This is a genomic window from Alteribacillus sp. YIM 98480 (genome assembly GCF_009765375.1).
In the GTDB taxonomy this organism is placed as follows: domain Bacteria; phylum Bacillota; class Bacilli; order Bacillales; family Marinococcaceae; genus Alteribacillus.
Genome location: NZ_VTOK01000024.1, coordinates 1 through 43705, shown reverse-complemented (window position 1 = coordinate 43705; position 43705 = coordinate 1). Strand labels below are relative to the sequence as shown.

Here is a 43705-nt window from a genome sequence, read left to right as displayed (position 1 = left end):
AAGGTATCCTTTTTGCGTACTTTATTTTAGCATTTTATTAAAAAGAGTGGTCCTCACCAACGTATTGGTGAGGACCACTCTTTTTAATTACTGGGTTTTGTCCCAGCCTCTTTTTAATTATATTTTCGACAATAGCTCCTTCTGTACGTTGACGTGGGTGTCATTGAAGAAGTCTTTACCTTAGCAGAAACTATCTCCTTTCAAGACCATACAGAAGTTTTCTTTTCTCAGGGGAAAAGAACTAGTATAATAAGGCAGACTAAGAAAAGAGCAAGTACTTTGATTGCTTGCTTAATGGAACTTTCTTTTCGACTCACGTAAAAAAAACGGCTTTTATTTCGTAATACTCCTGCTGGGAGGCAGTATCTAAAATGAAAATACAAGAATGTATTGTAGTAGAGGGAAAAGATGACACGGCTGCGGTGAAACGCGCATTAGAAGCGGATACAATAGAGACGAACGGATCGGCCATTGGAGAATCTGTCCTAAAACGTATTGCGCTTGCACAAGAACGGCGGGGAGTAATTATTTTTACAGATCCGGATGTACCTGGAGAGAGAATAAGAAGAATTGTAAGCAGAGAAGTACCGGGTTGTAAACATGCTTTTCTTACAAAAGAGAATGCACTTTCTGCCAAAAAGGACAATTTAGGCATTGAAAATGCTTCCGTTGAAGCGATAAGAAACGCCATTCTAAAGGTTAGAAAAGAGACGGTTTCAACAATAAAAAACAAAAACCCTGTTACACGGCAAGATTTGATAGATGCTGGAATGATGGGCGGACAGGGTTCACAACATAGAAGAGAGCGAGCTGGAGAAATTTTAAACATTGGATATGCCAATGCTAAACAATTTTTAAAACGTTTAGTAATGTTTAATGTGGGACGTGATGAATTTGCTAAAGCCGTAAAAGAGGTTTTGGAGGAGGAAAACACCCGTGATTAAAGATATCGCTACTCCGGGCAGAACAAAGGAAATTCTTGAAAAACACGGGTTTTCCTTTAAAAAGAGCCTGGGTCAAAATTTTTTAATTGATGTAAACATTTTAAATCAAATTGCTGAGGCTGCCGGAATGAGTGAACAAGATGGTGTCATAGAAGTCGGTCCAGGTATAGGAGCCTTGACGGAGCAATTTGCAAAAAGAGTGAAACAAGTAGAAGCATTTGAAATCGATGGCCGATTAATCTCTATTTTAGAAGACACGCTTTCTCCATACTCCAATGTCTCTATTCACCACGAAGATGTCTTGAAGGCAGACGTAAAAAAAGTTCTAAAGGAGAAACTTCAGTCAGTAAAGGAGACAGCGATAGTAGGTAATTTACCTTATTATGTCACTACTCCGATACTAATGAAACTGCTAGAACAACGTTTGCCGGTCACTCGAATCGTCGTTATGATTCAAAAGGAAGTAGCAGATAGAATTGCTGCAAAACCTGGATCTAAAGAGTATGGTTCTTTATCGATAGCGGTTCAATATTATTCAAAAGCGGCTACTGTGATGACTGTACCGAAAACAGTGTTTGTGCCAAGACCAAATGTCGAATCAGCCGTACTGCGCTTAGAAATACGAGATATAGCGCCAGTGGATGTAAAAGACGAACAATTTTTCTTTCAAGTAGTCCGTGCTTCTTTTGCTCAGCGGAGAAAAACGATTTGGAACAATCTGCAGCATAATTTGTTGGGTAAAGAGAGAAAAAACCTTTTAGCTGATGCTTTAGAACAAGCAGATATTGACCCGAAAAGAAGGGGAGAAACCTTGTCCATGGAAGAATTTGCTCTTCTTAGCAATCAGCTTTATGAACGCACAACCGACATTTCTTAGCTCCATATGAAACAGAAAGGCTGTCATCTTTATGGCAGCTTTTTTTGTACTTTAAGAAAGGTTAACATTATTAAAGGGTTAAAGTATAAGAAAAAATAAGGCTTTCGCCATTAAGGAATTGGCGACAAGCCAAGTTTTTCCGCACAGCCCTGACCAGGAAAAATCATCCTTTCTTCAAAAAGACAAGACTGTTACTAACAATATATTTTAGATGGTATTCTCATTAATCCACAAGAAAAAAGCTTAAATGACCATTACTTAGCTGCGAAAAAGCCATCACTATTTCATAATAAGTTTTCATACAAAAATGAGAATCCATTAATCAACATTTCTTTGCACACATTTTTATTATCGGGAATAGGCTGTGACGAGAGAAGGGGGAGAAGCAGGTGGAACTTAAAGTAGGTGACCTCGTCGCACGCTATTCCTATGACTGTGATATAGTTTTTCGAATAACAGCCATTGACCAGAATAAGGCAGAGCTTGCGGGAGAGGAGCTTCGCCTGGCCGCTGATGCACCTCTAGAAGATCTAAAAAAAGTTGATGATGAAGAAAGAAGAACACATGAAAAACATGCTCGAGAAAAAGAAGAATACAGCTATAGACTATTTCGTCAGGAAGCTCGTTTAATGAAAGAAAGAAATGAACATGAAGCGACGGAAGGATATAAAGAAAAAGCTTCGTACTTTGAGATGCGAGGCCGTGTTCTTCACCTTGATGGTGATCCATACTATTTAGCAAAATGCACCGCTTTATATGAACGGCTGGGAATTCCTGTATACGGTGTACACATACCTGAAAAGGAAATGCCCGATCAAATAGCGTCATTACTGCACATGGTACGTCCGGATATTTTGGTTATCACAGGTCATGATGCGTTTATTCCTTCTAGAGGTGCAGAAAACGATTTAAAGGCTTATAGGCATTCGAAGGTTTTTGGACAGACGGTTAGAGAGGCAAGAAAGGTAGTACCCCAGCTTGATCAGCTTATTATATTTGCTGGAGCTTGCCAGTCTTATTTTGAATGGCTGTTAAAAGCCGGTTCAAATTTTGCAAGTTCCCCAGAACGTGTAAATATACATGCTCTCGACCCTGTGTATATTGCGGCCAAAGTCAGCTTAACTCCTTTTATGGATCGCATAGGCGTGCTGCAGTTGATTCGCCATACCCTAACGGGGCAAGAAGGGTTAGGAGGACTCGAAACAAAAGGTGTTTTACGTAAAGGGCTGCCTTGGAAGGAAGACCATTCCTTCTCCAACGAAATCGATGAATAATATCAAAACAAGACCGGGTGCTGCTATACCGGTCTTTTCGTTTACAATGGTTTTCCTAATAAGAAATTATTGTTTAAAGAAGGAATACGAAACCAAATTTAGCGTAAACTAAACATTGTGAGTTAAATAATTTATAAATTCTTCAATAGTTATTGACAATGAAACCAAATGATTGATATAATAAAAAATTTTATTTGACATTGAAGAGTTAGGATGCTACAATAAAATATGAGTGAGGTGGGTCCGAAACCATGGGAAAAACGCTGATAGAAATTAAAGAAGCACTGGATGCTAATGTCGGGAAAAAGGTTACAATCGTTGCTAACGGCGGACGTAAAAAAACAATTGAACGCTCCGGCTTGCTTGAAGAAACTTATCCTTCTGTCTTTATTGTTAAATTAGACAAGGACAAGCATTCTGTCGAACGAATTTCTTACAGTTACACAGATGTACTCACCAAGACAGTACAGCTAACTATGTGTGAGGAAGAACTTCAAGCATAATAATCAATGGAAAATCGTTCATAAAGCAGTATAAATTGGCTTTCTGTTTATTGCGGACAGGAAGCTATATTTATGTCTTTTAGAGAGCAATCTATACATATGCCTGCGATGTTATTACAATTCTTTCTTTTAAGGAGATGGACAATTTGAGCCCAAGACGAGGTATAATGTCTAATGATTTAAAAGTAGAGATTGCAAAAGAGCTTGGCTTTTATGATACAGTGCAAAAGGAAGGCTGGGGAGGCATTAAATCCCGGGATGCGGGTAACATGGTCAAACGAGCCGTTCAAATTGCTGAAGAGAGTCTAGCCCAAAATAAAAAGTAACAACTTTAATCGCAGGTATTCAACACTCCGGGGTTCCTACCCCGGAGTTTGCTTCTTTTATCTAATAGTTAGGAATGATTTAAGACGTTTATCAAAGGGACTTTTCAGCAAGTCAAGTTTTCTAATGTTCGAGCCTGTACATAAGCAGATATTTCGACTAAAATGTACAGAGATATTAACGACTGGAACGGTAAAAGAATGGTCATGTACGGAAGAGAAGGAGAATAAATGGTGAAACGATCAATAAAAGCCCCAGCAAAAATTAATTTATCGCTTGATGTACTGCATAAAAGGGATGACGGCTACCATGAGGTGAAAATGGTTATGAGTCAAGTCGATTTGTCGGACCGTCTTGACTTAGAGATTAGAGAAGATGGAAAAATAACAATAGAGTTATCAGAAGGGTTCTTACCTGTTGATCAACGTAATTTAGCTTATCAGGCAGCTTCTCTTTTGCAGCACCGTTATGATATTAAGCTGGGTGTTTCCATTTACATACATAAACATATTCCGGTGGCAGCTGGTTTGGCTGGTGGGAGCAGCGATGCTGCAGCTGTTTTAAAAGGGCTTAATGAATTATGGGAGATAGGGCTTTCTACAGCAGATGTAGCAGCTCTAGGTTCAGAAATCGGCTCTGATGTTTCTTTTTGTGTTTATGGAGGGACCGCGCTTGCTACAGGCAGAGGAGAAATCATTAAACCACTGCCTTCTCCCCCTCCGTGCTGGGTAATACTAGCTAAACCTCCTATTGGAGTTTCTACAAGAGAAATTTATCAGCGTATGAAGATAGAAAATCCACCAAAAGAAGTAGCTTCTGAAAAAATAATTAAGGCAATAGAAAGCAATGATTACAGGGAAATTTGCAATAATCTTTTCAATTCGTTAGAAAACGTTACTCTTCCTCTTTATCCAGAGGTAAAACGTATTAAGGAAAGAATGCTTGATTCCGGTGTAGATGCTGCTTTAATGAGCGGAAGCGGCCCAACTGTATTCGGATTGGTGAAGAAGGAATCTAGAATACATCGGGTTTACAATGCATTGAGAGGGTTTTGTGATCAAGTATACGCTGTCCGTTTGATAAGTGATAAGGAAGCTTGATAAAATCCGGATAAAAATGATATATTTCAATTACAACATTCGGATTTTATGGAGGTGCTTATGAAAAAATTGAAACGAAGCGGTCGGTTGGTAGATATGACCTATTATTTGTTACAACATCCCCACCAGCTTGTATCACTGAGTTATTTTTCGGAAAGATATCAATCCGCCAAATCTTCTATAAGCGAAGATTTAACGATTGTAAAAGATATATTCGAATCACAGGGGATTGGTTCCCTATTAACAATAGCAGGAGCAAGTGGCGGAGTGAAATACGTTCCTATGGTGGAAGAAGAAGAAGGAAAGCTGCTTGTGGAAAAATTATGTAAAAAATTAGAAGATAAAGAACGGCTGCTGCCAGGTGGATACTTATACATGATGGATATTCTAGGGAACCCTCGTTTGATGAATGAAATTGGCAGATTATTTGCAGCTGTGTTTTCAGATCAAAAGATAGATGCCGTAATGACAGTAGCAATGAAAGGTATACCTTTAGCCTATGCTATTGGCTCTTATCTAGATGTGCCAGTTAGTATTGTGCGCAGGGACCACCGCGTAACAGAGGGCTCTATGGTCAGCATTAATTATGTTTCAGGGTCGGCTAAACGTATTCAAACGATGTCATTAGCTAGAAGAAGCCTAGAAGAAGGTGCTAATGTACTTATTGTGGATGATTTTATGAAAGCCGGCGGTACAGCACGAGGCATGATGGATTTATTAAAAGAGTTCAATGCCAATGTAGTGGGTATCGGTGTGCTAGTGGAAGCTGAAGATGTAGAAGAAAGACTTGTGGATGATTATGTGTCTATTGCGCGTCTTGAAGAAGTGAATGAAAGTCAAAAATTGGTTAATGCAGTTCCGGGCAACTTTTTAAAGAAACTAAAAGAGGTGAATCAAAAATGAAAGAGATCTTTACTACAGAAGCCCCAGAAGCAATTGGACCCTATTCCCAAGGTATCGTTGTAAACAATATATTTTACAGCTCTGGACAGATCCCTTTAACTCCTGAAGGAGAAATTGTTGAAGGCAGTATTGAAGAGCAGACTCACCAGGTATTTAATAACTTAAAAGCAGTCCTTAAAGAAGCTGGTGCCTCTTTAGATACAGTAGTAAAGGCTACTGTTTTTATTAAAGACATGGATACTTTTCCGACTGTCAATGAAATTTACGGTTATTATTTTAATGAACATCAGCCAGCAAGATCTTGTGTTGAAGTTGCCCGTCTCCCCAAAGACGTACTAGTAGAGATCGAAGTTATCGCTCTAGTAAAATAAAAGTTAATAATGTACCTAAAAAACCGCTGTTTGGCGGTTTTTTTTAAAGGTAAGAAATTATAAAAAAACATTTGGTGTTTTACATGTCTAGCGCAAGCGCCTACTCGCTCGAGATTCCTTCGGTTTCTCAATGGAAAGCAAGGATCAGCTTTCCATATGCCGACCCTCCAGGACTTGTCGCTCGTGAGCAATGCGCTTGCGCTTTTCTTATTGCTTAAATTTAGTAAAAACGGATGGCACAAGGATTAGAAAAAGAAAACTTTTATTAAATGAGAAGGTATCATTCATGTTAGGTCCTAGTGTTTAGGGACTGTTTTCCTAATAAATTTAAAAATTTTAATATTTTTTAGTTTATAGAGAAGGAAAAGGGGGCTTGTTTATTGAATTATATGGCAGAAGTATTTTATTTGGAAAAAGGTGGTGAAAGAATGGAAGTGACAGACGTAAGGCTTCGTCGGGTGAACACCGAGGGACGCATGCGAGCCATTGCTTCAATTACGATGGATAGTGAGTTTGTAGTACATGACATTAGAGTGATTGATGGTAATAACGGCTTGTTTGTAGCTATGCCAAGTAAGCGCACGCCTGACGGGGAATTTAGAGACATCGCCCACCCGATTTCATCGCATACTCGCGAAAAAATCCAAACTGCTGTTTTGGGTGAGTACAAACGCCAGGGAGAATTTGAAAATCCTGAATATGAAGAAGCTGGCGCTTCATAGCACTAGGTATAATATTGCAATGATACTTACGCCATCAGGCGGCCTGATCTATTTTGGGCTGCCTGATTTTTTTATACTTTAAGAATGTTTAATTTTGTTAAATGCTCAAAATATAAGTAAAACTATGACTTACTTGGCGGTAAGTCAAGTTTTTCTAATGTCTATATTTTTAATTCTTTGCAGTGACACCTCTGCCATTATCTTTTTCTTATATTAAGATAGCAAGCGTAGTTTTTCTAAAAAATACTATTTGGTCGCAATAATTAGATTAAACGAAGGAAGAAACATTTATAGTTATACCCCGTAGTTACCAAAGCGAAACGGAAAGTTTTGTAAAGTAATGATAATCTTTTGACTTTCCTTGAAATAAAGAGGGTTTTAGGATATATTCGTAAGGGAAAACCGGATACTTGGAGGATGAATAATGAGCAATCGTTACGCGGTTATTTTAGCCGCAGGACAAGGAAAACGAATGAAATCAGATTTGTATAAAGTGCTTCATCCTGTATGCGGAAAGCCTATGGTAGAACATGTGGCAGACCAGGTGAGTCAAGCTGGACTTCAGGAAGTGGTGACGGTAATAGGACACGGTGCCGATGCAGTAAAAGAGCATTTGGGTGATCGTGTTTCTTATGTGTTACAAGAAGAACAGCTGGGAACTGGACATGCTGTTATGCAGGCAGAGGAGTTGCTAGCGGATAAGGATGGGGTAACAGTCGTGCTTTGCGGAGATACACCCATAATCCGTTCTGAAACGATGGAGTCGCTGATGGAACACCATGAGAAAACAGGAGCTAAAGCGAGTGTTCTTACAGCAAAAGCAGAAGATCCAACAGGTTACGGACGTGTCATTCGTGACAAAAGCGGTCAAGTAACCAGAATCGTTGAACATAAGGATGCAAATGAGGAAGAACGCACAGTAAAAGAAATAAATACAGGAACGTACTGCTTTGACAATAAAACCCTCTTTCAAGCTTTAAAACAAGTTGGGAATAATAACGCACAAGGGGAGTACTATCTCCCAGATGTTATAGAAATTCTAAAAAGAAAAGGCGAAACGTTATCTGCGTGGCAAACTTCTGATTTTTCCGAAACGATAGGGGTGAATGATCGAGTTGCTCTTGCTAAAGCTGAAAAAGCCTTAAAACAAAGAATTAATGAATATTGGATGAAGCAAGGTGTAACCATTATAGACCCGGACCACACCTATATTTCTGCTGATTCGATTCTTGATCAGGACACTGTGTTGTACCCGGGTACGATGTTAAATGGGGCAGTGAAGATAGGCAGAAAATGTGTAATTGGTCCACATACAGAAATTACGGAAAGTGTAATCGGATCCGAATGTGAAATAAAACAATCCGTTATTGCACAAAGTGAGATTGGAAACCATGTTAAAATCGGACCGTTTGCTCATATTAGGCCAGAGTCCGTGCTTGATGATGAAGTGAAAATAGGGAACTTCGTGGAAGTTAAAAAGTCCCGCTTTGGAAAAGCAAGCAAAGCTTCTCATCTTAGCTATATCGGGGACGCTGAAGTTGGAAACAGTGTCAATTTAGGCTGTGGTTCAATAACCGTCAACTATGATGGTGAAAATAAATTTCTTACAAAAATTGCAGACGGTGCCTTTGTCGGATGTAATGCCAACTTAATTGCCCCGGTCACAATAGGTGAGGGTGCTTATGTGGCAGCTGGTTCTACTATAACAGATGATGTTCCCGGAAGCGCTCTCTCGATTGCTCGTGCGAGACAAACGAATAAAGAAGGTTATGCAAAAAAGAAGGATTGACCACTTTTTAAACTAATGTAACGGAGGGAATAATTGATGTCCATTTATGACGATCCTTATTTGAAGGTGTTCACCCTAAACTCCAATCCTAACCTGGCCCACGAGGTTACCAAGCAAATCGGAGTAGAGATGGGAAAAAGCTCAGTGAAGCGGTTTAGTGATGGGGAGATTCAAGTAAATATTGAAGAGAGCATCCGCGGTTGTGATGTATTTTTGGTTCAATCTACTTCAGAACCAGCGAATGAACACCTGATGGAACTTCTTATTATGATCGATGCGATGAAAAGAGCCTCTGCAGAAACGATTAATGTGGTCATTCCTTATTATGGATATGCCCGTCAAGATCGAAAAGCAAGATCAAGAGAACCAATTACTTCAAAACTAGTTGCAAACTTACTTGAAACAGCTGGGGCAACTCGCGTATTAACGATTGACCTGCATGCCACGCAAATTCAGGGATTTTTCGACATACCAGTAGATCAGCTCTTAGCAGAGCCAATCTTGTCCAAACATTTTCAAGATAAAGGAGTAGAAGATACTGTTATTGTCTCTCCTGACCATGGCGGGGTTGTTCGAGCAAGAAAGATGGCAGACCGTTTAAAAGCACCCATTGCTATTATTGATAAACGCCGGCCAAAGCCTAATGTATCAGAAGTAATGAACATTGTCGGTAATGTCGAAGGAAAAACGGCGATTATTGTAGACGATATAATTGATACAGCTGGAACGATGACATTAGCTGCAGATGCTCTATTAGAAGCAGGAGCCAAGGATGTATATGCTTGCAGTACACATCCAGTCTTATCTGGTCCTGCTATTGAACGCATTCAAAACTCAAACATTAAAGAGCTGGCAGTAACGAACACCATTGTTCTTCCAGAAGAGAAGGAAATAGATAAAATTACACAGCTTTCTCTAGCACCATTAATTGCAGAAGCAATTATTCGCGTGCATGAACAAACGTCAGTAAGCACGTTGTTTGAATAAAGAGTATGGGTCTGCTTAAGGCCAAATACTTGATTTTTAGGCAATGGAATGGTAAAATCCCGTTTTAAGTGAGTTAAATAGAGAATTCAAGAAGATAAACTAAATGAGGTGAAACACTATGTCTGCAGTATTAGAAGCTAAGACACGTAAAGATCTGAAAAGATCAGAAACAAAACAATTACGCCTTGATGGATATGTACCTGCTGTACTTTATGGAAAAGAAACAGAAAGCACTGCTGTTACTGTACCAAATATCACCTTTATAAAAACCCTTCGCGAAGTTGGCAGAAATGGTATTATTGAATTGGATATTGAGGGAGAAAACAAAAAACATAAAGTTATTGTTCATGATATTCAAGTTGATCCAATAAAAGACTATCTTGTTCACATTGATTTCTTCGAAGTAGACTTGAAAACCGAAATGGAAGCGGAAGTAGCTGTAAATCTTGTAGGCGACGCTCCTGGTGAAAAAGAAGGAGGAGTTTTATCTCCACTTCTCTACAATGTAACTGTACGCGCCCTTCCTACAGACATCCCTGAAGAAATCACTGTTGACATTTCTGAGTTAAATATCGGGGATTCCGTTCAAGTAAGCGATCTAAAATCTGGAAAAGCATTTGAATTTACGAATGAACCAGAAGAAACCGTAGTAACTGTTCTTCCACCTGAACAACAACATGAGCCTGAAGATGAAGCTGAAGGAGAAGAACCTGAATTAGTTGAGACTAGCGAGGACTCAGAAGAAGAGGAAAAATCTGAGTAATATAGAAGAAAGGGTATAGCCGTATTTTATGGTTATGCCTTTTTGACGTAAGCTAGAAAAGCATATGATTTGATGTGCCGCTGCCGCACTTTACCAGTAATTGATTGGCATAACTTTATATATATGTTTCATGTTGTCGCAGACAGAAGAGGTTGTCTAAGTAAAAGCGGGCAATGGCTCTCTTTTTCTTTAAGGACAAGCCCCGGCTGTCTGCGTTCTTTATACTTCTAGGAAATTTTACAATGCTAATAAAGGAATATAGTTTGAAAAGATTAAGGCTTTCAACGTACAGTACCGTGCGTTTTTAGCAGCCGTTCTTTTACCTGTATAGGTCTGTATGCAGAGTTTTTCTAATCAAGATGGAAACGGAAGGGGAGCAAGTAAACGTGAAAGTTATCGCAGGACTTGGGAACCCCGGTCAAAAATATAAAGACACACGTCATAATGTAGGGTTTGCTGTATTAGATAAATTAGTCGATAATTTAGGTTTGTCTTGGAAAGAAGGAAAAAAGAGTCTTATTGCCGAATCAAGAGCAGAAGGAGAAAAAATTTTTCTCATCAAACCAATGACTTACATGAATTTATCGGGTGAAGCACTACGTCCGCTTATGACATTTTATAATGTGGAAGTGGAAAATCTTATGGTCGTTTATGATGACTTGGATTTAGAGCCAGGATCGCTGCGTCTGCGTTTGAAAGGAGGCCATGGCGGGCATAACGGTATAAAATCTATCATCAATCAACTTGGAGCGAAGGAATTTAAACGAGTTCGTATTGGAATTGGACGGCCGGCAGAAGGTGATTCAGTGACATCTCATGTACTTGGAACGTTTGCTCCAGGTGATAAAAAAGCTGTGGAAGAAACCGTTCATTTATCAGCAAAAGCAGCAGAAGCGTGGTTTACTAAACCATTTAATGAAGTGATGAATCAATACAACAGGAAAAATTAACCAAACGGAAGTATAGCTCCTATTTTTGCGGTTCATACTAAGACAACAGTTAAGTCTAAAACCATGTACAATCGCAAAAGGAGCGGTAATATGGCTATTCAGTATTATTGCCGGCATTGCGGCACATCTATTGGGACACTTGAAGACGAAGAGTTATTGGTTTCTCCCCGTCTAGGGTTTGATCAGTTAACAGATGAAGAACAACAGCAAATTATTCACTATGGATCAGATGGGAATGTCCATGTAAGAGTAACTTGTGAAAATTGTGAGGAAGCTCTAGAAAATAATCCTCATTTTCATGAGTTAGATAGGTGGATCCATTAGAAGGTTGACCATATGCATATAGAAAAATTGGGACTGGCACTTCATAAACAACTTCGCGTGAAGGAAGCCGGCCCATTTTTCTGCTTAATAAAAAACGGAAAAAGTACCTTTTATGGAGATATTCAAACGGGTATAATAGCAATTAAATTTTCCGTTCTACTATTTTAGTAAGAGAATCACGTTAAAAATAATTTATATCATGTTGTCATACGAAGGGATTTTAGGGGAAGGAACGAAGGAGGAAAATGAGCCATGAAGGGATTGCAAAAAGCCCTGGCAGAGAATCACCATGTAAATGCAGTGTTAGAAGGTATAGAAAATAATTTAAACGAACAGTTAGTGGCAGGCCTTAGTGGTTCTGCCCGTACCTTTTTTGTGTCTCTAACTAAGTCTGAGGTAGATAGACCGCAGCTTGTGATTACCCATACGTTATATCAGGCTCAAAAGCTTTATGAAGATTTAATAGATTTAGTTGAGAATGATGTCTATTTATACCCAGTAAATGAATTGATATCTTCTGAAATTGCCATTGCTAGTCCTGAAATGAGGTCGCAAAGGATTGAAGTGCTGAATAAGCTTGTTGAAGGGTTCAATGGAATCGTTATCGCACCGGTTGCTGGGGTAAGACGTCTTCTTCCCCCGGTCGAACTGTGGAAAAGTTCCCAAATACATTTACAACAAGGCAGAGATATAGAATTAGATACGTTTTTGTCTGATTTATCGGCATTGGGTTACCAGCGGGCTGATATGGTGTCTGCTCCTGGGGAATTTAGTGTGCGAGGCGGAATTATTGATATTTATACTTTAACAGAAGAAAATCCTGTAAGGATAGAATTATTCGACACAGAAATTGATTCTTTACGATATTTTAGAGTGGATGACCAACGATCTTTAGATTCGCTCTCAGAAGCTGTAATCGGGCCGGCACAGGAAACTATATTGTATGAAGAGCAATATGAAAAAGCCGCCGATCAACTTGACGAATCACTGTCTCAAACGCTTAAAAAAGTAAAGGACAGCAAAGTAAAAGAAAAACTACAGGAAAATTTGACGTATGAAAAAGAACTTTTGACCGAACAAACCCGATTTCAGGGACTATACAAATACATGGAATATTTTTATGAAAAGCCGACAACCCTTTTGTCTTATTTTTCTGAGAACACTGTCATTTTTCTTGATGAAATAAGCCGCGTGCAGGAAATGGCAGAACGATTAGACAAAGAAGAAGCGGAATGGTCTACGACCGTTTTAGAACAAGGGGAAATACCAAATGATATTTCATTGTCGGTAAGGTTTAACGATTTATTTGTAAAGTGTAAAAATCCTCGTATTTATTTCTCGTTATTTTTAAGGAATATACCTTCTATACAGCCTCAAAACGTAGCGAATATTCAATGTAAGGCCATGCAGCAATTTCATGGCCAAATGCCGGTTTTAAAAAGTGAAATGGAACGCTGGCAGAAAAGCGGGTATACTGTCGTATTTGTTGCAGGTGATGATGATAGATCGAAACGTCTTGAAAATATCCTCGACGATTATGATATAGAGGCCGATCGGGTACAACGGAACGGTCCATTTTCCTCGGAACGTGCTTCGATTGTTCGCGGTCAATTAAACAGCGGTTTCGAATTACCAATGGAAAAGATTGCTGTTGTTACTGAACAAGAGACGTTTACGAAAAAATTCAATAGAGTGAAGCGCAGGCAAAAACTTACTAATGCTGAACGAATAAAAAGTTATTCGGAGCTTCAAGTCGGAGATTTGGTTGTTCATATCAACCACGGTATTGGAAAGTATTTAGGGATTGAAACGCTGGAAGTCGGCGGTATCCATAAGGACTTTTTAAATATTTCTTATGCCGGAAACGATAAATTATATGTACCTGTCGAACAAATTGACCAAGTGCAAAAGTATGTTGGTTCGGAAGAAAAAGATCCAAAAATTTATGCTCTTGGCGGCAATGATTGGAAAAAAGTTAAACGAAAAGTTCAATCTTCTGTTCAAGATATCGCAGATGATCTTATTAAAATATATGCTGAACGAGAAGCATCTAAAGGCTATGCTTTTTCTGATAATCAAGAAGAAGAGCAGGAATTTGCCTCTTCTTTTCCATATCAAGAGACCGAAGATCAACTAAAAGCTATACAGGAAATCAAAGAAGATATGGAAAGAGAACGTCCGATGGACCGTCTATTGTGCGGGGATGTTGGTTATGGAAAAACAGAAGTGGCGATCCGTGCTGTTTTTAAAGCTATTCTTGACGGGAAGCAGGTTGCTCTGCTTGTACCAACTACCATATTAGCCCAACAGCATTTTGACACCATTTCTGAACGCTTTTCCGATTATCCTATTAATATAGGATTATTAAGTCGTTTTCGGACTCGAAAACAACAAACGGAGACAATCAACGGGTTAAAAACGGGCGGTGTTGATATTGTTATTGGCACACACCGAATATTATCCAAAGATGTAAAATTTAAAGATTTAGGTCTCTTAATAGTTGATGAAGAGCAGCGATTTGGTGTAACACATAAAGAAAAAATTAAAAAATTAAAAGCGAATATTGATGTCCTAACATTAACTGCAACTCCAATACCAAGAACGCTGCATATGTCGATGCTTGGAGTCCGGGATTTATCAGTTATCGAAACACCTCCAGAAAATCGATTTCCTGTACAAACGTATGTGCTTGATTATAACGCCTCCCTTATTAAAGAGGCAGTGGAAAGGGAACTCAGCAGAGGCGGCCAAGTATACTTTTTGTATAATAGGGTGGATGATATCAGCCGAATGGCAGAACAAATGTCTATGCTCGTTCCAGAAGCAGAAGTAGCATATGCTCACGGCCAAATGAATGAGCAGGAACTTGAATCTGTGATGATTGATTTTCTCGAAGGCAATAAAGATGTTCTTGTTACGACTACCATCATCGAAACAGGCGTTGATATACCAAACGTAAATACATTAATTATTTATAATGCCGATAAAATGGGGCTTTCTCAGCTTTATCAAATTAGAGGAAGAGTTGGGCGCTCTAACCGGGTAGCATATGCCTATTTCACTTATCAGCGTGATAAAGTATTAACCGAAATAGCAGAAAAACGTTTGCAGGCCATTAAAGAATTTACGGAACTTGGCTCTGGTTTTAAAATTGCGATGAGAGACTTATCCATTAGAGGGACAGGGAATCTTTTAGGTGCTGAACAGCATGGCTTTATTGAGTCAGTAGGTTTCGATTTATATTCACAAATGCTTAAAGATGCGATTGAAGAGCGAAAAATTGATAAACCAAAAGTGAAAGTACCGGAAATAGAAATAGATGTGAAGGTTGATGCCTACATTCCTGCAAGTTATATCGATGATTCCAAGCAAAAAATTGAAATGTATAAGCGTTTTAAAGGACTCGAAACACTAGAGGACCTCAGGGATTTGCAAGATGAAATGGTAGATCGGTTTGGTGACTATCCAGAAGAGACCAAGGACCTCTTTACATTGTCCAAAATTAAAATACAAGCAAGAGAAAGTGGTATCGAATCGATTGTTCAAGAAGGTGGTAAAACCATCCTTCTTATTGAAGAGGAGACAAGTAAAAATATTGATGGCTCTAAACTTTTTGAAGCAGTAAATGACTTTGGGAGAGAGGTAGGTTTAGGCACGAGCGGCCAGAAAATAAAACTTGTTCTCCATCAAAACAGAATGTCCGGTAAACGTCTTTTAGAAATCATGGAAGTGTTAGTAAACAAATTACCCGATACAAAAAAAGTAAAAGAAGAGACTGCTTCTTCCTAATAAAAAAGAAAATGGTAACTTTCTTAAAAATAATGAATAGTAATTTACCTGCGGTGGATAATAAAAACAATAAAAAGAAAGAGACGGGGAAACTTCCAACTAAGATAATTTACCTCGAACAAGGAAGCAACAGTATATTGAACTGATCCTTATGTCTCTAGACCATCTTTAGAAAAACATCTTTAGAAAGGGAGGCACACTTCCATGATGAAAGCAACAGGCATTGTCCGCCGCATTGATGATTTAGGAAGAGTTGTAATACCAAAAGAAATCCGACGCACTTTACGTATCAGAGAAGGAGACCCTCTTGAGATATTTGTGGACCGAGACGGAGAGGTTATTTTGAAGAAGTATTCTCCTATCTCTGAGCTTGGAGATTTTGCCAAAGAATATGCAGAGGCCTTATATGATACCCTTCATCACCCTGTATTAGTGGCAGACCGAGATACATTCATTGCTGTTTCTGGTGGTGTAAAGAAAGATTATGCAAATAAAAGTGTCGGGGCTGCAGTAGAAGAAGCAATCAATGAACGTAAAACCAAAGTAACTTCTAATAAAGGAGATTACAACATCGTAAGCGACCATGAAGAAACAATGAGAGGGTATGCGGTGGCCCCTATCATAGCTAACGGTGATCCTATTGGAGCAGTTGTGATGATTGCAAAAGATGACAAGGTAGATGAAGCCATTTCTGGAAAACTGCTTGAAACAGCTGCCGGCTTTTTGGCAAGACAAATGGAGCAATAAACATTTTTGTATTGAAGTCCACATGTATAGAGTAAATGCAGCTGCCTTTTAAACAAATAAAGGCAGCTTTTTCATCATCTGTTTTCTCTCTTTGCTGTGATATACTGGGAAAGCGAAAGGGAGAATTGTGATGCCGCAACCTTACATAAAAAGCAAAAGCTTATGGAAAGGAGCTTTTCTAGTTACTGGTGCAGCATTTCTTGGGAAAGTGCTGAGTGCCTTGTACCGCGTTCCTTATCAAAACATTACTGGAGATGTGGGGTATTATGTATATCAACAAATATACCCTTTTTACGGGGCTGCTATGGTGGTTGCTATGTATGGATTTCCGGTAATCATATCAAAGTTAGTGATGGAAACAAACGAAAAAGAAGGAGCAAAAAAAGCAGAAGAAATGGCTTATGCTTCTTTTCTAATTTTGTTGTTCACGCATATACCAATATTTTTAAGTCTGTTTTTTGGAGCCGATGCAATAGCTGCAGCAATGGGCGATAAAAGGCTGGATGTACCTCTTCGTATCATTTCTGCGGTTTGTTTATTTATTCCTGTGTTTTCTGCGTTTAGAGGTTATTTTCAAGGAATGGGAGAAATGAAACCTACTGCTGTATCTCATGTGGTAGAGCAATGTATTCGAGTGGCGGTTATTTTAGGACTTGCCTTCTTTGTCGTTTTATTAGGAAAGGGAGCTTATGCTTCTGGAGTGGCTGCAGCAGTGGGCTCGATTGCAGGAAGTGCTGCAGGAGCTGTTTGCCTTATAAAGTTTTACTTTTCACTCCATTACCAAAGGTATAATCATGTGAATTGGCCTAACGTCATTGAAAAGATAAAACAAGTAAATACGAAAGTTTTAAGCAAGGGATTGCTTGTTTGTATGGGTGCCATGATATTTATTTTATATCAATTCATCGACGCTTTTTCTGTAGCTCGTATTTTGCAAATCTATGGCATGTCTTCCGAAGAAGCAAAGGCCGGCAAGGGGATATTTGATAGAGGACAGCCGCTTTTGCAATTTGGCACTGTTATAGCTACATCGTTTGCTATGGCGGTCGTTCCTCTTATAAGCAGTGAAAAGCTTAAAGGAAACGTAAAAGCCTCTCAACAGTATGCAGCATTTGCTGTACAAGTAAGTTTTTTAATTGGTGCTGCTGCTGCTTTAGGTCTATTTATTATAGCGGAGCCTGTCAATGTTATGTTGTTTGAAAACGCCAAAGGTACAGATATACTTCAAATATTAGCCGTATCGCTTGTTTTTAGCGGATTAATTATGGCTGCTTCCGCAGTTCTGCAAGGCTACGATTATTTTGTTATCCCAGCTTTTTTTCTTGTGCTTGGTTTATTCATAAAAGCGGGAGGAAATGTATGGCTGATACCTTTATTTAATGAAAAGGGAGCAGCTGCAGCTACTGTAATGGGGATGGCAGTGACTGCTCTTTGTAATATTTTTTTTATTTACAAAAAGCAATTAATGATGTTTCCCAATTGGCGCTGGATGCTAAAAGCAATCGTATCACTTGGTACAATGAGTCTGACAGCGGTTGTACTGTATATCACTTGTTCTTATGTTTTTTCTATCACGACAAGACCAGGGGCTGCAGCAGTGTCTTTGCTTATAGCATTGGCTTCTGCTCTACTGTATATATGGCTTTTGGTTCGTTTATCTCTTTTTACTCGAGAAGAACGTTTTCTGCTGCCTGGCATGGAAAAAATAGAAAAAGTTATAGATCGAAAGGAGAAAAAACATGAACAGTAATTCTAGTAAAAACACAAATATACCACAGATCACGGTCATCGGTCTTGGTGTTGGTGAATTAAATCAGCTTCCTCTTGGTGTATATCAAACATTGAAAAAAGCCGCACCTCTTTTTTTGCGAACAAGAGAGCATCCAGTTGTGAAAGAACTGGAAGAAGAGGTTTCCTATTTAAGTTTTGACCATGTGTATGAAGCTAACGATACTTTTGAAATGGTTTATAAAAATATAGTAAAGGAATTAATAGAAGCAGCATCGAATCATAACCATATCTACTATGCCGTGCCCGGCCATCCCATGACAGCAGAATTTACGGTGGAGCGGCTTTTAGAGAAGGCAGGAAACGGGGAGCTTCAAGTGGACATACTGGGCGGGCAAAGTTTTCTCGATCCGATGTTTTCCGCTCTTCACATAGATCCAAATAATGGGTTCCAACTTTTGGATGCAACTGCTCTTCAAACAAAAGATATAAAAATGAACCAGCACATTATAATTAGTCAGGTTTATGACCAGATGATTGCTTCAGAAGTTAAACTGACGTTAATGGAAAAATATCCAGATGATTATGAAGTTACTTTAGTGACAGCTGCGGGAACATCTCAAGAAAAATTGCGAAACGTTCCCCTTTTTGCATTAGACCGGGAAATAACACAAAATAACTTAACTGCGCTCTATGTGCCGCCCGTTCAAAAGGATAATTTGTTATACAGGGAATTTGAGACACTTCGAGAAGTGATTGCAAAACTTCGCGGGCGGGATGGATGTCCGTGGGATAAAAAGCAGACACATCATTCTCTAAAAAGGTATCTTTTGGAAGAAGCTTATGAGGTGATTGATGCAATTGATCAAGAAGATGATGATCATTTACAGGAAGAACTGGGTGATGTATTGCTGCAAGTGATGCTTCATGCACAGATTGGGGAAGACGAAGGGTTTTTTAACGTTGAAGATATCATAGAGACATTAACGTCCAAAATGATTCGTCGTCACCCTCATGTATTTGGGGATACAACAGCTCATACAGAAGAACAGGTGAATGAAAACTGGGAAGCCATCAAACGTTCTGAAAATGAGACAAAAGACACTGAAGATTCTCTTTTAACCCATATACCCGCATCGATGCCAGCACTTATGCAAGCCTATGAACTGCAAAAAAAGGCTGCAAAAGTTGGATTTGACTGGAATGATGACGCACCGATGTGGAAAAAACTTCAAGAAGAAACGGCGGAATGGCTTTATGAGGTAAAACAAGGGAATAAAGAAGCCATGAAAAAAGAGTTTGGAGATTTGTTGTTTGTGCTTGTGAATTTGGGGCGTTTTTATAAGCTGCATCCTGAAGAATCGCTGCATATGACGAATGTTAAATTTAAAAAGAGATTTACCTACATTGAAAAAGTTTTAACGAGTCAAGGACGTTCTCTAGAAGACACTACATTAGATGAAATGGATGAGTTATGGGAAGAGGCAAAACGAAAATAATCGTCTGATTTGTTTAGGAGAGGAGAGTATATATGAGAATTGATAAATTTTTAAAAGTTTCTAGATTAATTAAGAGAAGAACATTAGCCAAAGAAGTGGCCTCACAAGGGAGAATTACAGTGAATGGAAACAAAGCAAAAGCGGGAACAGAAGTAGCGCCTGGAGATGAAATTTCTATAAGATTTGGCTCTAAACTTGTTACGGTCCGCGTAGATGAAATAAAGGATACGACCAAAAAAGAAGCGTCAAACACGATGTATACCGTGCTAAAAGAAGAACCAGTAAATGAATAATGGAAAAAGGCATATTTCTACTACTATCTCTTAGGAAAGCCACATATATATGTGACAAGCTATCGATAAGAGGAGTGTGTGGAATATGTCTTTTAGAGAAGATTCAATGGCACAACGTCCGCAGCCCCCGCATGAAGTAATATTAAAAGGCAGGAAAAGCCTTGATATTACCGGGGTTAAAGAAGTAGAGAGTTTTGATAATGAAGAATTTTTATTGGAAACGTCCCTGGGTTTTTTGTCAGTACGTGGTCATAATTTGCATATAAAAAACTTGGACGTTGATGAAGGTATTATTTCGATTGAAGGAAAAGTAGATGACCTCGTTTATGTAGATCAGGCCACTGGGAAATCTAAAGGGTTTATAGGGAAGTTATTTAAGTGAGTCTGGCTGTTCAATTCCAGACAATGTTTGCAATGGTGGCAATGGGACTAGTCCTGGGGATGAATCTGGATTTTTATCATCGCTTAACGATCCGGTCGGTGAAGGCATTTTGGGCTAGATTGGCATGGGATCTTTTGTTTTGGCTTGTTCAAGTGCTCCTCGTTTTTTATGTGCTATTGCATGTGAACGAAGGAGAGCTTAGAATATATATTTTTTTCTCCATTGCTGCAGGTTTTTTTATCTACCGCCGGTACGGGAGGAGTCCCTTTATAAAAACAATGGAACTCGGTTTCTCTATTGTTCGGTGGACAAGAAGAACAATAGCCGCTCTCATTCGGATATTCATTATTTCTCCTATTAAATTTATATTGAAACTCATCACCTCGTCCGTTATGATAGGGATAACTATAAGTGGAAACGTTCTATTTTTTCTATTAAACCTCCTCCTATTCCCTTTAAAACTGGCAGCACGTTATCTTTACCCAGTTTTCCGACGTCTTCTTCCTCAGCCTATCATAACTTTTTTAGAAAAAACTTTTCAGTCCGTTCGAAAAAGGGTAAAAAAATGGAGGATATTTAAATAAGCCGGGGTGATCTTTATTGATATCTGAAAAGAAAAAAGTTACGGAGATTAACAAGCCCTATGTGAAAGAGCAAGCGAAAGAACAAGAACGTTTAAAAGCGGCTTCGACAAAAAGACGACGCGGTCTTGTCCGCCGCCTTACTGCCCTTTCTATTGCAGGTGTCATTCTTGCCGTGGTATTCACCGTATTGTTAGTATCACAATGGTCTACACTTGAAGCTAAAAAAGCAGAACGGGCAGAGCTTGAAAACAAGCTTGAAGAACTGCATGCAGAAGAATCTCGCCTCAAACAAGACGTTAAAAACTACAATGATCTCGACTACATAGCTGAAGTGGCGAGAAGAGATTACTATTTGACAAAACCTGGTGAAACATTATTTAAAGTACCTAATGAATCAACAGATTGACACTTTTTTAACCATTCGAGTATAATAGTAATGATTTTAAGACTGTAAAGTCAGCTTTCTAAGGAAAGAAAATAAGGAGGAGCTTTTTTTAAATGTCAATCGAAGTAGGCAGCAAGTTGCAAGGGAAGGTCACAGGTATCACCCATTTTGGAGCATTTATAGAGCTGCCGGATGGAAAAACTGGGCTGGTTCATATTAGCGAAGTGGCCGACAAGTATGTAGATGATATCAATCAATTTTTAAGTGTTGGTGACGAGGTCACTGTAAAGGTTATGAAAGTGGAAGACGATGGCAAGATTGGTCTTTCCATTCGAAAAGCCCAGGAACGGCCAAAAGGAGATCGCCCCCGGGGAGGAGATCGTCCGAAAGGAGATCGTTCAAGAGGAGAGCGCCGCAGTGGATCTGGAAAAGGACAGCGGTCCTTATCATTTGAAGAAAAGATGAATCGCTTTATGAAAGATAGTGAAGAAAGACTAGCTTCATTGCGTAAACAAACCGATTCAAAACGCGGCGGACGCTCCAAAAAATAAGCAGCTTGCTGCAGGCTTTACTGGATAAATCGCAGAAGACTGTTTGAAGAGTTACTCATTTACGGTTACAGCTGCATCGCTGATCCTAATGTTGGTACTCTTTAGGCAGTCTTCGTATATCTAAAAAAATTTAAAAGGGACGGTTGACTAAATCCGCCCTGTCATTATATAATCACTCATGTTGCGAAAAATTGGCGGTGTAGCTCAGCTGGCTAGAGCGTACGGTTCATACCCGTGAGGTCGGGGGTTCGATCCCCTCCGCCGCTACCATACATAGAAATCATTACGAGTCTTCTCTTTTGTGAGAGACTCGTTTTTTTATAAGGTAAGAAAGTCTATATATTTGGTGTTTTACATGTCTAGCGCAAGCGCCTGCTCGCTCGAGATTCCTTCGGTCCGTCAATGGAAAGCAAAGATCAGCTTTCCATATGCCGCCCCTCCAGGACTTGTCGCTCGTGAGCAAGGCGCTTGAGCTTTTCTTATTGTCGAGGAAATTATATGTTTGTCTATTGTAGATAACTATCTTTGATCAGCGTCTGGCTGCTTGAGCCCACACGATAATAAAGTTCTTTTGCTAAAACCAGAAGTTCGGCTAACGTAAAGGATCTTCTGCTAAGTTCGTGAATCTCCTACTTGGCGATAAGCCAAGTTTTTCTATTTTGGCGTCAATTTAAATGACGCTTCCTTATATAAAATTGAAGTTATTAGCACATTCTGGGGTGTCAATTTGCTTTGTTAGTAAAGGTTCCTATATCTTAGACGAATTTCCCTTTTTAAGGATATTTTTATAACATCATTCTGTTTGTTTTTACTCCATTTTCAAGCATTCTTTTTTATTTGCTGTAAGAAATTGTTAGTTGGTGTTTGGCTTTTTTAAAAAATACACTGTTAAAGCTTATAAACAGGGGTTTTTATAAAAAAATAAATCGTCGAAGACTTTTTTTATATCTGTTCGTGATTTTGACAAACATTTAACAAAATTGAATATATAATAAATCCACAAACTTTCTAGCAGGTGGTGGATTATTATGTATCAACGAGATCTAACGAAACGAGCAAATGAGACAGAACCAATTTGGGAGCACGTATGGACTTTAGTAAAGAATATCAGTAATCGCACGAAGCAGAAAACGTTAAGATTGTTAGAAATGTTGTTTATTCAATGGGGCGGTCTTGTCTTTATTTTAGGAATTCTATTAGGACGAGCTGTTTTACTTGCAGAGCTGTTTCCTTTTGCACTGCCATTTTTTGCAGCGGTATACTCATGGCGTAAAGAAAAAGGAATTATTGCAGCAGCAGGGATCATTGTTGGTACCTTTTCTGGTGCTATCTTTCACGGAGCATTTGTATTAGCAGCCATTGCTATCTTTTTAGGCATCTATGAATGGATCACCCGTTATGGTTGGAGGACAGGATGGACGCTGCCGCTGTCTGTATTTTTAGCTACAGTGGGAGCCCGTGCAAGTACTGTATGGCTAGAAGAAGGAGCTTTATCATCTTATTCTATGGTAATGGCTGGAGTGGAAGCAGGCCTTAGCTTTATATTAACAATGATTTTTTTACAAAGTATGCCTCTATTGATAACGAAGAAAAGAAAACAACCATTAAAACAAGAAGAAATTGTTTGTTTTATTATATTACTAGCTTCTGTGATGACCGGAGCAATCGGCTGGGTGATCTATGGTATGGCTGCCGAACATACACTGGCCAGATATCTTGTGCTGTTATTTGCGTATACGGGAGGGGCGGCACTTGGTGCGTCCGTAGGTGTTATTGCTGGGCTTGTTCTCAGTCTGGCTTCCGTTGCTAACTTATATCAGATGAGCTTACTTGCATTCGCAGGCCTTCTTGGCGGGCTTTTAAAAGAAGGCAAAAAAGTCGGGGTAAGCATTGGAATGCTTTTAGGTACGGCTTTAATTGCATTATATGGAGACGGCATGAATGGAGCTAGTTTGACGCTTGCCGAATCAGCGGCAGCTATTGCTTTATTTTTAATAACTCCTCGTATAATCACTTCCTTTATAGAAAAATATATTCCAGGGACTCCGGAATATGCCCGGGAACAACAAAAGCATATGAAAAAAATCAGGGATATTACAGCATTAAAAGTAGAGAGGTTTTCTAATCTGTTTCAAACCCTCTCCAAAAGCTTTATGTCCAGCCCTGACATGACAGATAAAGAAATGGAGGATAAAGAAAGAGATGAATTATTGAGCAAAATAACTGAAAAAACGTGTCAAACTTGTTTTCGGAAAGAAAGGTGCTGGGTCAACCAGTTTCACGAAACGTACGATGGCATGACGAACATGCTCTATGAACTGGAACGAAACGGAAAAATAAGCGGTCCTATGAAAAACCAATGGAAGAAGCATTGTCATTATGACACGAGGATGACAAAGGTAATGACAGAAGAGTTACAGCAAGATCAAGCGAGAAGGGAATTGTCCAAACAAGTCCAGGAAAGCCGTCAGCTCGTAGCGGATCAGCTTAAAGGGGTATCTGAAGTCATGAATGATTTTGCTCGAGAAATACAAAGAGAAAAAGAAGCCCACCATTGGCAGGAAGAGCAAATCCATGAAGCTTTACAAGATGCAGGGCTTGATATTGGCCATGTAGATATATATAGGCTTGATGAAGGGAATGTAGAGATAGAAATGAGTGTGTTAAAGGGGGGGGCGGGACTAGAACAGGCAGAAAAAATCATAGCACCAATGCTGTCTGATATTTTAAAAGAACACATTATTGTAGACAAAGAAGAGCCATACGAAAACATATCAGAATATTTAAACATCACTTTTGTATCGGCTCGAACATACACCGTGAATATTGGAACAGCATCAGTGGCTAAAGGCGGGGGGTGGGTGTCAGGGGATAGTTATGCTTCTATGGATATTGGGGCAGGAAAACATGCCATTGCAATAAGTGATGGAATGGGAAGCGGAGAAAAGGCACATAGAGAAAGCAGTTCCGCGCTGCAAATTTTACAAACTATACTTGCCTCTGGAATGGATGAGAAAACAGCCATACGTTCTATTAATTCGATTTTAAGTTTACGTTCAACAGAAGAAATGTTTTCCACGCTTGATCTTGCGATGATTGATTTGCAAGAAGCAAAGAGCAGATTTATAAAAATAGGGTCCATTCCTAGTTTTATTAAAAGGGAGGATAAAGTAAAGCAAATTGAAGCAAGAAATCTTCCTATTGGCATGATGGAACATGCTGAATTAGATGTTGTCACTGAACAAATGAAAGATGGAGATATGCTTATTATGATGAGCGACGGTATTCTAGATATTCCTGGTCCAATTGAAAATACGGAAATATGGATAAGGCGTATTATTTCACAGCTTGATACAGAGGATCCGCAGGAAATGGCAGACTTGCTATTAGAGAGGGTGATGAGGGTATCACAAGGGAAAATAAATGATGATATGACTATTGTGACTGCAAAAATCGAGCGCAATTTACCGAAGTGGGCAGCAATACCTGTTCGTCAAACCGTCCCATTAAAACGAAAAAAAGCATGAATTCAGTCAATCTAAAGTCTTTAACCCCCTCAAAAAGGTATATATTTTTCATACCCCGTCAAAAATGAAAATAATACCAAATATGGAGGGGAACATTATGAGTGGAGGAAAAATCAGACAAATTTTATTATTAACCGATGGCTGCTCTAACCAAGGTGAAGATCCTGCTGCAGTTGCAGCATTTGCAAAAGAAAAAGGAATAACTGTAAATGTGATAGGAATTCTTGAACATGGATCAGCTCGTGAACATGGAATGAAAGAAGTGGAAGATATATCGATGGCAGGAGGGGGTGTTAGTCAGGTTGTATATGCTAATCAATTATCACAAACCGTACAGATGGTAACTAGACAAGCTATGACCCAAACCCTGCACGGAGTGGTGCACAATGAACTGCGCCATATTTTAGGTGAAGAACAGGAAATGGAAGATCTCCCGCCTGATAAAAGAGGGGAAGTTATGGAGGTGGTGGATGAATTAGGAGAGAATATTAGTTTAGAGGTTTTAATTTTAGTAGACACAAGCGCAAGCATGAAAGCTAAGCTTCCAATGGTGCAAGAAGCTTTGTCTGATTTATCTATCAGTTTGAATTCGAGAACCGGAGGAAATCATTTTTCTTTGTTTTTATTTCCCGGGAAAAGAAAAGAAGTGGAAAAAGTACTAGACTGGACTCCAAAAATTAACTCTCTTACCGGAACATTTAATCGCTTAACTACCGGAGGAGTGACACCTACCGGGCCTGCCTTAAAGGCTGCTTTATATCATTTTGAAAAACGTCAGGACAGAAGGAGTCTGATTGAATATGGAGAGGAAGACGGTCCATTTGAAGAATCAGGCTTCTAATCTTACTCCGGGAACAAAATGGCTCGGGAAATGGAACAGAAATCCATACCGCATTGTTAAAAAACTAGGTTATGGAGCAACAGGCTCTGTTTATTTAGTAGAAACAAGAACAGGACAGGCTGCGGTGAAAATTGGTGAAAATAAGATGTCATTAACTTCGGAAATAAATGTATTAAAACATTTTTCAAAAGTTAAAGGTAATGTACTAGGGCCTTCTTTATGGGATGTAGATGATATAGAAATTGGGAATGAAACGTATCCTTTTTTTTGTATGGAGTATTTAAAAGGGGAGTCATTATTAGAATTTACGAAAAGAAAAGGAGTAGAATGGGCACCAATACTCATGGTCCAGTTATTAGGAGATCTTGACCGTCTGCACAGAGAGGGGTGGATATTTGGGGATTTAAAACCTGAAAATTTAATTGTAACTGGCCCGCCTGCACGAGTTAGATGGTTTGATGTAGGGGGAACAACAAAAATAGGGAGATCTATCAAAGAATATACAGAATTTTATGATAGAGGATATTGGGGACTTGGTGATCGAAAGGCAGAACCGTCTTATGATTTGTTTTCCACTGCTATGATATTTATTCAAACTGCTTATCGCGAGCGATTTAATAAACCGTCTGGTAACGAGAATAGTTTAGATTATTTATCAAGACGGATTTCAAACATGTACCCGCTTTCCCCTTATAAAAAAATTCTCCTTTATGCCTTAAAGGGGAAGTATACAGGAGCTCAATGGATGAAAAAAGATGTGATGGCAGCCATTGAAGCTCGTTCATATAAAAGGTCGAATACAAAGAAGATAACTCGTTCTGCTCACCCGGTTAAAAAGAAAGCAAGAAGCGGATCGAATCTGCGAAAAAATAATAGAAACAAGGAAAATTCTTCTTATAGAGTAGAGATTATCCTCACAGCCTCTTTTCTCTTTTTATCATCTATTCTATACTTTATGGGACAATGGATGTAAAGCGCGGAAGAGCGGGGAGGGCTTCATGGGTAAAGCAGAACAAACAATGGAATGCTGTTTACTTGGCGGCAAACTAATGCTTCGCTACGGAGCTGAAACATATAGAGTAGAGGATACAATGACACGTATGGCTCAATCTGCTGGTATGCATCATGTTAGTAGTTTTGTAACAATAACCGGTATTTTTTTAGCATTTCGTACAACAGAAGGCCAAGATCTCATGCAAATGATCCGTGTGCGGGAACGATATCAGGATTTAAGCAAGGTAACATCTGTGAACCAGGTTTCAAGAGAATTTACACACGGTGAGTTAACCATAGAAAATACAATCCAGAAACTTATTGAAATTGAAAAAGCCCCTATGAATTATCCTTTGTGGTTGATTTATTTAGCATCGGGTATAGGAGGGGCTGCTTTCTCTTATTTAATAGGGGGAAGCTTATTCGATGTTCTGCCTGCTTTTATTGGCGGATTAATTACCACGGTTTCTTTAGTTTTGTACCAAAAATATTTGAAAGTTAGATTTTTTTCGGAATTTTTGGCGTCTCTAACAGGTGGAATGATTGCTATTTTACTGGTTCAATCAGGATTTGGTATAAGTATAGATCAAGTGATTATCGGTACACTCATTCCGCTAGTACCCGGTGTTCCGTTGACTAACTCAGTCAGAGACCTCATGTCAGGAGACCTAGTAGCCGGGGTTGCTCGCGGGGCGGAAGCTGGTGTCTCCTCGCTTTCTATAGCTGCAGGAGTTGCTGTCTCTCTTTCTATCCTATATATTTAATGCAAGCTAAGTACTGGAGTGTGCCCAATGATTTGGTTAGAATTATTACTTTGTTTTATCGCTACTGTAGCTTTTGGAATTATATTTAATATTCCGCTCCGCCTTGTATGGTGGGGCGGGTTTATTGGTGTTCTTACCTGGTTTATTTATAATGTACTTCCAGATTTTGGATGGAGTAAAGTTTTCTCAGCCGCAGTTGCAGCGTTTGCGGCTGCTTTTGTATCGCACTGGCTGGCTCGTTTTAGACGTGTTCCAGTAACGACATTTACTATTCCAGGTATTATACCGCTTGTTCCAGGAGGAAGAGCTTATTCTACTATGCTTGCATTCGTTGAAGAGGATTATTTTAATGGGTTGCAGCAGGGAATAGAAACGTTGTTACAAGCAGGTGCCATAGCAGCGGGGTTAGTATTTGCATTGTCTATTTTTTCTATTGGAAAAGGGGTAGGGCAGCGCTATGAAACAAATCGTTAAACAATGGATAAATGAAAGGGAGCTTCTAAAAAATCGCAGTAAATTATTAGCAGCTGTCTCTGGAGGCCCGGATTCGATGGCTCTTTTACATTTATTATTGGAATTTCAGCAAGAATGGAAATTGGAAGTCGCCGCTGCACATATAAATCATGGGTTGAGAGAAAAAACGGCATCTGAAGATGAAAAGTTTGTAAGAACTTGGTGCAGGGATAAAGGTGTTCCTTATTTCAGTAAGCAGGTTGATGTTAAAGAAGCATTAGAAAAAGAAGGAGGTACCGTACAAGAACAAGCGCGACGTCTGCGATATGAATACTTACAGACATTGATGTCGAAATACAAATTAGATGTTTTGGCAACCGGTCACCATGCCGATGATCAAATGGAAACGATGCTTATGAAACAGACAACGGGCAGAGCTGTTTTAGGAGAAGCCGGGATAGCATCCTCACGGCCTTTCGGAAAGGGGAAATTAATAAGGCCGTTACTTTGTGTAACGAAAGAAGAAATTCTACGTTACTGCCATGAAAATAACATTTCATTTCGCACAGATGAAAGTAATAGTTCAGATAAATATACACGGAACAGATTCAGGCACTCTGTACTTCCATTTTTAAAAAAAGAAAATAAATCAGTCCATCAGCATTTTCAAGATTTTTTAGACTGGGAATCAGATGAAAGGCAGTATATTGAGTCTTTGGCAGAAGAAGAAATTCAACGACTTCTTTTAAACAAGCATGAACATTCCGTGACTATTTCTGCGGACGGTTTGATAGCGCTTCCTATCCCTTTACAAAGAAGAGGGATTCATCTAATATTAAAGTATCTTTGTTATTCAAAAATTCCTGAATTATCCATTTTACATATTAAACAACTAATTCATTTGTTACACCAGCATCACCCCTCCTTTACGTTGGATTGGCCGGGAGGGGTTAAGGTGTCTCGTTCTTACAACTCCTTGCGTTTTACCGTCAACAATGAGAGCAAGATGGAAAAAAGCAGACCCACTAGATATTTAAACATTTCTGAAAAGGTTTCTTATGATGATGTGACCTTCACGGCGCAAAGGACCAAAAATATAAAAGAATGGGCGCAACGAGAAAATGTGTTTATTTGTAAAGAGGGAGAAACAGTGTTTCCACTGATAATCCGTACATGGAAAGCTGGAGATAAAATTCAGCCATTAGGAATGAAGGGAACCAAAAAAGTGAATCGTATCTTTATAGACAAAAAAATCCCGCAAGAAAAACGAAACACTTGGCCTGTTTTAACGGATTCAACAGGAGAGGTCCTTTGGGTTCCTTATTTAAAAAGGTCTTCAAGCCATGTGAGAAATCTTGGATTGGAAACAGATTGTATTGCCATTCAATGTAAAGGTCTTCCTCAATAATGATTTTGTTATTGTATAGACCATGTCAAGGCTTGAAGGGTGAAATGTATGAAGAACTCATGGTAAGATAGGGAACGGACAACATTAGCACCAATGCATGAATAATTAGATTGAACCAACGCTTGGGAGGGTATATAAATCCAGATGCATGATGAAATTGAAAAAGTATTGATCAGCGAAGAAGAACTACAAGAAAAAATCCGTGAAATCGGTAAATATATAACCGAAGAATATGACGGACGTTTTCCGTTAGTTATCGGGGTTCTTAAAGGAGCACTTCCTTTTATGGCCGATGTGTCCAAGCGGATTGAAACTCATCTTGAGATTGATTTTATGGATGTGTCAAGCTATGGAAACAGTACCGTTTCATCTGGAGAAGTTAAAATTATAAAAGACCTGGATACAACCGTAGAAGGCAGAGACATAATTATATTAGAAGACATTATCGACAGTGGCATTACATTGAACTATCTAGTCAGTTTAATTAAACACAGAGGGGCGAAATCATTAAAAATTGTCACTTTGTTAGACAAGCCCGACGGCAGGCAAGTAGACCTTGTTCCTGATTTAGCTGGATTTACTGTGCCGGACGAGTTTGTGGTAGGATACGGGCTGGATTATGCTGAAAAGTACCGCAACCTCCCTTACATTGGTATTTTAAAGCCTGAAATATACAAGGGGTCATGATTGTGAGATACAATACAAATATGGTACTATTATTGAAGTTGTCAATGCCCGTGGGAGGAGGTCAGGAATGAACCGGATTTTTCGAAATACTGTTTTTTATTTGCTTTTGTTCCTTGTCATAATAGGTATCATTAGTTTCCTGAGTAATGATCAAACGGAAACGAATGAAATGACAACGAATGAATTTTTATCCAAATTACAAAATAACGAAATAAGTTCTGTAACTTTACAGCCGGAAGGGGAAGTATATCTTGTTGAAGGCCAGGAGGTTGGACAAGAGGAAGGAGAGGCCTTCCAGACATATTTACCTATTTCCGAAGAAAATACGCAGACAATAATGACCGCTCAAGGTCCTGATGGAGAAGCTCTTAGTTTAGAAACAGAGCCAGCTGAAGAACCAAGTGCTTGGGTTACTTTCTTTACATCCATCATTCCTTTTGTGATTATTTTCATTTTATTCTTCTTCTTGCTCAGCCAGGCTCAAGGCGGCGGCAGCCGGGTCATGAACTTTGGTAAAAGCAAGGCCAAGCTGTATCAAGAGGACAAAAAGAAAGCACGCTTTAAAGATGTAGCCGGTGCTGAAGAAGAAAAGCAAGAACTAATAGAAGTGGTCGATTTCTTAAAAGACCCTCGAAAATTCGCTAATATTGGTGCCAGGATTCCAAAAGGGGTGCTTCTTGTAGGGCCTCCAGGGACTGGTAAAACCTTAATTGCTAGAGCTGTTGCCGGAGAAGCGGGCGTTCCGTTTTTCTCGATCAGCGGTTCTGACTTTGTGGAAATGTTTGTAGGTGTGGGTGCTTCCCGTGTACGTGACTTATTTGAAAATGCCAAGAAGAATGCACCATGTATCATTTTTATAGATGAAATAGATGCAGTCGGGAGACAGCGCGGTGCAGGACTTGGCGGTGGACATGACGAGAGAGAACAAACATTAAACCAGCTGCTCGTTGAAATGGACGGTTTCAGCGCTAACGAAGGTATCATCATTATTGCAGCTACTAACCGTTCTGACGTGCTGGACCCAGCGCTTCTACGTCCAGGTCGTTTTGACCGTCAAATTATGGTAGGGCGCCCGGATGTTAAGGGACGAGAAGAAATCCTTCACGTGCATGCCCGAAATAAACCGATGGCTGACGATGTTGATCTTCATGCTATTGCTCAACGAACACCTGGCTTCTCTGGTGCCGATTTGGAGAATTTATTAAACGAAGCGGCACTTGTAGCAGCTAGAGCCGATATGACAAAATTACGTATGACTCATGTAGAAGAAGCAATTGACCGGGTGATTGCCGGACCAGCTAAGAAGAGCCGGGTTATTTCAGAAAAAGAGAAAAACATTGTTGCTCACCACGAAGCTGGCCACACTGTAGTCGGTGTCAAGCTTAAAAACGCTGATATGGTTCATAAAGTTACGATTGTTCCACGCGGGCAGGCAGGCGGTTATGCTGTTATGCTTCCAAAAGAAGACCGCTACTTTATGACTAAGCCTGAACTCCTTGATAAGATTGTAGGACTTTTAGGTGGACGCGTAGCAGAAGAAGTGATGTTTAATGAAGTTAGTACCGGAGCTCATAATGACTTTCAACGTGCAACGGACATCGCTCGCAAAATGGTTACCGAGTACGGCATGAGTGAGAAACTTGGACCGCTCCAATTTGGGTCAAGCTCAGGCGGACAGGTGTTCTTAGGCCGCGATATTCAAAATGAACAAAATTATAGTGATGCGATTGCACATGAAATTGACAAAGAAGTGCAGCGAATCATTAAAGAATCCTACGATCAATGTAAGCAAATTCTTACCGAATATAAAGATAGGCTTGAGCTTGTAGCGCAGACTTTATTGGAGTTAGAGACACTTGATGCACAGCAGATCAAATCATTAGTTGATGATGGAAAGCTTCCTGATGACCACCATTTAAACAAAAGTGATGATGAAGTTGGTGTTTCAAAGGAAAACGGACAGAATGATGATGTGAAAGTAAATATTCAGTCTAAGTCTAATACGGAGGAACAACCGGATACGCCGGAAGACGAAACCTCTAAAAAAGAAACCGACGTGACGGAAGGAAAAACGGAACCTGAAAAATTAGGTAATAATAATCCTCCTGCCGATGAGGATGATGACCGGAAATAAAAGGTGATGTGAAAAGGGGTGCCCTGATAAGGCATCCCTTTTTCAGCTAGATCAAGACAGTTAAGTATATTTCTAGGTGGGGACAACGTATGATACTTGTTATGGATGTAGGGAATACGAACATAGTACTCGGGTTATATAAAAAGAAAAAATTGGTTTCCTATTGGCGTTTATCAACGGATCAAAAAAAGACTGAAGATGAATACGGTTTACAGCTGCTTAATCTTCTTCACGTTCAAAAGGTGGAAGCACAAGAAATAGAAGGTGTGATTATCTCCTCTGTTGTGCCACATATTATCTATACGTTTGAACAAATGTGCCGCAAGTATCTTCGTCTTTTCCCTATGGTTATTGGGCCTGGCATTAAGACGGGCCTTAATATTCGTTATGACAATCCAAAAGATGTAGGGGCGGATCGAATTGTTAATGCTGTAGCGGCTATTGAGGAGTATGACGGCCCGTTAATTATAGTGGATTTTGGAACTGCAGCAACGTTTTGTTACATTGACCATAACAATCAATATATCGGAGGCGCTATTGCCCCTGGAATGAATGTTGCAGCCGATGCACTATACCAGCAAGCATCTAAACTTCCTCGTATCGAAATCGGTAAGCCTGATCATGTTATTGGGAAAAATACAGTACATGCTATGCAGTCAGGCGTTTACTATGGTTATGCCGGACAAGTTGATGGAATTGTGTCGAGAATGAAAGAAGAAGCCAAAGGAAACGCTTTTGTTATAGCTACCGGTGGTTTAGCTGAATTAATAAGTAAAGCTGCCAAGACGATTGACCGTGTCGATCCTTACCTAACCTTGAAAGGCTTGTGTTATATTTATGAGAAAAATAGATCGTATTATAGGAAAGGATGATTAATAAGTGGAAGATTATCTAATAAAAGCAACAGCTTATGACGGGAAAATTCGGGCTTATGCTGTTCGAACAACTGATATGATTAACGAAGCGGTACGCCGCCATCAAGCCTGGCCGACAGCCTCCGCTGCTTTAGGACGTGCAATGACTGCAGGTTCAATGATGGGTGCGATGCTAAAAGGTAATGATAAATTAACCATTAAAATTGAAGGCAGAGGACCGATGGGACCAATTATTGTAGATAGTACATCTAGCGGTGATACACGAGGCTACGCTCATAACATGCAAGTGCATTTTGATCTGAATCAGCAAGGTAAATTGGATGTGGCTCGTGCTGTAGGTACTGATGGAACTTTATCAGTAGTAAAGGATCTTGGAATGAGAGATCACTTTACGGGAAGCGTACCAATTGTGTCGGGAGAATTGGGGGAAGACTTCACCTATTATTTTGTTTCATCAGAACAGATTCCTTCTTCTGTAGGTCTAGGAGTGCTCGTAAATCCTGACAATTCCATACTTGCAGCTGGCGGATTCATTATTCAACTGCTGCCAGGTGCTGATGATGAACTGATAGATAAACTTGAACACCAAATTAACAATATGCCGCCAGTTTCAAAATTAATAGAAAAGGGGAAAAGTCCGGAAGAAATGCTTCACGTTATTTTTGGGGAAGATGTAAATATATTGGATCGGCATCCTGTCTCGTTTTCCTGTCAATGCTCAAAAGAACGTGTAGCAAATGCTTTGATTTCTCTTGGGAGCGAAGAATTGCAAGACATGATTGAAAAAGATGGCGGAGCGGAAACGCAGTGTCACTTTTGTAATGAAAAATATCATTTTTCTGCTGAAGATTTAAAGGAACTTCACCAACAAGCATGGAATATAGAAAATAAAGTGCAATAACGCATCTCAATTGATTGACACCTTTATGAAAGGCTGGTACTATAATAACAACAAATCCAATAAAAATACTTGGTATTAACGAGGGGGATCTGATCCATGAAAGTGGCAAATAACATTACAGAACTAATTGGAAATACACCACTGGTGAAATTGAACCGCTTGACAGGAGAAAATGACGCTGATGTATACTTAAAGCTTGAATTTATGAATCCTGGCAGCAGTGTTAAGGATCGTATTGCTCTTGCAATGATTGAAGCGGCAGAGCGAGATGGAAAGCTTAAGCCTGGAGACACAATTATTGAACCAACAAGTGGAAACACTGGTATTGGTCTTGCGATGGTTGCAGCAGCAAAAGGATACCGTGCTATTCTTGTAATGCCTGATACTATGAGTATGGAACGCCGTAATCTTCTTCGAGCATATGGAGCGGAATTGGTACTTACTCCTGGTCCAGATGGTATGGGAGGAGCTATCAGCAAAGCGAACGCATTAGCCAAAGAAAACGGCTATTTCGTTCCTCAGCAGTTTGAAAATGAAGCAAATCCTGAAATTCATCGCGAAACGACGGGAAAAGAATTATTGGAGCAAGTTGACGGTCAGATCGATGCATTTGTATCTGGCATTGGTACTGGCGGTACGATTACTGGCGCTGGTAAGCTGCTTAAAGAAAACTTCCCAAATCTAAAAATTATCGCTATCGAGCCGGCAGATTCTCCTGTATTAAGCGGAGGAAATAAAGGACCGCATAAAATCCAAGGAATTGGTGCAGGGTTTGTTCCAGAGATTTTAGATACTGATATTTATGATGAAGTAGTCACAGCAACTACAGAGCAATCTTTTGAATATGCAAGACGAGCAGCGAAAGAAGAGGGAATTCTCGGTGGAATTTCTTCAGGCGCAGCAATTTATGCTGCTCTAGAAGAAGCTAAAAAACTTGGTAAAGGCAAGAAAGTAGTAGCGGTTATTCCAAGTAATGGAGAACGTTACCTAAGCACCCCTCTATACCAATTTGAAGAAGAATAATTAAAACGAGTAAAAAGCAGAGCCTTTAATGAGGCTCTGCTTTTTTATAAAGGTAAGAAATGATAAATATTTAGCGTTTTACATGTCTAGCGCAAGCGCCTACTCGCTCGAGATTCCTTCGGTTTGTCAATGGAAAGCAAAGATCAGCTTTCCATATGCCGCCCCTCCAGGACTTGTCGCTCGTGAGCAAGGCGCTTGCGCTTTTCTTATTAGATGAATTTAATAAACAGTATAACGAAGGCCGCCATAAAGTCTCGGCCGCAAAGCTGAGTTTTTATAATGATAAAATGTCTGTTTCGTGATAGGATAAGATCAATTGAATGTTAATTGCAGGAGGGGAAGTCATGACTGAAGATCTGGCTCCATTACCGGGTCATTCAAAATCTTATAAGGTAATGGCGGCTTCATTTAAATATCCAGAGAAAGAATTCTTCTCATCCTATCAAGCGTTAAGTGTGGACAAAAAGCAGCATATATTGTTAGAAAGCGGACAAAGAGGAAGATACAGCATTGCAGGCCTTGTTCCGTTTGCGGTAATGAAAGGAAAGAACAACAACCTTTTGATTGAAACCCGTGAAGGGAACGTTCGAAAAAGCGGAGAGCCTTTAGAAGAAATGAAAAAATGGCTGAAACCTTATAAAACAGAATCAAACCCAAACCTCCCAGATTTTCAAGGGGGGATAATAGGCTTTGTCAGCTATGATTATATTCGTTATGTCGAAGAACTGCCGTTAGATACAAGGGATGACCTCAGCACAGATGACTTGTATTTTTTAGCTTTTCAACAGGTATTTATATATGACCATCATAATAAAAAGTTATGGATTATTGTTCATTATGCAAGGGGAGAAGAGGCTGAAGCAAAAGCTGACATCCAGCGGTTAAAAGCTATGTGGCAGCACCCCCCGTATTTTTCTTGGGGGCGTTGTTTAGAGCAGTATGACTTGCTCAGCTCTGCTAACAGGAATAGATGCCAGCGTTCATCTTTTTCGGAACGAACGTTTGCGCGGGCAGTCAAGAAAGTTCAAGAGTATATACGTTCCGGTGATGTATTTCAAGTAAACCTGTCAGTTCGACAGGCTAAAAATTTGTTGACCCCTCCTTTTCATATTTATGAAAAATTAAGGGAATTAAATCCTTCTCCTTACATGGGGTATATGCATACACCTGATTTTCAGCTTGTCAGCGGGTCGCCGGAACTTCTAGTTAAAAAAAGAGGTGACGAAGCATCTACGAGACCTATTGCTGGCACCAGACCGCGCGGGGCTACAGCAGAACAAGATGAAGGTTACGAACAAGAGTTAATAGCAACAGAAAAAGAACGGGCAGAGCATGTAATGTTAGTTGATCTTGAAAGAAACGACCTTGGGAAAGTATGTAAGTACGGTACTGTGTGCGTAGATGAACTAATGGTGATTGAGCGTTATTCCCATGTCATGCATATTGTTTCCAATGTAAAAGGAAAACTTGCCGATAATGTAGATGAATATGATATGATAAAAGCAGCGTTTCCAGGAGGTACAATCACTGGTGCTCCTAAAATTCGGACCATGGAAATCATTGAGGAGTTAGAACCTGTCAGGCGCGGCGTCTATACAGGCTCCATTGGCTGGATCGGTTTTAATGGAGACATGGAATTAAATATTGCTATCCGCACTATGGTTGCTAAGGACGGTATGGCATACGTGCAGGCAGGTGCTGGCATTGTTATTGATTCGAGTCCAGAAGCAGAGTATCAGGAATCGTTAAAAAAAGCGAGAGCATTATGGAAAGCGCAAGAGATTAGTGAAGAAGAGATGGCTGTAAAGCAGAGCCGAGCAGAGGAGGAAAAAGTATATGATTTTAATGATTGATAATTACGACTCGTTTACCTACAATCTGGTTCAATATCTCGGAGAAATGGGTGAAGAGCTTGTTGTCCGAAGAAATGACAAGATAACGATTGAAGAAATAGAAGAAATGTCTCCGGATTTTCTCATGGTGTCACCGGGACCGTGCAGTCCAGATGAAGCCGGTATCAGTATGGAAGCTATTAAGTATTTTGCTGGTGAAATTCCGGTATTTGGTGTATGCCTGGGCCATCAATCCATCGCTCAGGTATTTGGAGGAAAAGTTATTGGCTCAGACCGGCTGATGCACGGTAAAACGTCAGAAGTGAACCATAACGAACAATCGGTTTACAAAGGGCTGTCTAATCCATTTACAGCTACCCGTTATCATTCATTAATAGTAGAAAAACAAACCCTTCCTGACTGTTTTGAAATTACATCATGGACAAATGAGGGGGAAATAATGGGTATACGTCATCGCTCTCTTCCGGTAGAGGGAGTTCAGTTTCACCCTGAATCGATTATGACAGGAGAAGGGAAAAAACTGCTTCGGAATTTTGTTGAAGCACACCGGGAGCAGCAAGGAGTTTAACAAATGTATGTTTATATAAACGGAGAAATAAAAGAGGCGGGCGATGCTCGTCTTTCTGTTTTTGAACACGGCTTTATGTACGGTCTTGGCTTGTTTGAAACGTTTAGAATATATAACGGCCATCCATTTTTACTGGATGACCATTTCCGAAGAATGGAAAAGGGTCTTTCGTTAATGAATATAGAATGGAAGTATAAACGTAAGGAAGTAAAGCAGCAGTTAAATGATTTGCTTGAAGCAAATCAGTGGAAAAATGCCTATGTTCGTTATAATATTTCTGCAGGAACAGGAGAGCTTGGACTGACAACAAAGTCCTATCAATCACCTGCCATTATTATTTATATGAAACCCCTCCCAGAGGCTGGAGAAAGTCGACCTGCTGAGAAACAGGGGCAGTTGTTAACGGTAAGAAGAAATTCACCAGAAGCCTCTACGCGTTTAAAGTCCCATCATTACTTTAACAGTATTTTGGGTAAAAGAGAAGCAGGAGATGATTTCTCCATTGAAGGTCTTTTTGTGAATGAACAAGGAGATCTCGCTGAAGGAGTCGTTTCGAACCTCTTTTGGGTAAAGGGTACCACAATATATACCCCATCCGTTCAAACAGGAATATTAAACGGTATTACCCGCACCTTTGTGATAAACCTTGCTAGAAAACACTCTTATTATATACGAGAAGGCCGGTTTAAACCTGCTATGCTTTTTGATGCAGATGAAGTATTTATAACGAATTCAATTCAAGAAGTTGTACGTCTTAAAGCTGTCGATCAGTACACCTTTAATTACCGTGATCAAAACAAAGGTCATTCTGTAGTGGATTTTTTGCAGAACGAGTATATTAAATACCGACAACAATTATGGAATTCAGAAGAGATTTTTTTTGAGGAAAGGAAGAAGGAAAATGAGTAGTACTGTTATTACATGGGGACCTTGGACGTTGGATTTTTCTAAAAAAACATACGTGATGGGGATTTTAAATGTTACACCAGACTCCTTTTCTGATGGAGGACGATTTGATAATGTTACAAAAGCTGCAGAAAGAGCACATGAAATGGTTGAACAAGGTGCTGATATTATTGATATTGGCGGTGAGTCAACCAGGCCGGGTCATGTCAAAGTGGAAGGTGAAGAAGAAAGAAGACGAGTTCTCCCGATAATAGAAGCTATTGCAAAGACAGTAAATGTTCCCATTTCCATTGATACGTATAAAGCAGAAACAGCAAGACAAGCTATCGAAGCTGGTGCTTCTATCATTAATGACGTCTGGGGTGCGAAAGCAGATCCGGAAATGGCCGATGTAGCAGCACAGTATGATGTTCCGATTGTTATCATGCATAACCGGGAAGATTTGGGTTATCATGATTTGATGCCAGATATTTTAACGGATATGAAGGAAAGTATTATGATATGTCAAAATGCCGGAGTAAAAGAAAACCGTATTATTTTAGATCCGGGTATCGGTTTTGCCAAAACGTATGAACAAAACCTTGAAGTCATGAGAAGGCTTGAAGAATTTACGTCGCTTGGGTATCCTGTATTACTAGGTACGTCAAGAAAATCTATTATTGCTCAAACCCTCAACCTTCCGGCCAATGACAGAGTAGAAGGAACAGGCGCAACTGTTAGTCTAGGCATTGAAAGAGGGTGTGATATTGTAAGAGTTCATGATGTGCTTGAAATGAGCAGGACAGTAAAAATGATGGATGCCATGCTAGGTAAAGGTAAGGTGAAAACTATTGGATAAAATTTTCTTAAAAGGCATGCAATTTTATGCTTATCACGGCGTGTTTCGTGAAGAAAATAAGCTAGGCCAACGTTTTCAAGTAGACCTTATCATGGAAGCGGATTTATCGGAAGCGGCTGCAGAAGATGATCTTAAAAAAAGTGTCAACTATGCGGAGGCCCATCAAGCAGTGAAAGAAATAGTCGAAGGACAAACCTATGATTTAGTCGAATCAGTAGCTGAGTCCATTTCTGCTAATATTTTAAAACAATTTCCTATCGTTGCAGAAGTTACCGTCAAAGTAATCAAACCAGATCCCCCCATCCCGGGACATTACGAGTATGTAGCGATTGAAATAACGAGGAAAAGAACATGAAAAACCGAGTTTATCTAGCCCTTGGATCTAATATAGGAGATCGATTTCATTATTTACAAAGAGCAGTAGAAAAATTAAACGAGAAAAAAGAAATAGAAGTGACCCAGCTGTCATCTATTTATGAAACAGAACCTGTAGGTGTCACCGAACAAGCAGCTTTTTTAAATATGACGCTGGAGATGTACACCTCGTTAAAACCGGAAAGCTTATTAAAGACAACACAGTGGATAGAGCAAGAATTGAATCGTGTAAAAATAAAACGTTGGGGTCCTCGCACAATAGACCTTGACATTTTACTCTTCAATGATGAAAATATTAGAATGGACGATTTATCTATACCACACCCGCGGTTGGAAGAAAGAGCATTTGTTCTTATTCCATTAAATGAAATAGCTTCCAATGTTGTGGAGCCAACCAACTATAAATACATCCATGAACTTGCCGAAAATCTATCTATTAAAGAAAAAGAAGGTGTCCGTATATGGAAGAACTGCTCTGGGCCAGCAGGATTCGGGCTTTTCGGAAGTTGAAAGGATATACACAGGAAAGTCTTGCCGATAAGATGGGAGTTTCTGTTTCTATTCTTGGACAGGTAGAGCGAGGCAGTCGTATTCCGGATGATAAATTTTTAGATAATGTAGTGGAGGCATTAGGCATTACAAAAGAAGAACTCCATTCAGGATAACAGTATAGGAGGTGGAAAAATGTTGAAAATCGGCGATATAGAAATGAAAAACCAGGTGGTGCTTGCGCCAATGGCAGGAGTGTGTAATCCAGCTTTCCGTTTGATAGCAAAAGAGTTTGGAGCAGGGCTTGTTTGTGCTGAAATGGTCAGTGATAAAGCCATTGTAAACAAAAATGAAAAATCGCTGCAAATGCTTTACGTCGATGAACGGGAGAAGCCTTTAAGCCTGCAGATTTTTGGCGGTGATAAAGAAACGATGGCAGAAGCTGCCAGGGTTGTTGATCAGCAAACGAATGCTGATATTATAGATATTAATATGGGATGTCCGGTACCGAAGATTACTAAGTGTGATGCCGGAGCAAAGTGGCTTCTTAACCCTGACAAAATATATGAAATGGTCTCTGTAGCAGTACAAGCTGTAGACAAACCAGTGACAGTCAAAATGAGAATGGGCTGGGATGATGAGAATATTTTGGCGGTTGAGAATGCTAAGGCGATTGAAGCAGCTGGAGGAAAGGCTGTTGCTGTTCATGGGCGTACTCGCCTGCAAATGTATGAAGGCACCGCTGACTGGGATATATTGAAAGAAGTAAAAGAATCGGTGGACATTCCTGTTATTGGAAACGGGGATGTCAAAACGCCTCAAGACGCTAAACGTATGCTCGAAACTACTGGTGTGGATGGTGTTATGATTGGAAGAGCTGCACTTGGAAACCCTTGGATGCTGTATCGCACTATCCATTACCTAGAAACGGGAGAGCTGGCGGCAGACCCTTCTCCTCATGAAAAAATAGACGTCTGCATGATTCATATGGATAGATTGATCCAATTAAAAGGAGAAGTTGTCGCTGTTCGAGAAATGCGAAAACATGCTGCGTGGTATTTAAAAGGACTTCGAGGAAATAAAAAAGTCCGGGATCAAATTAATCAGTTAAATACGCGGGATGAAGTAGCTGCTGCTTTATATAACTTTGTCGATGAATTGGAAGCGGCTCAAAGGGAAAAAGCGTCGGCAGTATAGTTTTTCTTTATTTACTAAAAACAATGGGACTGCCCCTTTTGCGACTGAAGGGTCAGTCCCTTTAAATGGGAAATAAGCGGATATCTACTGTGAGAGAGTAACAGCTTAATATTATAAGGGGTGGATACACTTGAGTCAGGAACAGGAATATAACGACCAAATAGAGGTTCGCAGAGAAAAACTTCTAGCTCTTCAAGAAGAAGGGAAAGATCCGTTCGGTCAGCGTTTTGACCGATCGCATACAGCTTCTCTTATGACAGAAGAGTTTCAATCTTTTAGTAAAGAAGAACTGCAAGAAAAAGAAGCAGAAGTTTCAATTGCAGGAAGAGTGATGACAAAACGCGGAAAAGGAAAAGCAGGTTTTGCTCACATACAAGATTTGACAGGTCAAATACAAATATATGTAAGAAAAGATCAGGTAGGCGAAGAGGCTTATGAGATTTTCCAACGGACGGATATTGGTGATTTTGTAGGGCTAAAAGGTACAGCTTTCAAAACAAAAGTAGGTGAACTTTCAGTAAAAGCTTTTGAGTTCGTGCTATTATCTAAATCACTGCGTCCTCTTCCTGATAAGTTTCATGGCTTAAAGGACGTAGAACAACGTTACCGCCAGCGTTATCTTGATTTGATAGTGAACCCTGAAGTGCGCGATACTTTTGTGGTCCGTAGTAAAATACTACAATCGATGCGGCGTTATTTAGATGGACAAGGATATTTGGAAGTAGAAACACCGATGCTTCACGCTATTCCAGGAGGAGCAGCCGCCCGTCCATTTATTACCCATCACAATGCCCTTGATATGGAGTTGTACATTCGTATAGCAATTGAACTGCATTTGAAACGGTTAATTGTCGGCGGGATGGAGAAAGTTTATGAAATCGGCCGCGTTTTCCGAAATGAAGGAATTTCGACCCGTCATAATCCTGAATTCACCATGATGGAACTCTATGAAGCTTATTCAGATTATAAAGACGTAATGGTTTTAACAGAGAATTTAATTGCTCATATATCTAAAGAAGTGCTTGGTACGATTGTTATAACATACGGAGATCATGAGGTGGACTTAACCCCTGCGTGGCGCCGGGTCCATATGGTGGATGCTATTAAAGAAGAAGTTGGGGTTGATTTTTGGCAGGATATGAGCGACGAAGAGGCAAGGTCTCTTGCTAAAGAACATCGAGTGCCAGTGAAAGAAACAATGGCTTTTGGACATGTTGTTAATGAATTTTTCGAGCACTTTGTTGAAGAAAAATTAATACAGCCGACTTTTGTATACGGACACCCGGTTGCTATATCACCGCTTGCAAAAAAGAATGCGGAAGATCCGCGTTTCACTGATCGATTTGAATTATTTATAGTTGGAAGAGAACACGCAAATGCTTTTACAGAGCTTAATGACCCAATTGATCAACGCCAGCGCTTTGAAGCACAAGTGAAAGAAAGAGAACAGGGCGATGATGAAGCTCATATGATGGATACGGATTATTTGGAGGCAATGGAATATGGTCTTCCTCCTACAGGTGGTCTTGGGATTGGGATTGACCGTTTAGTTATGCTCTTAACTAATTCTGCATCCATACGTGATGTGTTATTATTTCCGCAAATGCGTAAACAATCAAATGAATAATAAATCTTTAGTGGATACTGGCCCGTTCATCGGGCCGGTTTTTTACACTGTTGCATAGTATTAAATGTTATTTTGTGAACAACCAAAACGGCATTCAATTTTCCATACGTGATGCTTATAAATGATATTTCGTTTTTTCTTAAGGAAACTCCCTTTAATTAATGACCAGCCTATTTTAAGGCCTGTCTTTTTACTCTAATAAAAATAGAAACAAATTTTTTATTATAAATTTGAAATTAAGGGTTGCATAAAACATGAGAGGCTGATATATTATTATTTGTCGCTGAAAAGACAGCGTGAAATTGATTAAAAAAAAGAAACAAAAAACATATTGACACTGCATTGTGCAGGTGTTAATATAAAAAAGTCGCCAATTGAGGCGGACGAAATTGTCCTTTGAAAATTGAATGAAAGTCAAGCGTCTGTTAATTTCTTTAATGATTATGTAAGATACAGC

The 43705-nt window shown here is 39.6% G+C and carries 45 protein-coding genes and 1 tRNA gene; all 46 read left to right on the top strand.

The genetic code is table 11. The annotated features are described in order from the left end of the window. Positions 1–371 precede the first annotated feature (371 nt). The 46 genes from rnmV to lysS all read left to right on the top strand — a co-directional run bounded on the left by rnmV (position 372) and on the right by lysS (position 43248). The gene (rnmV, locus tag FZF09_RS21085; RefSeq protein WP_158738523.1) at positions 372–944 is read left to right on the top strand and encodes a ribonuclease M5; all 573 of its coding nucleotides are present in this window, start codon (positions 372–374) and stop codon (positions 942–944) included. Further along, positions 937–1821 carry a 16S rRNA (adenine(1518)-N(6)/adenine(1519)-N(6))-dimethyltransferase RsmA gene (rsmA, locus tag FZF09_RS21080; protein WP_233269592.1) on the top strand — a complete coding sequence of 295 codons (885 nt, stop codon included), beginning with the start codon at positions 937–939 and terminating at the stop codon, positions 1819–1821. The genes rnmV and rsmA overlap by 8 nt, the downstream gene beginning before the upstream one ends. A 389-nt stretch (positions 1822–2210) precedes the next feature. After that, on the top strand, positions 2211–3095 hold the full coding sequence (gene yabG / locus FZF09_RS21075) for a sporulation peptidase YabG (protein ID WP_158738522.1): 885 nt from the start codon (positions 2211–2213) through the stop codon (positions 3093–3095). Between the two features lie 251 nt (positions 3096–3346). Next, entirely contained in the window at positions 3347–3598 is a 252-nt protein-coding gene (veg, locus tag FZF09_RS21070; RefSeq protein WP_091587523.1) for a biofilm formation stimulator Veg, read from the top strand. Between the two features lie 146 nt (positions 3599–3744). Beyond that, positions 3745–3924 carry a small, acid-soluble spore protein, alpha/beta type gene (locus tag FZF09_RS21065; protein WP_158738521.1) on the top strand — a complete coding sequence of 60 codons (180 nt, stop codon included), beginning with the start codon at positions 3745–3747 and terminating at the stop codon, positions 3922–3924. Positions 3925–4155: 231 nt separating this feature from the next. Next, positions 4156–5022, top strand: a complete 867-nt coding sequence (gene ispE / locus FZF09_RS21060; protein WP_158738528.1) for a 4-(cytidine 5'-diphospho)-2-C-methyl-D-erythritol kinase — start codon at positions 4156–4158, stop codon at positions 5020–5022. A 60-nt stretch (positions 5023–5082) separates the two neighbouring features. Then, positions 5083–5925 (top strand): pur operon repressor, encoded by an 843-nt coding sequence (gene purR / locus FZF09_RS21055; protein ID WP_158738520.1) that lies wholly within the window; start codon positions 5083–5085, stop codon positions 5923–5925. Next, positions 5922–6296, top strand: coding sequence for a RidA family protein (locus tag FZF09_RS21050; RefSeq protein WP_158738519.1), 375 nt, complete (start codon positions 5922–5924; stop codon positions 6294–6296). Before purR ends, FZF09_RS21050 begins: the two co-directional genes overlap by 4 nt. Before the next feature lie 83 nt (positions 6297–6379). Continuing rightward, the gene (locus FZF09_RS23195; RefSeq protein WP_255450618.1) at positions 6380–6514 is read left to right on the top strand and encodes a hypothetical protein; all 135 of its coding nucleotides are present in this window, start codon (positions 6380–6382) and stop codon (positions 6512–6514) included. A gap of 210 nt (positions 6515–6724) precedes the next feature. Further along, entirely contained in the window at positions 6725–7018 is a 294-nt protein-coding gene (gene spoVG, locus FZF09_RS21045) for a septation regulator SpoVG (protein ID WP_091587557.1), read from the top strand. A gap of 424 nt (positions 7019–7442) precedes the next feature. Next, positions 7443–8807 (top strand): bifunctional UDP-N-acetylglucosamine diphosphorylase/glucosamine-1-phosphate N-acetyltransferase GlmU, encoded by a 1365-nt coding sequence (glmU, locus tag FZF09_RS21040; RefSeq protein WP_158738518.1) that lies wholly within the window; start codon positions 7443–7445, stop codon positions 8805–8807. Positions 8808–8843: 36 nt separating this feature from the next. Next, a complete protein-coding gene (locus tag FZF09_RS21035; protein ID WP_158738517.1) occupies positions 8844–9794 on the top strand; it encodes a ribose-phosphate diphosphokinase in 951 nt (316 codons plus the stop codon). A gap of 118 nt (positions 9795–9912) precedes the next feature. Then, complete coding sequence (locus FZF09_RS21030) at positions 9913–10557, top strand: 50S ribosomal protein L25/general stress protein Ctc (protein WP_158738516.1); 645 nt, start codon at positions 9913–9915, stop codon at positions 10555–10557. 386 nt (positions 10558–10943) lie between these two features. Then, complete coding sequence (pth, locus tag FZF09_RS21025) at positions 10944–11507, top strand: aminoacyl-tRNA hydrolase (protein ID WP_158738515.1); 564 nt, start codon at positions 10944–10946, stop codon at positions 11505–11507. 90 nt (positions 11508–11597) lie between these two features. Further along, entirely contained in the window at positions 11598–11831 is a 234-nt protein-coding gene (gene fin, locus FZF09_RS21020) for an anti-sigma-F factor Fin (RefSeq protein ID WP_158738514.1), read from the top strand. A gap of 252 nt (positions 11832–12083) precedes the next feature. Beyond that, positions 12084–15620 (top strand): transcription-repair coupling factor, encoded by a 3537-nt coding sequence (gene mfd, locus FZF09_RS21015; protein ID WP_158738513.1) that lies wholly within the window; start codon positions 12084–12086, stop codon positions 15618–15620. A 207-nt stretch (positions 15621–15827) separates the two neighbouring features. Further along, the gene (gene spoVT, locus FZF09_RS21010) at positions 15828–16367 is read left to right on the top strand and encodes a stage V sporulation protein T (protein WP_158738527.1); all 540 of its coding nucleotides are present in this window, start codon (positions 15828–15830) and stop codon (positions 16365–16367) included. A 130-nt stretch (positions 16368–16497) separates the two neighbouring features. Further along, positions 16498–18117 carry a putative polysaccharide biosynthesis protein gene (locus tag FZF09_RS21005; protein WP_158738512.1) on the top strand — a complete coding sequence of 540 codons (1620 nt, stop codon included), beginning with the start codon at positions 16498–16500 and terminating at the stop codon, positions 18115–18117. Next, positions 18107–19594 (top strand): bifunctional methyltransferase/pyrophosphohydrolase YabN, encoded by a 1488-nt coding sequence (gene yabN / locus FZF09_RS21000; protein WP_158738511.1) that lies wholly within the window; start codon positions 18107–18109, stop codon positions 19592–19594. The genes FZF09_RS21005 and yabN overlap by 11 nt, the downstream gene beginning before the upstream one ends. Before the next feature lie 32 nt (positions 19595–19626). Then, on the top strand, positions 19627–19887 hold the full coding sequence (locus tag FZF09_RS20995; RefSeq protein ID WP_158738510.1) for an RNA-binding S4 domain-containing protein: 261 nt from the start codon (positions 19627–19629) through the stop codon (positions 19885–19887). Between the two features lie 85 nt (positions 19888–19972). Next, entirely contained in the window at positions 19973–20269 is a 297-nt protein-coding gene (gene yabP, locus FZF09_RS20990) for a sporulation protein YabP (protein WP_091587504.1), read from the top strand. Continuing rightward, a complete protein-coding gene (yabQ, locus tag FZF09_RS20985; RefSeq protein ID WP_158738509.1) occupies positions 20266–20853 on the top strand; it encodes a spore cortex biosynthesis protein YabQ in 588 nt (195 codons plus the stop codon). The genes yabP and yabQ overlap by 4 nt, the downstream gene beginning before the upstream one ends. 16 nt (positions 20854–20869) lie before the next feature. Then, on the top strand, positions 20870–21259 hold the full coding sequence (locus FZF09_RS20980) for a septum formation initiator family protein (protein WP_233269590.1): 390 nt from the start codon (positions 20870–20872) through the stop codon (positions 21257–21259). Positions 21260–21351: 92 nt separating this feature from the next. Beyond that, positions 21352–21789: a S1 domain-containing RNA-binding protein gene (locus FZF09_RS20975; protein WP_158738508.1), complete on the top strand. Its 438-nt coding sequence runs from the start codon at positions 21352–21354 to the stop codon at positions 21787–21789. 193 nt (positions 21790–21982) lie between these two features. Continuing rightward, positions 21983–22059 (top strand) — tRNA-Met (locus FZF09_RS20970). Between the two features lie 758 nt (positions 22060–22817). Then, a complete protein-coding gene (spoIIE, locus tag FZF09_RS20965) occupies positions 22818–25316 on the top strand; it encodes a stage II sporulation protein E (protein WP_158738507.1) in 2499 nt (832 codons plus the stop codon). Positions 25317–25413: 97 nt separating this feature from the next. Then, complete coding sequence (locus tag FZF09_RS20960; RefSeq protein WP_158738506.1) at positions 25414–26157, top strand: VWA domain-containing protein; 744 nt, start codon at positions 25414–25416, stop codon at positions 26155–26157. Beyond that, positions 26117–27130 carry a protein kinase domain-containing protein gene (locus FZF09_RS20955; RefSeq protein ID WP_158738505.1) on the top strand — a complete coding sequence of 338 codons (1014 nt, stop codon included), beginning with the start codon at positions 26117–26119 and terminating at the stop codon, positions 27128–27130. Before FZF09_RS20960 ends, FZF09_RS20955 begins: the two co-directional genes overlap by 41 nt. 25 nt (positions 27131–27155) lie before the next feature. After that, on the top strand, positions 27156–27914 hold the full coding sequence (locus FZF09_RS20950) for a threonine/serine exporter family protein (protein WP_158738504.1): 759 nt from the start codon (positions 27156–27158) through the stop codon (positions 27912–27914). A 27-nt stretch (positions 27915–27941) separates the two neighbouring features. Then, complete coding sequence (locus FZF09_RS20945; RefSeq protein ID WP_370514517.1) at positions 27942–28388, top strand: threonine/serine exporter family protein; 447 nt, start codon at positions 27942–27944, stop codon at positions 28386–28388. Next, positions 28372–29775, top strand: a complete 1404-nt coding sequence (tilS, locus tag FZF09_RS20940; protein WP_158738503.1) for a tRNA lysidine(34) synthetase TilS — start codon at positions 28372–28374, stop codon at positions 29773–29775. The genes FZF09_RS20945 and tilS overlap by 17 nt, the downstream gene beginning before the upstream one ends. Positions 29776–29919: 144 nt before the next feature. Continuing rightward, a complete protein-coding gene (gene hpt / locus FZF09_RS20935) occupies positions 29920–30462 on the top strand; it encodes a hypoxanthine phosphoribosyltransferase (RefSeq protein WP_199256837.1) in 543 nt (180 codons plus the stop codon). A gap of 67 nt (positions 30463–30529) precedes the next feature. Next, a complete protein-coding gene (gene ftsH, locus FZF09_RS20930; RefSeq protein WP_158738502.1) occupies positions 30530–32596 on the top strand; it encodes an ATP-dependent zinc metalloprotease FtsH in 2067 nt (688 codons plus the stop codon). 89 nt (positions 32597–32685) lie between these two features. Beyond that, positions 32686–33468, top strand: coding sequence for a type III pantothenate kinase (locus tag FZF09_RS20925; RefSeq protein WP_158738501.1), 783 nt, complete (start codon positions 32686–32688; stop codon positions 33466–33468). 7 nt (positions 33469–33475) lie between these two features. Beyond that, positions 33476–34372 (top strand): Hsp33 family molecular chaperone HslO, encoded by an 897-nt coding sequence (hslO, locus tag FZF09_RS20920; RefSeq protein ID WP_158738500.1) that lies wholly within the window; start codon positions 33476–33478, stop codon positions 34370–34372. A 96-nt stretch (positions 34373–34468) separates the two neighbouring features. Beyond that, complete coding sequence (gene cysK / locus FZF09_RS20915) at positions 34469–35395, top strand: cysteine synthase A (RefSeq protein ID WP_158738499.1); 927 nt, start codon at positions 34469–34471, stop codon at positions 35393–35395. A gap of 82 nt (positions 35396–35477) precedes the next feature. After that, on the top strand, positions 35478–35612 hold the full coding sequence (locus FZF09_RS23190) for a hypothetical protein (protein ID WP_255450617.1): 135 nt from the start codon (positions 35478–35480) through the stop codon (positions 35610–35612). A 178-nt stretch (positions 35613–35790) separates the two neighbouring features. Further along, positions 35791–37248, top strand: a complete 1458-nt coding sequence (locus tag FZF09_RS20910) for an anthranilate synthase component I family protein (protein ID WP_304503077.1) — start codon at positions 35791–35793, stop codon at positions 37246–37248. Next, positions 37232–37816, top strand: coding sequence for an aminodeoxychorismate/anthranilate synthase component II (pabA, locus tag FZF09_RS20905; protein ID WP_158738497.1), 585 nt, complete (start codon positions 37232–37234; stop codon positions 37814–37816). The genes FZF09_RS20910 and pabA overlap by 17 nt, the downstream gene beginning before the upstream one ends. A gap of 3 nt (positions 37817–37819) precedes the next feature. Continuing rightward, entirely contained in the window at positions 37820–38725 is a 906-nt protein-coding gene (gene pabC, locus FZF09_RS20900; protein WP_158738496.1) for an aminodeoxychorismate lyase, read from the top strand. Next, entirely contained in the window at positions 38718–39560 is an 843-nt protein-coding gene (folP, locus tag FZF09_RS20895) for a dihydropteroate synthase (RefSeq protein ID WP_158738495.1), read from the top strand. Before pabC ends, folP begins: the two co-directional genes overlap by 8 nt. Continuing rightward, complete coding sequence (gene folB, locus FZF09_RS20890; protein ID WP_158738494.1) at positions 39553–39915, top strand: dihydroneopterin aldolase; 363 nt, start codon at positions 39553–39555, stop codon at positions 39913–39915. The genes folP and folB overlap by 8 nt, the downstream gene beginning before the upstream one ends. Then, entirely contained in the window at positions 39912–40445 is a 534-nt protein-coding gene (folK, locus tag FZF09_RS20885) for a 2-amino-4-hydroxy-6-hydroxymethyldihydropteridine diphosphokinase (protein WP_158738493.1), read from the top strand. Before folB ends, folK begins: the two co-directional genes overlap by 4 nt. Beyond that, positions 40397–40600, top strand: coding sequence for a helix-turn-helix domain-containing protein (locus FZF09_RS20880; RefSeq protein ID WP_158738492.1), 204 nt, complete (start codon positions 40397–40399; stop codon positions 40598–40600). The genes folK and FZF09_RS20880 overlap by 49 nt, the downstream gene beginning before the upstream one ends. 19 nt (positions 40601–40619) lie before the next feature. Then, positions 40620–41621, top strand: a complete 1002-nt coding sequence (gene dusB, locus FZF09_RS20875) for a tRNA dihydrouridine synthase DusB (RefSeq protein WP_158738491.1) — start codon at positions 40620–40622, stop codon at positions 41619–41621. Between the two features lie 130 nt (positions 41622–41751). Next, a complete protein-coding gene (gene lysS / locus FZF09_RS20870) occupies positions 41752–43248 on the top strand; it encodes a lysine--tRNA ligase (protein ID WP_158738490.1) in 1497 nt (498 codons plus the stop codon). The last annotated feature ends 457 nt before the right edge of the window (positions 43249–43705 follow it).

Bases quoted from the DNA above. Each gene is read 5' to 3' on its own strand.
- FZF09_RS20945 (WP_370514517.1), top strand. From the start codon at position 27,942: ATGATTTGGTTAGAATTATTACTTTGTTTTATCGCTACTGTAGCTTTT.
- hpt (WP_199256837.1), top strand. From the start codon at position 29,920: ATGCATGATGAAATTGAAAAAGTATTGATCAGCGAAGAAGAACTACAA.
- spoVT (WP_158738527.1), top strand. From the start codon at position 15,828: ATGAAAGCAACAGGCATTGTCCGCCGCATTGATGATTTAGGAAGAGTT.
- FZF09_RS20880 (WP_158738492.1), top strand. From the start codon at position 40,397: ATGGAAGAACTGCTCTGGGCCAGCAGGATTCGGGCTTTTCGGAAGTTG.
- folK (WP_158738493.1), top strand. From the start codon at position 39,912: ATGAAAAACCGAGTTTATCTAGCCCTTGGATCTAATATAGGAGATCGA.
- glmU (WP_158738518.1), top strand. From the start codon at position 7,443: ATGAGCAATCGTTACGCGGTTATTTTAGCCGCAGGACAAGGAAAACGA.
- FZF09_RS21050 (WP_158738519.1), top strand. From the start codon at position 5,922: ATGAAAGAGATCTTTACTACAGAAGCCCCAGAAGCAATTGGACCCTAT.
- spoVG (WP_091587557.1), top strand. From the start codon at position 6,725: ATGGAAGTGACAGACGTAAGGCTTCGTCGGGTGAACACCGAGGGACGC.
- yabN (WP_158738511.1), top strand. From the start codon at position 18,107: ATGAACAGTAATTCTAGTAAAAACACAAATATACCACAGATCACGGTC.
- spoIIE (WP_158738507.1), top strand. From the start codon at position 22,818: ATGTATCAACGAGATCTAACGAAACGAGCAAATGAGACAGAACCAATT.
- dusB (WP_158738491.1), top strand. From the start codon at position 40,620: ATGTTGAAAATCGGCGATATAGAAATGAAAAACCAGGTGGTGCTTGCG.
- FZF09_RS20910 (WP_304503077.1), top strand. From the start codon at position 35,791: ATGGCGGCTTCATTTAAATATCCAGAGAAAGAATTCTTCTCATCCTAT.
- cysK (WP_158738499.1), top strand. From the start codon at position 34,469: ATGAAAGTGGCAAATAACATTACAGAACTAATTGGAAATACACCACTG.
- yabP (WP_091587504.1), top strand. From the start codon at position 19,973: ATGTCTTTTAGAGAAGATTCAATGGCACAACGTCCGCAGCCCCCGCAT.
- FZF09_RS20955 (WP_158738505.1), top strand. From the start codon at position 26,117: ATGGAGAGGAAGACGGTCCATTTGAAGAATCAGGCTTCTAATCTTACT.
- folP (WP_158738495.1), top strand. From the start codon at position 38,718: ATGAGTAGTACTGTTATTACATGGGGACCTTGGACGTTGGATTTTTCT.
- FZF09_RS20975 (WP_158738508.1), top strand. From the start codon at position 21,352: ATGTCAATCGAAGTAGGCAGCAAGTTGCAAGGGAAGGTCACAGGTATC.
- tilS (WP_158738503.1), top strand. From the start codon at position 28,372: ATGAAACAAATCGTTAAACAATGGATAAATGAAAGGGAGCTTCTAAAA.
- purR (WP_158738520.1), top strand. From the start codon at position 5,083: ATGAAAAAATTGAAACGAAGCGGTCGGTTGGTAGATATGACCTATTAT.
- ftsH (WP_158738502.1), top strand. From the start codon at position 30,530: ATGAACCGGATTTTTCGAAATACTGTTTTTTATTTGCTTTTGTTCCTT.
- mfd (WP_158738513.1), top strand. From the start codon at position 12,084: ATGAAGGGATTGCAAAAAGCCCTGGCAGAGAATCACCATGTAAATGCA.
- FZF09_RS23195 (WP_255450618.1), top strand. From the start codon at position 6,380: ATGTCTAGCGCAAGCGCCTACTCGCTCGAGATTCCTTCGGTTTCTCAA.
- FZF09_RS20995 (WP_158738510.1), top strand. From the start codon at position 19,627: ATGAGAATTGATAAATTTTTAAAAGTTTCTAGATTAATTAAGAGAAGA.
- veg (WP_091587523.1), top strand. From the start codon at position 3,347: ATGGGAAAAACGCTGATAGAAATTAAAGAAGCACTGGATGCTAATGTC.
- FZF09_RS20960 (WP_158738506.1), top strand. From the start codon at position 25,414: ATGAGTGGAGGAAAAATCAGACAAATTTTATTATTAACCGATGGCTGC.
- FZF09_RS23190 (WP_255450617.1), top strand. From the start codon at position 35,478: ATGTCTAGCGCAAGCGCCTACTCGCTCGAGATTCCTTCGGTTTGTCAA.
- pabC (WP_158738496.1), top strand. From the start codon at position 37,820: ATGTATGTTTATATAAACGGAGAAATAAAAGAGGCGGGCGATGCTCGT.
- pabA (WP_158738497.1), top strand. From the start codon at position 37,232: ATGATTTTAATGATTGATAATTACGACTCGTTTACCTACAATCTGGTT.
- FZF09_RS20950 (WP_158738504.1), top strand. From the start codon at position 27,156: ATGGGTAAAGCAGAACAAACAATGGAATGCTGTTTACTTGGCGGCAAA.
- rnmV (WP_158738523.1), top strand. From the start codon at position 372: ATGAAAATACAAGAATGTATTGTAGTAGAGGGAAAAGATGACACGGCT.
- fin (WP_158738514.1), top strand. From the start codon at position 11,598: ATGGCTATTCAGTATTATTGCCGGCATTGCGGCACATCTATTGGGACA.
- FZF09_RS21035 (WP_158738517.1), top strand. From the start codon at position 8,844: ATGTCCATTTATGACGATCCTTATTTGAAGGTGTTCACCCTAAACTCC.
- FZF09_RS21005 (WP_158738512.1), top strand. From the start codon at position 16,498: ATGCCGCAACCTTACATAAAAAGCAAAAGCTTATGGAAAGGAGCTTTT.
- FZF09_RS20925 (WP_158738501.1), top strand. From the start codon at position 32,686: ATGATACTTGTTATGGATGTAGGGAATACGAACATAGTACTCGGGTTA.
- FZF09_RS21030 (WP_158738516.1), top strand. From the start codon at position 9,913: ATGTCTGCAGTATTAGAAGCTAAGACACGTAAAGATCTGAAAAGATCA.